At 67.1% G+C, this 55,805-nt stretch carries 55 protein-coding genes, 1 tRNA gene and 5 pseudogenes (1 of these 61 running past the window's edge); 32 read left to right on the top strand and 29 right to left on the bottom strand.

Features of this window, described 5'->3' with window-relative positions; translation table 11 throughout:
• The 5 genes in view from KW83_RS09835 to KW83_RS09815 are tightly spaced (at most 28 nt apart) and all read left to right on the top strand, a layout consistent with a single transcriptional unit that may run on beyond the window.
• Nucleotides 1-929: the 3' portion of a DegT/DnrJ/EryC1/StrS family aminotransferase gene (locus tag KW83_RS09835; protein WP_235191402.1), read on the top strand. Its footprint begins 316 nt before the window's first position; only the last 929 of its 1,245 coding nucleotides appear in the window; its start codon lies off the left edge, out of view; its stop codon occupies nt 927-929.
• Nucleotides 929-2,092 carry an acyltransferase family protein gene (locus KW83_RS09830; RefSeq protein ID WP_036177978.1) on the top strand — a complete coding sequence of 388 codons (1,164 nt, stop codon included), beginning with the start codon at nt 929-931 and terminating at the stop codon, nt 2,090-2,092. The genes KW83_RS09835 and KW83_RS09830 overlap by 1 nt, the downstream gene beginning before the upstream one ends.
• A gap of 28 nt (nt 2,093-2,120) precedes the next feature.
• Nucleotides 2,121-3,488 carry a class I SAM-dependent methyltransferase gene (locus KW83_RS09825; RefSeq protein ID WP_081904551.1) on the top strand — a complete coding sequence of 456 codons (1,368 nt, stop codon included), beginning with the start codon at nt 2,121-2,123 and terminating at the stop codon, nt 3,486-3,488.
• 3 nt (nt 3,489-3,491) lie between these two features.
• Nucleotides 3,492-4,442: an NAD-dependent epimerase/dehydratase family protein gene (locus KW83_RS09820; protein ID WP_036177976.1), complete on the top strand. Its 951-nt coding sequence runs from the start codon at nt 3,492-3,494 to the stop codon at nt 4,440-4,442.
• Complete coding sequence (locus KW83_RS09815) at nt 4,442-5,431, top strand: glycosyltransferase family 2 protein (protein ID WP_051928414.1); 990 nt, start codon at nt 4,442-4,444, stop codon at nt 5,429-5,431. The genes KW83_RS09820 and KW83_RS09815 overlap by 1 nt, the downstream gene beginning before the upstream one ends.
• Nucleotides 5,432-5,635: 204 nt before the next feature.
• Here the strand turns inward: KW83_RS09815 and KW83_RS21455 are convergent.
• Nucleotides 5,636-5,910: pseudogene (locus KW83_RS21455) on the bottom strand (IS3 family transposase); the annotation flags it as partial.
• 125 nt (nt 5,911-6,035) lie between these two features.
• Between KW83_RS21455 and KW83_RS19885 the strand changes: the two are divergent.
• A pseudogene (locus KW83_RS19885) lies at nt 6,036-6,964 on the top strand (IS630 family transposase); the annotation flags it as partial.
• A 232-nt stretch (nt 6,965-7,196) separates the two neighbouring features.
• On the opposite strand, the gene ettA reads toward KW83_RS19885, so the two are convergent.
• Both ettA and KW83_RS09800 read right to left on the bottom strand, forming a co-directional pair.
• On the bottom strand, nt 7,197-8,852 hold the full coding sequence (ettA, locus tag KW83_RS09805; protein ID WP_036177974.1) for an energy-dependent translational throttle protein EttA: 1,656 nt from the start codon (nt 8,850-8,852) through the stop codon (nt 7,197-7,199).
• 67 nt (nt 8,853-8,919) lie between these two features.
• Nucleotides 8,920-9,957 (bottom strand): succinylglutamate desuccinylase/aspartoacylase family protein, encoded by a 1,038-nt coding sequence (locus KW83_RS09800; protein ID WP_036177972.1) that lies wholly within the window; start codon nt 9,955-9,957, stop codon nt 8,920-8,922.
• A gap of 754 nt (nt 9,958-10,711) precedes the next feature.
• Between KW83_RS09800 and KW83_RS19880 the strand changes: the two are divergent.
• Nucleotides 10,712-11,601: pseudogene (locus tag KW83_RS19880) on the top strand (integrase core domain-containing protein); the annotation flags it as partial.
• A 46-nt stretch (nt 11,602-11,647) separates the two neighbouring features.
• Here KW83_RS19880 and KW83_RS20940 read toward each other — a convergent pair.
• From KW83_RS20940 to KW83_RS09780, 5 genes and pseudogenes are all read right to left on the bottom strand, one after another.
• Nucleotides 11,648-11,797: a hypothetical protein gene (locus KW83_RS20940; protein ID WP_161785478.1), complete on the bottom strand. Its 150-nt coding sequence runs from the start codon at nt 11,795-11,797 to the stop codon at nt 11,648-11,650.
• Nucleotides 11,771-11,997 (bottom strand): annotated as a pseudogene (locus KW83_RS21450) (hypothetical protein); the annotation flags it as partial. The gene KW83_RS20940 and the pseudogene KW83_RS21450, both read right to left, overlap by 27 nt.
• Before the next feature lie 189 nt (nt 11,998-12,186).
• The gene (locus KW83_RS09790; protein WP_036177970.1) at nt 12,187-12,561 is read right to left on the bottom strand and encodes a diacylglycerol kinase; all 375 of its coding nucleotides are present in this window, start codon (nt 12,559-12,561) and stop codon (nt 12,187-12,189) included.
• Between the two features lie 17 nt (nt 12,562-12,578).
• On the bottom strand, nt 12,579-15,392 hold the full coding sequence (locus tag KW83_RS09785) for a [protein-PII] uridylyltransferase (RefSeq protein ID WP_036177968.1): 2,814 nt from the start codon (nt 15,390-15,392) through the stop codon (nt 12,579-12,581).
• Nucleotides 15,352-16,527 (bottom strand): penicillin-binding protein activator, encoded by a 1,176-nt coding sequence (locus KW83_RS09780; RefSeq protein ID WP_036177966.1) that lies wholly within the window; start codon nt 16,525-16,527, stop codon nt 15,352-15,354. Before KW83_RS09780 ends, KW83_RS09785 begins: the two co-directional genes overlap by 41 nt.
• Nucleotides 16,528-16,605: 78 nt before the next feature.
• Here KW83_RS09780 and rsmI point away from each other — a divergent pair, with 78 nt between their 5' ends.
• The 3 genes from rsmI to gshB all read left to right on the top strand — a co-directional run bounded on the left by rsmI (nt 16,606) and on the right by gshB (nt 18,972).
• On the top strand, nt 16,606-17,448 hold the full coding sequence (gene rsmI, locus KW83_RS09775; protein WP_036177964.1) for a 16S rRNA (cytidine(1402)-2'-O)-methyltransferase: 843 nt from the start codon (nt 16,606-16,608) through the stop codon (nt 17,446-17,448).
• Between the two features lie 2 nt (nt 17,449-17,450).
• Nucleotides 17,451-17,954, top strand: coding sequence for a YraN family protein (locus tag KW83_RS21750; protein WP_081904550.1), 504 nt, complete (start codon nt 17,451-17,453; stop codon nt 17,952-17,954).
• A gap of 82 nt (nt 17,955-18,036) precedes the next feature.
• Nucleotides 18,037-18,972: a glutathione synthase gene (gene gshB, locus KW83_RS09765; protein WP_036178205.1), complete on the top strand. Its 936-nt coding sequence runs from the start codon at nt 18,037-18,039 to the stop codon at nt 18,970-18,972.
• Nucleotides 18,973-19,644: 672 nt separating this feature from the next.
• Here gshB and KW83_RS09760 read toward each other — a convergent pair.
• Nucleotides 19,645-21,153, bottom strand: coding sequence for a YifB family Mg chelatase-like AAA ATPase (locus tag KW83_RS09760; protein WP_036177962.1), 1,509 nt, complete (start codon nt 21,151-21,153; stop codon nt 19,645-19,647).
• Nucleotides 21,154-21,177: 24 nt separating this feature from the next.
• Entirely contained in the window at nt 21,178-22,086 is a 909-nt protein-coding gene (locus tag KW83_RS09755; RefSeq protein WP_036177960.1) for a glutathione S-transferase, read from the bottom strand.
• A gap of 220 nt (nt 22,087-22,306) precedes the next feature.
• Between KW83_RS09755 and KW83_RS09750 the strand changes: the two genes are divergently transcribed.
• From KW83_RS09750 to KW83_RS21925, 7 genes and pseudogenes are all read left to right on the top strand, one after another.
• Nucleotides 22,307-23,185, top strand: coding sequence for an RNA polymerase factor sigma-32 (locus KW83_RS09750; protein ID WP_036177958.1), 879 nt, complete (start codon nt 22,307-22,309; stop codon nt 23,183-23,185).
• Between the two features lie 35 nt (nt 23,186-23,220).
• Nucleotides 23,221-24,003, top strand: a complete 783-nt coding sequence (locus tag KW83_RS09745) for a ChaN family lipoprotein (protein ID WP_235191401.1) — start codon at nt 23,221-23,223, stop codon at nt 24,001-24,003.
• Between the two features lie 37 nt (nt 24,004-24,040).
• On the top strand, nt 24,041-25,234 hold the full coding sequence (gene coaBC, locus KW83_RS09740) for a bifunctional phosphopantothenoylcysteine decarboxylase/phosphopantothenate--cysteine ligase CoaBC (RefSeq protein ID WP_036177956.1): 1,194 nt from the start codon (nt 24,041-24,043) through the stop codon (nt 25,232-25,234).
• Nucleotides 25,231-25,692 carry a dUTP diphosphatase gene (gene dut / locus KW83_RS09735; RefSeq protein WP_036177955.1) on the top strand — a complete coding sequence of 154 codons (462 nt, stop codon included), beginning with the start codon at nt 25,231-25,233 and terminating at the stop codon, nt 25,690-25,692. Before coaBC ends, dut begins: the two co-directional genes overlap by 4 nt.
• Nucleotides 25,692-26,732, top strand: a complete 1,041-nt coding sequence (locus KW83_RS09730) for a HesA/MoeB/ThiF family protein (protein WP_036177953.1) — start codon at nt 25,692-25,694, stop codon at nt 26,730-26,732. The genes dut and KW83_RS09730 overlap by 1 nt, the downstream gene beginning before the upstream one ends.
• A 746-nt stretch (nt 26,733-27,478) precedes the next feature.
• Nucleotides 27,479-27,659: pseudogene (locus KW83_RS21440) on the top strand (IS5/IS1182 family transposase); the annotation flags it as partial.
• On the top strand, nt 27,639-28,094 hold the full coding sequence (locus KW83_RS21925) for an IS3 family transposase (protein ID WP_081904548.1): 456 nt from the start codon (nt 27,639-27,641) through the stop codon (nt 28,092-28,094). The pseudogene KW83_RS21440 and the gene KW83_RS21925, both read left to right, overlap by 21 nt.
• Nucleotides 28,095-28,870: 776 nt before the next feature.
• On the opposite strand, the gene KW83_RS09720 is transcribed toward KW83_RS21925, so the two are convergent.
• Nucleotides 28,871-29,506: a pyridoxamine 5'-phosphate oxidase family protein gene (locus tag KW83_RS09720; RefSeq protein ID WP_235191400.1), complete on the bottom strand. Its 636-nt coding sequence runs from the start codon at nt 29,504-29,506 to the stop codon at nt 28,871-28,873.
• A gap of 256 nt (nt 29,507-29,762) precedes the next feature.
• Between KW83_RS09720 and KW83_RS09715 the strand changes: the two genes are divergently transcribed.
• Complete coding sequence (locus tag KW83_RS09715; RefSeq protein ID WP_161785477.1) at nt 29,763-30,665, top strand: hypothetical protein; 903 nt, start codon at nt 29,763-29,765, stop codon at nt 30,663-30,665.
• Between the two features lie 181 nt (nt 30,666-30,846).
• On the opposite strand, the gene KW83_RS09710 is transcribed toward KW83_RS09715, so the two are convergent.
• Both KW83_RS09710 and KW83_RS09705 read right to left on the bottom strand, forming a co-directional pair.
• Nucleotides 30,847-30,922, bottom strand: a tRNA-Ala gene (locus KW83_RS09710).
• 85 nt (nt 30,923-31,007) lie between these two features.
• Complete coding sequence (locus KW83_RS09705) at nt 31,008-31,328, bottom strand: TIGR02300 family protein (RefSeq protein ID WP_036177950.1); 321 nt, start codon at nt 31,326-31,328, stop codon at nt 31,008-31,010.
• Between the two features lie 106 nt (nt 31,329-31,434).
• On the opposite strand from KW83_RS09705, the gene KW83_RS09700 reads away from it, so the two are divergent.
• Entirely contained in the window at nt 31,435-32,160 is a 726-nt protein-coding gene (locus KW83_RS09700) for a M48 family metallopeptidase (RefSeq protein WP_036177949.1), read from the top strand.
• Between the two features lie 8 nt (nt 32,161-32,168).
• Complete coding sequence (locus KW83_RS09695; RefSeq protein WP_036177947.1) at nt 32,169-32,834, top strand: GntR family transcriptional regulator; 666 nt, start codon at nt 32,169-32,171, stop codon at nt 32,832-32,834.
• Between the two features lie 89 nt (nt 32,835-32,923).
• On the opposite strand, the gene lpdA is transcribed toward KW83_RS09695, so the two are convergent.
• From lpdA to KW83_RS09620, 15 genes are all read right to left on the bottom strand, one after another.
• Complete coding sequence (gene lpdA, locus KW83_RS09690) at nt 32,924-34,312, bottom strand: dihydrolipoyl dehydrogenase (protein WP_036177945.1); 1,389 nt, start codon at nt 34,310-34,312, stop codon at nt 32,924-32,926.
• 27 nt (nt 34,313-34,339) lie between these two features.
• Entirely contained in the window at nt 34,340-34,750 is a 411-nt protein-coding gene (locus KW83_RS09685; RefSeq protein WP_036177943.1) for an MAPEG family protein, read from the bottom strand.
• 12 nt (nt 34,751-34,762) lie between these two features.
• Nucleotides 34,763-35,014, bottom strand: coding sequence for a hypothetical protein (locus tag KW83_RS09680; RefSeq protein ID WP_036177941.1), 252 nt, complete (start codon nt 35,012-35,014; stop codon nt 34,763-34,765).
• A 63-nt stretch (nt 35,015-35,077) separates the two neighbouring features.
• Entirely contained in the window at nt 35,078-35,398 is a 321-nt protein-coding gene (locus tag KW83_RS19150) for a hypothetical protein (RefSeq protein WP_051928412.1), read from the bottom strand.
• Nucleotides 35,395-35,760, bottom strand: coding sequence for a hypothetical protein (locus KW83_RS19145; protein WP_051928411.1), 366 nt, complete (start codon nt 35,758-35,760; stop codon nt 35,395-35,397). The genes KW83_RS19150 and KW83_RS19145 overlap by 4 nt, the downstream gene beginning before the upstream one ends.
• Before the next feature lie 6 nt (nt 35,761-35,766).
• Nucleotides 35,767-37,386 (bottom strand): 2-oxoglutarate dehydrogenase complex dihydrolipoyllysine-residue succinyltransferase, encoded by a 1,620-nt coding sequence (gene odhB, locus KW83_RS09670; protein ID WP_036177937.1) that lies wholly within the window; start codon nt 37,384-37,386, stop codon nt 35,767-35,769.
• Between the two features lie 4 nt (nt 37,387-37,390).
• Nucleotides 37,391-40,354 (bottom strand): 2-oxoglutarate dehydrogenase E1 component, encoded by a 2,964-nt coding sequence (locus tag KW83_RS09665; protein WP_036177935.1) that lies wholly within the window; start codon nt 40,352-40,354, stop codon nt 37,391-37,393.
• On the bottom strand, nt 40,351-40,881 hold the full coding sequence (locus tag KW83_RS09660; protein WP_036178199.1) for a DUF805 domain-containing protein: 531 nt from the start codon (nt 40,879-40,881) through the stop codon (nt 40,351-40,353). Before KW83_RS09660 ends, KW83_RS09665 begins: the two co-directional genes overlap by 4 nt.
• The gene (locus tag KW83_RS09655) at nt 40,878-41,288 is read right to left on the bottom strand and encodes a hypothetical protein (protein WP_036177933.1); all 411 of its coding nucleotides are present in this window, start codon (nt 41,286-41,288) and stop codon (nt 40,878-40,880) included. Before KW83_RS09655 ends, KW83_RS09660 begins: the two co-directional genes overlap by 4 nt.
• 4 nt (nt 41,289-41,292) lie before the next feature.
• On the bottom strand, nt 41,293-42,174 hold the full coding sequence (sucD, locus tag KW83_RS09650; protein ID WP_036177931.1) for a succinate--CoA ligase subunit alpha: 882 nt from the start codon (nt 42,172-42,174) through the stop codon (nt 41,293-41,295).
• Between the two features lie 295 nt (nt 42,175-42,469).
• Entirely contained in the window at nt 42,470-42,763 is a 294-nt protein-coding gene (locus tag KW83_RS09640) for an RNA methyltransferase (protein ID WP_036178196.1), read from the bottom strand.
• A gap of 7 nt (nt 42,764-42,770) precedes the next feature.
• Nucleotides 42,771-43,088: a hypothetical protein gene (locus KW83_RS09635; protein WP_036177927.1), complete on the bottom strand. Its 318-nt coding sequence runs from the start codon at nt 43,086-43,088 to the stop codon at nt 42,771-42,773.
• Nucleotides 43,089-43,092: 4 nt separating this feature from the next.
• The gene (sucC, locus tag KW83_RS09630; RefSeq protein ID WP_036177925.1) at nt 43,093-44,286 is read right to left on the bottom strand and encodes an ADP-forming succinate--CoA ligase subunit beta; all 1,194 of its coding nucleotides are present in this window, start codon (nt 44,284-44,286) and stop codon (nt 43,093-43,095) included.
• 213 nt (nt 44,287-44,499) lie between these two features.
• Entirely contained in the window at nt 44,500-45,462 is a 963-nt protein-coding gene (gene mdh, locus KW83_RS09625) for a malate dehydrogenase (protein ID WP_036177923.1), read from the bottom strand.
• Nucleotides 45,463-45,603: 141 nt separating this feature from the next.
• Nucleotides 45,604-46,482: a PRC-barrel domain-containing protein gene (locus KW83_RS09620; RefSeq protein WP_036177921.1), complete on the bottom strand. Its 879-nt coding sequence runs from the start codon at nt 46,480-46,482 to the stop codon at nt 45,604-45,606.
• Between the two features lie 143 nt (nt 46,483-46,625).
• Between KW83_RS09620 and KW83_RS09615 the strand changes: the two genes are divergently transcribed.
• Nucleotides 46,626-47,381: a sulfite exporter TauE/SafE family protein gene (locus KW83_RS09615; RefSeq protein ID WP_036177919.1), complete on the top strand. Its 756-nt coding sequence runs from the start codon at nt 46,626-46,628 to the stop codon at nt 47,379-47,381.
• Here KW83_RS09615 and KW83_RS09610 read toward each other — a convergent pair whose 3' ends face one another.
• Nucleotides 47,382-47,687, bottom strand: a complete 306-nt coding sequence (locus KW83_RS09610) for a hypothetical protein (RefSeq protein WP_036177917.1) — start codon at nt 47,685-47,687, stop codon at nt 47,382-47,384.
• Between the two features lie 170 nt (nt 47,688-47,857).
• Here KW83_RS09610 and KW83_RS09605 point away from each other — a divergent pair, with 170 nt between their 5' ends.
• The 11 genes from KW83_RS09605 to KW83_RS09555 all read left to right on the top strand — a co-directional run bounded on the left by KW83_RS09605 (nt 47,858) and on the right by KW83_RS09555 (nt 55,792).
• A complete protein-coding gene (locus tag KW83_RS09605) occupies nt 47,858-48,715 on the top strand; it encodes an HpcH/HpaI aldolase/citrate lyase family protein (protein WP_036177908.1) in 858 nt (285 codons plus the stop codon).
• On the top strand, nt 48,715-49,275 hold the full coding sequence (locus KW83_RS09600) for an NnrU family protein (protein WP_036177906.1): 561 nt from the start codon (nt 48,715-48,717) through the stop codon (nt 49,273-49,275). Before KW83_RS09605 ends, KW83_RS09600 begins: the two co-directional genes overlap by 1 nt.
• A 3-nt stretch (nt 49,276-49,278) precedes the next feature.
• Nucleotides 49,279-49,479: a DUF1737 domain-containing protein gene (locus KW83_RS09595; protein ID WP_036177904.1), complete on the top strand. Its 201-nt coding sequence runs from the start codon at nt 49,279-49,281 to the stop codon at nt 49,477-49,479.
• A complete protein-coding gene (locus tag KW83_RS09590; RefSeq protein WP_036177902.1) occupies nt 49,476-50,519 on the top strand; it encodes a MaoC family dehydratase in 1,044 nt (347 codons plus the stop codon). The genes KW83_RS09595 and KW83_RS09590 overlap by 4 nt, the downstream gene beginning before the upstream one ends.
• A gap of 168 nt (nt 50,520-50,687) precedes the next feature.
• Nucleotides 50,688-51,071, top strand: coding sequence for a succinate dehydrogenase, cytochrome b556 subunit (gene sdhC, locus KW83_RS09585; protein ID WP_036177891.1), 384 nt, complete (start codon nt 50,688-50,690; stop codon nt 51,069-51,071).
• Nucleotides 51,072-51,083: 12 nt separating this feature from the next.
• Nucleotides 51,084-51,473, top strand: coding sequence for a succinate dehydrogenase, hydrophobic membrane anchor protein (gene sdhD / locus KW83_RS09580; protein ID WP_235191399.1), 390 nt, complete (start codon nt 51,084-51,086; stop codon nt 51,471-51,473).
• Nucleotides 51,474-51,486: 13 nt separating this feature from the next.
• Nucleotides 51,487-53,289 carry a succinate dehydrogenase flavoprotein subunit gene (gene sdhA, locus KW83_RS09575; RefSeq protein ID WP_036177889.1) on the top strand — a complete coding sequence of 601 codons (1,803 nt, stop codon included), beginning with the start codon at nt 51,487-51,489 and terminating at the stop codon, nt 53,287-53,289.
• Nucleotides 53,290-53,293: 4 nt separating this feature from the next.
• Entirely contained in the window at nt 53,294-53,623 is a 330-nt protein-coding gene (locus tag KW83_RS09570) for a hypothetical protein (RefSeq protein WP_051928410.1), read from the top strand.
• 16 nt (nt 53,624-53,639) lie between these two features.
• Nucleotides 53,640-54,419: a succinate dehydrogenase iron-sulfur subunit gene (locus tag KW83_RS09565; RefSeq protein WP_036177887.1), complete on the top strand. Its 780-nt coding sequence runs from the start codon at nt 53,640-53,642 to the stop codon at nt 54,417-54,419.
• Nucleotides 54,420-54,587: 168 nt separating this feature from the next.
• The gene (locus tag KW83_RS09560; RefSeq protein ID WP_152563550.1) at nt 54,588-55,016 is read left to right on the top strand and encodes a histidine kinase dimerization/phospho-acceptor domain-containing protein; all 429 of its coding nucleotides are present in this window, start codon (nt 54,588-54,590) and stop codon (nt 55,014-55,016) included.
• A 437-nt stretch (nt 55,017-55,453) separates the two neighbouring features.
• Nucleotides 55,454-55,792 (top strand): hypothetical protein, encoded by a 339-nt coding sequence (locus tag KW83_RS09555; RefSeq protein ID WP_152563549.1) that lies wholly within the window; start codon nt 55,454-55,456, stop codon nt 55,790-55,792.
• Nucleotides 55,793-55,805: the final 13 nt, after the last annotated feature.

Genomic DNA, 55,805 nt, shown 5'->3' with positions numbered 1-55,805 from the left:
TCGTCCGAAACGGGCTGGTGCCGGTCTTCGTCGATTGCGCGCCCGGCACGTACAACATCGACGTCGATGCGGTCGAGGAAATGATCGGGCCCAAGACGCGCGCGATGATGATCCCCTCTCTGATCGGAAACCTGCCGGACTGGCGCAAGCTGCGCCAGATCGCGGACCGTCACGACCTGCTGCTGATCGAAGACAGCGCCGATACCCTGGGCGCCACGATCGACGGCATTTCGACCGGCGTCTATTCCGACATCTCCACGACCAGCTTCTACGGCAGCCACGTCATCAACTGCGCCGGGAACGGCGGGATGCTCTGCGTCCGCGACGACGCGCTGGCACGAAAGGCGCTGCTGCTGCGCTCCTGGGGGCGGACATCGTCGCTGTTCGCGGACAGCGAGACCGCGGAGAACCGGTTCGGCATCCAGCTGGGCGGCTACGATTACGACGCCAAGTTCCTGTTCGAGGAGCTGGGCTACAACCTGGAGCCGTCCGAGATCGGCGCGGCCTTCGGTCTTGTGCAGCTCTCCAAGCTCGACACCAACATCTCCGAGCGCGAAAAGAACTTCGCGGCGCAGGCGGCGTTCTTTGCAGAGTACAAGGACTGGTTCATCATGCCGGAGCAGCTGCCCGGATCGCGGACCGGCTGGCTTGCCTTCCCGCTGACCATCCGTAAGGACGCCCCGTTCACGCGCAAGCAGATGCAGATGGCCCTGGAAAGCGCCAATATCCAGACGCGTCCCGTCTTCACCGGCAACATCCTGCGCCAGCCCGCCATGGCCAAGGTCACCTCACGCACCCGCGACGAAGGGTATCCGATGGCCGATGACGTCATGCGCGGCGGCATCCTGCTCGCCTGCCATCACGGTCTTGAGCAGAAGCACCTGGATCACATGCACGCCACATTCAACGATTTCGCGAGGGACTTTTGATGTCACGATCGGCACAGTCCTCCGATCCGGCGTCGTCCGGATCGCGGGAGTTCAACTATGCGGTCCATGGATTGCGCGGCCTCGCCGCAATGATGGTGTTCCTTGCGCATACCCTCAACGGTTTGCGCGAGCATGCCTACGCCGACCGGACGGGGTTCGTGAATGCAAGCGAGCCGTTCTGGAATTTCGGCACCTATGGGGTCTATTTCTTCTTCACCATAAGCGGGTTCGTGATCCTGCCCAGCGTGATGCGCTACGATCTCAAGGAATTCGCGTCACGGCGTTTCTTTCGGATCTACCCGCTGTTTTTCTTCATGACGATCGTGTTCGTCGTCCTGAATGCCATCACGATGGAGATGCCAGAGAACAACAATCTGCTCGCGATCTTCGCCGCGCTCACCTTCATGGACCTCTTCACCCCGACCGTGCAACTGGCCCCGAACGCCTGGAGCCTGACGTTCGAGGCATTCTTCTACCTGCTGACCGCCATGGTGATTCTCTTCACGATCAAGCGCCCGAACAGTTTCGTCGGCGCTGTCGCGATCGTCGCCGCCTTGGCCTTCGCGGTCATCTATCCGGCGACCCTGTACTTCTTGTTCGGCCTTTTGGTCCGAACGGCCTACGATCGTGGCTTCTGCCTGCCGTTGAGGTCGTCCCGCATGATGGAAGCCGCGGCCTTCGTACTCCTCGTGTTCATCGCCTCCCAGGGCCACTTCGCCTACGTCCATGAGGAAATGAGAAATCCCATCGCTTGGGCCACGATCCTGTCCACAGCGCTCTATTTCTTCTTCGCGGTCCGGTCCTCAAGCTTGACCAGCCATATCATGACCATGCGTCCGCTGCTCTATATCGGTACGGTCAGCTACAGCCTCTACCTGGTGCATCCCTACACCTACCTGGCGACCCGGTTGGTCTTTCAGAAACTGGGCCTGTTCACGGACAACATCCTCGTGTCCGGGCTGCTGTTCTTCCCGCCCGTGATCGTCCTGACCATCGTCGCGACACATTTTATCCATGTCTGGGTCGAGACCTGGCCTTACAACGCGGTTTTCAAGCGGCGGGTCTTTGCACCGGAAAACCGTGACGACGCCGCGCAGAAGGTCCCTTTCGAAGGGGTCGCACAGAGCACGGTCCTGACTTCTACGCCGAAAGCTAGCGTGTGATCGGAGTCGACCCGAAGGTCGACAGGCCATGCGCGGTCCGCGGATCCGCACGGCATCCCCGTCCCCAGCCCAGTGCGCGTTTTTCGAGTGCCCCCGTAACCGGCCAGAGTGCCAAGGTCATCTATCGGGAGATGTTTTTGTGTTCCTGAAGCCGAATGCCATAGGGATCTCTCGGCCGGACCTGCTGGTTCGCTGTCGCTGCTGCGGGTCGAAGGATCTGTTCTTGTTCCTGCCGATGGGACTTCATCCCCCCGCGACCGCGTTCGTCAGCCCGGAAAGGGCGCAGGAGCCCCAAGCCGTCTTTCCGCTCGATGCGAACGTCTGCCTGTCGTGCGGTCTGGTGCAGGTCGCCGGCCGGATCCCCGAAACCATCTGCGAGCGCACCTCCTGCGCCCCGTCCGACAACCCCGCAACGAAAGATCGTCTCGAAACTCTGGCGCTGAACACGGACGCGGGGGCGGGCCACGGCCCCGTTGTCGAGATCGGATACAACGAAGTCCTGATACTCTCTGCCGCGAACCGGTCGGGCGCGCGGACGCTCGGTCATGACATTGCAACCGATGGCGCTGCGCCGTGGGGCGCGCCCGCTGTCGAGGTGCTGCAAACCGCCCTGACGGACGTCAGCGCCCGCCGCATCGCAGAGACGCATGGCCGGGCCATGTTGGTCATGACCGCCAGTGCATTCAATCACATCGGCGATCTGCACGCTTTCATGCGCGCCGTGGCGATCTTGCTTGCCGACGACGGGACCCTGGTGATCGAAGTGCCGTGGTGCGCGAAGATCCTTCAGGGCAACCAGTTCGATACCCTGTGTCATGAGCGTGTGTCGGAGCTGAGCCTGCTGTCGATAAGAAAGCTTGTTGCCGCTACGGATATGGACATCGTCGATGTGCAGCTCCTGCCCGTCCATGGCGGCTCCATGCGGGTCCACATTCGCCGGACGGATACCGGAGAGCAGCCCTCCGCCGCCGTGACCGCAGTCCTCGATGCCGAGGCGGCCGCCGGACTGACCGGACGCGTGACATGGGAGGCCTTCTCCGCCCGCGTGCATACGGCCAGGAACGACCTGGTACGCATGATCGATGCCCTCCGCGCGGACGGAAAGACTGTCGTCGGCTACGGCGCGCCGGCAAGGGGCAACACGCTTCTCAACTATTTCGATCTGGGGGCGGACAGGATTGATTTCCTGGTCGACCCGGATCCCTCGAAGCAGAACATGCTGACCCCGGGCACATTGATACCGGTCTACCCGATGGACGTCCTTGCCGAAAAGAAACCGGATGTCATGTTGATCCTAGCCTGGAACCTTCTCGACGAAATCATCGAACAGCAGGCTGCGTTTCGCAGCCTGGGCGGGCAGTTTCTGGTGCCACTGCCCAAACCGCGGCTTATCTAGGTCATGGCGCGCATTCTGATTACCGGCGGCGATGGGTTCATCGGCCGTCATCTCACCGCATCCTACCTTGGGTCCGGTCACGAAGTCGTCGTGCTGGCCCGTCCCGACGCCATGCGGCCGTCCGTCGAAGAACGCAGTGCCCTTCTGACCGTCCTGCGTCTGGACCTCAACGACCGGGACGCACTGAACGCGGTGTTCCACGACCGCCCTGTCGATCTGGTTTTCCATCTGGCAGCCACGACACGCCGGCTGCCACAGGTGGATATGGGCGACTGGGTTGCAAGCATCGACGGCGATCTGCGGCCTTTGGTCAACGTCGCCGCCGCCGCCGCATCATCTGAACGGCCGCCAAGCGGCTTTGTACGTGCCGGCAGCATCGCGGAATATGGCTCCAGAAACGGAAGTTTCTCCGAAGAAGACACCGCCGCACCCAATGCGGCCTACGGCTCCGCCTTGCTTGCCGGAACGTTCTATCTTCAGGCGATGGCCTCGAACCTGCCTTTTCCTGCCGCCACCGCCCGGCTGGCCCTGACCTACGGCCCCGGCCAGTCAACCGCCTTCCTTGCGGCACGGCTCATGGAGGATCTTCCTGCCGGCCGGACGGTGACGATCCAATGTCCGGACGATCGTCGCGATCTGATCCACGTGGACGATGTCGTTGCTGGTCTGCGCAAGATCGCGGGCCGCCCTGGCCTCATCAACCTGTCGACCGGGATCGCACCGACGATGCGCGACCTCGCGGAAACGGTGCTGGACCTGACCGGCGCCGATCCGGGGCTGGTCCGCTACGGGACGCCTGCGGGCTCGCCCAGCATCCTGATCGCCAACAACCAGCGCCTGCGCGACAGGCTTGGATGGCAGCCGGCATTGACGCTGCGCGAGGGCATCTCCAGAACCCTGGCCGTAGAGCGCCGCAAGCCGCGACTTGCCGTAATCGGAGGAGGACACGTCTGATGCTTGAGACCACGAAGGTGACAGTCATCGTCCCCGTTTACAACGAAGAAGACAATGTGATGCGCGCCTACGGCCGCATCGCGAATGTCTTCGAGGCCCTGCCAGAGCATGAGCTGGAGCTGATCTTCGCGGACAATCACTCCACCGATCAGACATTCGCGCTATTATCCACGTTGGCCAAAACCGATCCGCGGGTGCGTGTGTTTCGGTGGTCGCGCAACTGCGGCTACCAAAGGTCGCTCCTGATGGCGTATCAGGCTGCGACAGGCGACTGTGCGGTCCAGCTCGACGCCGATCTGCAGGATCCGCCGGAATTGATTCCGCGAATGCTGAAGAGTTGGCAAGACGGCAACGCCGTCGTCTTCGGAATTCGCAGGGGTCTGCCGGACGGGCCCGTCGTCACCATGTTGCGGCGCAGTTTCTATGCGGTAATCGACCGGCTGAGTGAGGACGATCTGCCCCAGAATGTCGGTGAATTCCGGCTGGTCGATCGCCGTATCCTTGACCAACTTGCGGATCTGCAGGACAGCACGCCCTACCTGCGGGGTCTGATCAGCGCAATGGGCTTTAAACAGACCGGTTTCGAATACGACCGCGACGCCCGGGTGGCGGGGGTCAGCAAATTTCCGTTTCGGGCCATGATGTCTCTGGCGATCGACGGAATCGTGAACCACTCGCTCGTGCCATTGCGGATCGCGACGCTGACAAGCCTCACCGTCGGCACCGTGACCTTCGTCCTGCTGATCGGCTACCTTTTCGGCAAGCTCCTGCTGGGCCAAGACTGGCCGGCCGGTTTCGCGACCACGACGATTCTGCTGCTGATGTCCATAACGCTCAACGCGATGTTCATGGGCATCATCGGCGAGTATGTCGGGCGGATCTTCCAGCAATCGAAGCGGATGAACCGCCCTATCGTAGAGGCGGAACTCAACGGCACCCATGCCGGTCCCACTCGCAGTAAAAGGGCCGACCGTCTGCCGGCCGAGTGACGATTCGTCCGTCGCCCCGTCGGACGCTCCTCCAGCCGGGCCTTCCCCCCACCGGAACGGGGGTGGTCAGGTCACCAGCGAGCGGACAGTGTAAGGCATATACCGGATCCGCGTATGAGATGACCTGCTCCCCGCCGGTCTCTGGGTGATAGCGAGAGTTTGCGGGTTTGAGATTGGTCGTTGGACTGGTCGTTTCGGGCAAGCGATAGAGGCATTCTGCTGCGGCTTACCGTGGTCGATATCGCGCCAGAAAACCGCGTTCCGATCGGCCCGTTGCAGAATGGCCCGGCTCGTCGCCTCCGTTGTCGCGGACCCTGCGAGAAGGTTTCGCGCCGATCCGCACCAGCGCGTCCGGCGCGCGGGCGACACGGGCGCCCTGGTGCCGGCGATCAGGCCCGGTTCTCGCGGCAGCAATCGTCGATCACCGCGAGAATGCGGACCTTGCGAGAGGCGCCGAAGCTGACCGGCAGGCAGTCGAGCGGTTAGCGGGGCTCTGTTGCACAAAGCTTTTAGAGCGGGATGAAATCAGCCTGAATCGATAGAGGATTCACAGGCCTGCATTTTGGTGATTCACTGTTGCCGACCACAAGATGGAGGGCGAGTAGTGGGTAGAGCACTTTCAATGGACCTTCGAGAGAGGGCAATGGCGCGGCTGTTGGGGGGCGAGAGCGTGCGTCAGGTCGCAGCGGCCCTGGATGTGGCTCCGTCCAGTGTTGTGAAGTGGTCGCAGCGTTTGCGTGCGACCGGGAGTTGCGCTCCGGCAGGGACAGGCGGCCACCCGCCACGCAAGATTGCAGGCGGGCATGAGGCGTGGCTTCTGGAGCGGATAACGGAGCCGTTCACACTGCGCGGACTGGTGGTGGAACTGGCCGAGCGCGGGCTCAAGGTCGACTACCGCACCGTCTGGGCCTTCGTGCGCCGCACGGGCTACTCGTTCAAAAAAAGACCCAACTCGCCGAGGAGCAGAACCGCCCCGACGTGAGCCGCCGCCGTGTGCGCTGGAAGCGGCACCAGGGCCGGATCGACCCCCGTCGTCTCGTGTTCATTGATGAAACCTGGGCCAAGACCAACATGGCCCCGCTGCGCGGCTGGGCTCCCAGAGGTGAACGCCTGATCGGGCGGGCCCCGCATGGTCACTGGCGCACCATGACCTTTATCGCAGCGCTGCGTCATGATCGGATCGACGCGCCCTTTGTTTTGGACGGTCCCGTCAACGGCGAAGCGTTCCGGGCTTATGTCGCGCACGTGCTCGTCCCAACCCTGCGCCCGGGCGATGTGGTGGTTATGGACAATCTGGGCAGCCACAAAGGGCAAGCCGTGCGGCAGGCGATCCGTAACGCGAAAGCGCATCTACTTTTTCTGCCGCCCTACAGCCCCGACCTGAACCCGATTGAACAGGTCTTCTCGAAGCTCAAACACATGCTCCGCAACGCAGCCGAGCGCACAATGGAGGCAACGTGGCGCAGGATCGGGACACTGCTCGACCGCTTCAGCCCACAGGAGTGCGCGAACTACCTCGCCAATACTGGATACGCTTCAAGCTTATCTCATCATGCTCTAATCTGTCTACAGGCTGCCCTCTTAAGACTTCAAGACCGTTGTCTATATCGCTCATCGTTGAGCAGCCAGAGATTATCGTCACGTATAAAAGTGGTGCAATCCAAGTAGTTTTCATTTTAGTCCTTTGTAAATCGGCATACACGCAGGAATTGAGTGGCAAAAGCGTTGTCTCGTCAAGTACAATTTGAGAGAGAAATTTGCAGATTCACCTCGCAAACTTCTTGTGCTTCACCCGCGTCGGCTTCGCGGCGTCCTCTCCGAGGCGGCGGACCTTGTCTTCCTCGTAGGCCTCGAAGTTGCCTTCGAACCATTCCACGTGGCTGTTCCCCTCGAAGGCGAGGATGTGGGTGCAGAGGCGGTCCAGGAAGAAGCGGTCGTGGGAGATGATGACGGCGCAGCCGGCGAAATCCTCCAGGGCGTCTTCCAGCGCGCGCAGGGTTTCCACGTCCAGGTCGTTGGTCGGCTCGTCCAGCAGCAGGACATTGCCGCCGGATTTCAGCAGCTTCGCCATATGGACGCGGTTGCGTTCGCCGCCCGACAGGAGGCCGACCTTCTTCTGCTGGGCCACGCCCTTGAAGTTGAACGCGCCGCAGTAGGCGCGGGAGTTCATCTCTGCATCGCCCAGGTCGATGAGTTCGGCGCCGCCCGAGATTTCTTCCCACACGGTGGCACCCGGCGTCAGCGCGTCGCGGGACTGGTCCACGTAGGACAGCTGGACCGTCGCGCCGTACTCGATCTTGCCCGCGTCCGGTTCGTCCTGCCCCGTGAGCGCGCGGAAGAGCGAGGTCTTGCCCGCGCCGTTGGGGCCGATCACGCCGACGATGCCGCCGGGGGGCAGGGAGAAGTCGAGCCCGTCCACCAGGAGCTTGTCGCCCTTGACGATCTTCAGCCCCTCGACCTCGATCACCTTGCCGCCCAGCCGCTCGCCGTTGGGGATGATGATCTGCGCCTTGCCGAGCCGCTCCTTGACGCTTTGGCCGGCCATCTTCTCATAGGCCTGGATCCGGGCCTTGGACTTGGCCTGCCGCGCCTTGGCGCCCTGGCGCATCCAGTCGAGTTCGCGGGACAGGGTGCGCTGCTTGGCCTTGTCCTCGCGCGCCTCCTGCTCCAGCCGCTTGGCCTTCTGCTCGACCCAGGCGGAATAGTTGCCCTCATAGGGAATGCCCGATCCGCGGTCGAGCTCCAGGATCCAGCCGGTGATCTCATCGAGGAAATAGCGGTCGTGGGTGACGATCAGGATGGTGCCCTTGTAGTCGATCAGGTGCTGCTGGAGCCAGGCGATGGTCTCTGCGTCCAGGTGGTTGGTCGGCTCGTCCAGGAGCAGCATGTCGGGCTGTTCCAGCAGCAGCCGGCAGAGGGCCACGCGCCGCTTCTCGCCGCCCGACAGCGTGTCCACGGGCGCGTCGTCGGGCGGGCAGCGCAGCGCCTCCATGGCGATGTCGATCTCGGTGTCGAGGTCCCAGAGGTTCTCGGCGTCGATCTGGTCCTGGAGGGCGGCCATCTCCTCGGCGGTCTCGTCGGAATAGTTCATGGCCAGCTCGTTGAACCGGTCGAGCTTGGCCTGCTTGGCGGCGACGCCCATCATCACGTTGCCGCGCACGTCCAGCGCCTCGTCCAGCTCCGGCTCCTGCGCCAGATAGCCCACGCGCGCGCCCTCGGCCGCCCAGGCCTCGCCGGCGAAATCCTTGTCCATGCCGGCCATGATCTTGAGCAGCGTGGACTTGCCCGCGCCGTTGGCGCCGACGACGCCGATCTTCACGCCGGGCAGGAAGTTCAGGCGGATGTTCTCGAACAGCTTCTTGCCGCCGGGAATGGTCTTGGACACGCCGTCCATGTGGTAGACGAATTTGTAAGCGGCCATGCGCGCGGTCCTTCGTGGGGGAATTTGCACCCATCTAGGGCATATGGCGGCGGTTCGGAAGGCGGGACTAGAGGATCTCGTCCTCGTCGAACATCGGGTCGGCTTCCAGATCGGCGGCAAGCTGGGTCAGACGGTCCTCCGCGTCGTCCACGGGCACGTCGGCGATGTGATAGACGGCGTCGCCCTCGTTGACCACGGGCATGGTGGCGCGGCCCATGATGACGCCGGTCGCCGGCGCCGCGATCTCTGTTTCGGTGGTGCCGAACGGGTCCGCGACGATGGCCAGGATCTGGCCGGCCTCCACATGCTCGCCCACGTCGCGGAACAGCCGCAGCAGCCCGCCGGCCGGGGCGCGCAACCATGAGGACGCGGTGACCACGACCGGAGAGGAGGCGCGGCGGGGCAGGCGCTTGGCCGGGATCATGTCGAGCGCGCGCATCACGCGCAGGCAGCCGGAGGCGCCGATGCGCGCCGACATCTCGTCGAAGCGCAGCGCCTCGCCGGCCTCGAAGAGCAGGATGTCGACGCCTTTCTCGCGCGCCGCGGCGCGCAGCGAGCCGTCGCGCAGGCGGGCGCGGATGACCAGCGGCGCGCCGAAGGCGGTGGCCAGGTCCAGCGTGCGCCGCGCGGAGGCCGAGACGCGGATCTGCGGCAGGTTCGAGCGGTGGATCGCGGCGGAATGCAGGTCGATGCCGAAATCCGAGCGGGCCACGATCTCGGTCATGAAGATATGCGCGAGCCGGGCCGCGAGAGAGCCGCGCTCGGATCCCGGAAAGCAGCGGTTGAGGTCGCGCCGGTCGGGCATATACCGGGAATGGTTGAGGAATCCGAAGGCGTTGACGATGGGCACGACCAGCAGCGTGCCGCGGATCGCATCGGTCTGAGGCGCGTGCATGAGCCGGCGGGCGATCTCGACGCCGATGATCTCATCCCCGTGGACGGCGGCCGAGACGAACAGCGTCGGCCCGTCGCGGCGTCCGTGGACCACATGGACGGACATGTTGACCGGCGTGTGGTCAGAGAGCACGGAGACGGGCAGATCCACCGTCCGGCGCGTACCGGCGGCGATCTCGTGTCCGCCGATCTGGAACGGGGCGCGGGGCATGGAGTGGTTATAGGCAAAGTTGTGCGCGGGGCGAGGGGAAACTGCGGGCAGGGCACGCGGACCGGAATCGGACGCGAATGGTCAGCTTCGATGAAGGTTTTTCGGATGCGGCCCAAAGCGGGAGGGTGTGATTGGGCAGGCCCGTGCCGGAAAACCTCTTGTGGAGGAGGCCCCCGGGGTCCGGTCACAGCCCGCGGGCAAAGCGGCGCGGTGATGCAGGCGGCGGTGTAGCGGCACGGGGTCGAAAGGCGATCACCGGTGCCTGTCGCGCGATCCGCAGGGGACGGCAGGCGCCGGTGGAAGGGTCGTCCTGACTTGACGGAGGTGTGTTGCGCCCGAAGAGCCGGGCTGGCACATGACCGCCCATCTTCCGGACGGAGAGGCGTTCCGGATCGCGGTCGGGGGGTGGATCGCCCTTTCGTCGTGCTGCGGCGTCCCGGCCGTGCCTGTGCCATCCCCTCGCGTTGCGCCGCACCATCTCCGGGTCCACCGGTGCGCGACGGGCCTGGACGCCACCGGTTTTCTCGGGCTGCGACGGTCGGTAGCGGTCGCCCCGCCCGATCGGTGCCCGGATCGTCCGGTTCGCCAAGGCGATGGCCAAGACCCTGACGGGCTGGCGGACGGGCATCCGGTCGAGCCGGTCCGGCGCCCGGCCTGTCGTCTCGCCGCGCCCTGACCTCGGCCGTTGCGCCCAGATAGAGCTGTCTGCACGGATACCGATCGTCTGCCCCCCCACCAGATCCCTCAGTCCGATGTGGCGTCCGCTCAACCGCGAAGGAGCCGCTTCGCGGAGGCGCGGATCATCGGGACGATCACGGAGCAGCACGCCGGGATGCCAGATGCCGGCGTCTGTCGCCGTCACGGGCTGGCCCCGCGACAGTCTGCAAGCCGAAAGCCGGGCATGGCGGCATGGACCTGTCCCGGGCCGCGACGCTGAAGGCGCCGGCGGATGGAAATGCCGAGCTCACGCGCCAAGCGGCGCCGATTCGGCTACCGCCGGATCGGCCTTTTTCTGGATCATCGACCACGACAAGCTGTATCGGCTCTCCCGCGAGGACGGGCTGTCGGTGAAGCGACGAGGTGGCCGCAAGCGGGCTTCGGGCACGCGCACGCCGATGCCACGGGCGGCGCATCCCGATGCCCGCTAACCGCTCGACTGCCTGCCGGTCAGCTTCGGCGCCTCTCGCAAGGTCCGCATTCTCGCGGTGATCGACGATTGCTGCCGCGAGAACCGGGCCTGATCGCCGGCACCAGGGCGCCCGTGTCGCCCGCGCGCCGGACGCGCTGGTGCGGATCGGCGCGAAACCCTCTTGCAGTGTCGGCGACAACGGAACGGTGGCGACGAGCCGGGCCATTCTGCAACGGGCCGATCGGAACGCGGTCCCACGGCACGACATCGACCACGGCAAGCCGCAGCAGAATGCCCTTATCGTGTCATTCAACGGCAGCCTGCGCGGCGAGCTGCCGAACGAGGAACTCTTCGACACCCCGGACGATGCCCGGCGAAAACGGGCCCTCCGGCGCACCGGCGACACTGCCGTCAGGCCGCACACCGGACGCCGCTCTCAGCGCCGGGCGCTTGGGCAATTCGACGGCGCCGCGCCCCCGCGCTTGCCCGACACCACCGGTCCGACAACCAATCCCATCCCCGCAAACTCTCCCTATGACCGGCGGACCGGCGGGGGGCAGGTCACCTGCTCTGGAGATCGGCCCAAGCCATTCTTTCCCGCAGCCGGATTACGGCTCGCGGCGCAAGGCCGCGCCACGCCGCGGTGTCTGGCGCGCTGCCGAAGGCGGCCACGTCGGCGCTGGTGAGCGCGATGCCGACCAGCATCTTCATCGAAAGGCACGTCTGGATCGCGGCATCGCTGTTGATTTGCTGTCGGCCACGCCTGCCGCCCGGCGCATCCCCCTGGTCATCCCGGGGTCGAACCAGATCTTTGGCAAGCCCCTGCGTTTGAGCGCCGGATTGTCGGCCGGCCGGGACTTGGTCCTCCGTGTCGGGGTTGCGGTCTGCGCATACCGGTTGCGCTGGACCAAGAGACGAATCCGGCACGGTGTCTGTAAGGCAAAGCCCTTCGACCGTGTTTCGCACAAGCGATATCGCAGGCGCGCGCGCTCCACCGCATCACGACCCGTCCCGCCCCCTTCATCTTTCCCCAAATATCCCGGGGAGCGCGAGGGGCTGGCCCCTCGCCCCCGGCCCGCTGCCGGGTGCCGTCCGGCCTGTCAGGCGCGCACGTGGCTCAGCAGGGCGGCGAGCCACAGCAGCGCCGCCAGCACCACGGCGAGAAGGACCGCCAGGGAACCCAGGTCCTTGGCGCGGCGCGACAGGTCGTGGCGCTCCGGGCCGATCCGGTCCACGGTCGCCTCGATGGCCGAGTTCAGAACCTCGACGATCATGATCAGCAGCACCGATCCGATCAGCGTGGCTGCGTGGCGCGGCGTCTCTCCCAGCCAGCCGGCGGCGGGCAGGCTGGCGGCCAGGCAGATCGCCTCCAGACGGAACGCCGCCTCGCTGCGCCAGATGTCGGCGAGCCCGTCCAGGGAATGGCCGAACGCGGCGGCCAGGCGGCGCAATCCGGTGGGCGGGGGCGGGGCCATGTCGCGTCTCCCGGGCGTCAGGTGCGGGCGCGGCGGGCGCCGCTGTCGATGGCCTCGCGCAGCTTGCGGTCCAGCGCCCTCTGCTTGGCCTCGGAATAGATCTTCAGCCCGAACATGTCCTTGACGTAGAACGTGTCCACCACCTGGGCGCCGTAGGTCGCGATCACCGCCGAGGCGATCGAGATATTGGCCCCCGCCAGCACCCGCGTCAGGTCGTGCAGCAGGCCGGGACGGTCCCGGGTGTCGACCTCGATGATGGTGTAGATCTCGGAGCCGTCGTTGTCGAAGGCGATGTTGGTGGGCACGCGGAAGTCGCGCTCGCGCTTCTTGATCTTGTCGCGGCTTTCCATGGCGTCGCGGGCGATGACCTCTCCCTTCAGGGTCTTGTCGATCATCCCCTTCAGGCGCGGGATCCGGTAGGGATCGTAGGGATGGCCGTCGCCGTCCTGGACCCAGAACACGGCCGTGGCATAGCCGTCCTTTGAGGTGTAGGTCCGCGCGTCTACCACATTGGCGCCGACCAGCGCCAGCGCGCCGGCCAGCCGCGAGAAGATGCCCGGATGGTCGACCATGGCAAAGCAGATCCGGGTCGCGTCCCGGTCCTCGTCATCCTCGATGTCGAGATGGACGTTGCCGTTGTCGATCCGGCGCAGCAGATGCGCGAAGGTGACATGCGCCTCGGTGCCCAGGCCCTGCCAGTAGGGCGGGTAGTGGCGTCCCGTCTCGGTGCGCAGGTCGCGGGCCTCCCAGTCGGGCAGCGCCTGGCGCAACCGGCGCTTGGCCTCGTTGCCGCGGCTCTCGCGGTTGAGCGCCTCCAGCCCGTTCTCCAGCGCCGCCGCCGTCTCGTCGTAGAGGGTGCGCAGAAGCTGCGCCTTCCAGCCGTTCCAGGTGCCGGGCCCGACGCCGCGGATGTCGCAGACGGTCAGCAGCGTCAGCAGGTCCAGCCGCTTGCGGGTCCGCACCGCCTTGGCGAAGTCGCGGATCGTGCGCGGATCGCTCAGGTCGCGCTTCTGGGCCATGTCCGACATCAGCAGGTGATAGCGCACCAGCCACTCCACCGTTTCGGTATCGGCGCGGTTCATCCCCATCCGCGGGCAGACCTTGCGTGCGATGCGGGCGCCCAGGACGGCGTGATCCTCGTCCCGGCCCTTGCCGATGTCGTGGAGCAACAGCGCGACATAGAGAACCCGCCGCGGCAGGCCCTTTCCGGCGATGCGGGTGGCGGCGGGCAATTCGTCGGCAAGCTCGCCGCGTTCGATGCGGGACAGGGTGACGATGCACTGGATGGTGTGTTCGTCCACCGTGTAGTGATGGTACATGTTGAACTGCATCATCGCCACGATCGGCTCGAATTCCGGAACGAAGGCCGAGAGCACCCCAAGCTCGTTCATCCGTCTGAGCGCGCGGCCCGGATTGCCGTGCTTGAGAAGCAGGTCGAAGAAGATGCGGATGGCCTCCGGGTCGCGCCGGACCTCGTCGTCGATCAGGTGCAGGTTGGCGGCGATCAGGCGCATGGCGTCGGGATGGAGCAACGTGCCGATCCTGAGCGCCTCGTCGAAGATGCGGATCAGGTTCAGCCGGTCCGAGAGTGCGGCTCCGGCGTCGGCGAAGGTCAGCCGGTTCTGCTTGATCGCGTAGCCGGGACGGGTGCGGCGGCGGCGGCGGAACAGCCCGGTGAGCGACGGGGCCTCCTTCTTGTGGTCGGCCTCCAGGGCGCTGAGCAGGATCCGCGTCAGCTCCCCCACGCGGGTGGCATGGCGGAAATAGTCCTGCATGAAATGCTCGACCGCGCGGCGGCCCTTGCCGTCCGCGTAGCCCATCCGCTCCGCCACTTCGACCTGCAGATCGAAGGTCAGCTGGTCCATGGCGCGCCCGGCCGCTAGGTGCATGTGGCACCGCACCGCCAGAAGGAAGCTTTCGGCCCGCACGAAACCGTCGAACTCGTCCCGGCTGTAGGTGCCCTTGTCCACCAGGTCGGCCACGTCGCGCACGTGGTTCACGTATTTGGCGATCCAGAACAGCGTCTGCAGGTCGCGCAGACCGCCCTTGCCCTCTTTCACGTTGGGCTCGACCATGTAGCGCTGGCCGCCCTGCTTGGCGTGGCGCGCGGTGCGCTCATCGAGCTTGGCGGCGATGAAATCGGCCTCCGATCCCGCGAAGAGGTCGGTCCAGAGCGCGGTGTGCAGGTCGGTCGCCAGCCCGGCGTGGCCGCAGAGGAAGCGATGCTCCAGCAGCGCCGTGCGGATGGTATAGTCCTGGCGGCCGAGATGGATGCAATCGCGCACGGTACGGCTGGACTGGCCGACCTTCAGCTTCAGGTCCCACAGGATGTAGAGCATGGATTCGATCACGCTCTCGGCCCAGCCGGTCAGCTTCCACGGGGTCAGGAACAGCAGGTCGACGTCCGAGAACGGCGCCATCTCGGCCCGCCCGTAGCCGCCGACGGCGAAGACCGCCAGACGCTCGCCCTCGGTCGGGGTGGGGCAGGGGTGGAGATGCGCGGTCACCGTGTCGAACACGGTCTCTATCAAGCGGTCGGTGAGCCAGGAATAGGCCGACACGGTCGCGCGGGAGTCGCGCGGATGCGCCGCGAAGGCCGCGGCGATGGCGGCGCGGCCGTCCTGTCTGGCCCGGCGCAGGATCGCCACGGCGGCATCGCGTACGGTGTCGCGGCCGCCCCGGGCGATCCGGTCGCCGATGGCGGTGCGGATGGCGTCCGTGTCGAAGAGCTCTGCCGCCGGGACGATGAGTTCCGGCGGCAGGCGGTGGCGGTCGTCGGGTCCGACCGGCCTAGAAGCCGGCGGCGCCGAAACCTTGGGGCGCTGGGTCAAGGATGACGACCTGGTTGTTCTGGACCTGCGCTACGGCGAGCGCCCGGTCGTTGGTGCCGTCGGGACGCAGGCGGAAGGCGCCGTAGGCGCCGCGGAAGCCCGCGCGCTGGGTCAGCGCCCCGGCCGAGAGCGCATCGCGCCGTCCCTGGGCGATCAGCGATCCGACCGCCTGCACCGCGTCGAAGCCGAGCCCCGCCAGCGGGTGGGGCTGATTGCCGTAGGCGGCGGCGTAGCGGCGCTCGAACGCGGCCGTGGCGCCGCGGTCCGGCAGGGTGAAGAGCCCGCCCTGCAGCCCCGCCAGGGTCAGCGCGCGGGGCAGGGCGTTCCAGCGGGTCAGGCCCAGGTAGCGCACCTGCGACGGGCTGACGCCGTTGGCGGGCAGCGTCTCGGCGATGAGCGGCAGGTCGCTGTCCACATTGGCGGTCAGGAACACCGTGTCGGCGCCGGAGGCGGTGACGGCCTGGCCGATGCGGGGCCCGGCGTCCTGGATCCCGCGCTGGGAGAGGGGGTAGCCCTGGACGGTGGCGACGCGCAGCCCGGCGGAGCGCGCGGCCGCCGCGATGGCGTCGCGCCCGGCCGTGCCGGCGACGTCCTGGGCGTGGACGATGGCGACCGAGCGGCGGCCCTCGGCGCGGGCGAACCGGGTCAGCCGCCGCGCCACGTCCTGGAAGGTCTGGCCCAGGACGAAGACGTTGCCGCCGGCGACGGCGGGATTGTTGGAAAAGGCCAGGACGTTGACGTTCCGGTTCGCGACCACGGGGCTGACGGCGCTGATCGACTGGCTGTAGAGCGGCCCCAGGATGATCTGCGCGCCGTCGTCCAGCGCCCGGGTGGCGGCGGCGGAGGCGCCGGTCGGCGTGCCGGCGGTGTCGTAGACCCGCAGATCCAGCGTGGCCCCGTCCAGCGAATTGGCGGCCAGGCGGGCGGCGTTCTCGATTCCGCGCGCCACGCCGGCGGCGCTGCCGTCGCTCTTGGGCACCAGAAGCGCCACGGTGACCGGTTGCGACGGATCGATTCGCGGCCCGCCGGCGCCGCCCGACACGATCGGCAGAGGCCCGCACGCGGCGAGGAACAGCAGGCCCGCGATGGCGGCGCGGCGGGTCTGCTTGCGGATGGAACCGAGACGGGCGATCATCGCACGACCCCTCATGTGATGTCTGGACTGGTCCGGTTCTATGCAAGCGCGTCTGCCGTGTAAATCGAAAGCCGGCCCATGAGCGGTCTGGCTCCGGGACTCTATCTGGTGGCGACGCCGATCGGCGCGGCGCGCGACATCACCTTGCGGGCGCTCGACATCCTGGGCACCGCGGATCTGCTGGTGGCCGAGGACACGCGGACCCTGCGCCGGCTGATGGAGATCCACGGCGTGGCGCTGAACGGGCGCCGGGTGCTGGCCTATCACGACCACAACGGCGCGCGGATGCGGCCCCGGATCCTGCAGGCGCTGGAAGAGGGGCAGTCGGTGGCCTACGCCTCCGACGCCGGGACGCCGATGGTGGCCGATCCGGGCTATGCGCTGGGCCGCGCCGCGCGGGGCGCGGGCCATGCGGTGACCGCCGCGCCCGGCCCGTCGGCCGCGCTGGCCGCGCTGAGCCTCTCGGGCCTGCCGACCGACCGGTTCCTGTTCGCGGGGTTCCTGCCGCCGGGATCGGGGGCGCGGCGGCGGGTCCTCGGGGAGCTCGCGCGCGTGCCAGCGACGCTGGTGTTCTTCGAGGCGCCGCAGAGATGTTCGCAAAGCCTTAGGCAAATTCTGTCAGTGCTGGGAGACCGGGAGGCGGCGCTGTGCCGGGAATTAACGAAACGGTTCGAAGAGGTTCGCCAGGGGCGCCTGTCCGAGCTACTGTCGGGGGCGGAACTGGATCCGCCCAGGGGGGAGATCGTGCTGGTCATCGACCGCGACCGGGAGGTGCCCGGAGAGGACGCGATCGCCTCCGCCCTGGGGGAGGCGTTGAAGGAGTTGAGCGTGAAGGACGCGGCGAAGATGGTGTCGGAAGCGACGGGCGCCGCGCGGCGCGATGTCTACCAGATTGCCCTGAGGCTGGGACGGGAGGGATGAGGATGCGGCACGCCCCGGATCCGCGCCAGCGCGCCTTCGATTTCGGAACGCAATCCGGCGGCGTCGCCGTTCTGGAGCGCGTGACGGGGCGCGCCGGGGGCGGCGTTCGCAAGCCCGGCTCCGAACGCCGCGGTGGGCCCTCCAGCGGCCGGGCGGCCGGCGGCGCGACGGCCCATTGGGGCGGCCTGGCTGCCGAATCGCAGGTCGAGCGCCACTATGCGGACCGGGGTCTGTCGCTCGCCGCGCGGCGCTGGCGCGGCCGGTCGGGTGAGATCGACCTGGTGTTCCGGGACGGTCCGGAGGTCGTCTTCGTCGAGGTCAAGAGAGGGGCGACCCACGACCGGGCGATCGAGCGGCTGTCCCGACGGCAGACCGCCCGGCTCTTTGCGGCAGGTGAGGAATTCCTGGGCGATGAACCGGCGGGAAGCCTGACGCCGGCGCGGTTCGACATCGCGCTGGTCGATGGCTGCGGTCTGATCTCGGTCATCGCCAACGCATTCCTCTGATCCGGGGCGGTCGGGCCGCTTGCTCCTTTGCGGACCGCGGTCCACAGAAGGGGCGTGGCTTGCCGAGGAGACCCAGATGGCCCTGACCGTTGCCTTCCAGATGGACCCGATCGAGGCCGTCGACATCGATGCCGACAGCAGTTTTCGGCTGGCCGAGGCGGCACAGGCCCGCGGTCACCGTCTTCTTGTCTATACGCCCGACACGCTGGCCTGGAAGGACGGCCGGGTGGTGGCGCTTGTGCGGGATCTGGAGGTGCGGCGGGTCCGGGGCGGTCACGCGATCCTGGGCGACCGGCGCGAGATGGACCTGTCCCAGGCCGATGTCGTCTGGCTGCGTCAGGATCCGCCGTTCGACATGGGCTACATCACCAGCACCCATCTCCTCGACCGGCTTTCCGGGACGACGCTGGTGGTCAACGACCCCTTCTGGGTGCGGAACTACCCCGAAAAGCTGCTCGTGCTGCAGTTTCCGGACCTTATCCCGCCCACGCTCATCGCCCGCGACCTGGCGCAGCTGCGCGCCTTCAAGGCCGCGCATGGCGACATCATCGTCAAGCCGCTCTACGGCAACGGCGGCGCGGGCGTCTTCCGGCTGAAGGAAGGCGACGGCAACCTCGCGTCCCTCCACGAGCTCTTCGCCGGCATCAACCGGGAGCCGCTGATCGCACAGAAGTTCCTGCCCGCGGTATCGGCGGGCGACAAGCGGGTGATCCTGGTGGACGGAGAGCCGGCGGGCGCGATCAACCGTGTGCCGCAGGCCGGTGAGACCCGCTCGAACATGCATGTGGGCGGGCGGGCGGAACCGGCGCGTCTGACCGAGCGCGACCGCGAGATCTGCGCGGCCATCGGCCCGCTCCTGCGAGAGAAGGGCCAGGTTTTCGTCGGGATCGACGTGATCGGCGGGTTCCTGACCGAGATCAACCTGACCTCGCCAACGGGCATCCAGGAGATGGAGCGATTCGCCGGGACCGACATCGCAGGCCGGATATGGGACGCCATCGACGGTCGTCTGCGGTGACCGCAGGCGTCGCCGCACAGGGTCCGGACGCCCCGGCGCCTCACTTCGACGATACGAGCGGCTATCCGGATCTGACATGGGATCCCAGCCGAGATCCTGGACCGATGTCGGTCGCCGGTCCCGTCTGTCGCGACCGAGAGCCGGCTAGGCCGGCGCGACCCATCCACGCGCCGCCGCCGATCCCCTGCTCCCCGGTTTTCGCGCAGGTCGTGCTCTGGAGTGCCCAGACCGGCTGCCCATGGCGCGATCCACTGGCGGAGTCCGGAAGACGGAATTCGGTTCACGCTGAGGGTGCAAAAAGGGGGGCCGGAACCGGGCCACCGGACGTTCTCGCGGCGGCATGACCACCACGGCTCTGACCGGCGCGCTCGGCGATATGATCGACCTCAGCTCGATGACCTGCGTGGCAGCCCTGTTTCGGCGGGCTGTCCCATGGCCGGTTCCTCGCGGATCGCGTATTCGACGCGAATCGGCGGCGCGATGCGCTGACCGGCGCCGGGATCTCCCGGACGAATTCGACCGATACCCCTGAAAACGGTGGCATCCGATCGAAAACTCCTTGGGAAAGGTGAAGGAATACCGGGCCATCGCCACGCGCCGCTGCACGACAGGCGACAGCTTCGGCACATCCATCTCCACCGCCGCGACACCCATCAGGCCGGTCAACACGCCCTAGTTGAACGAACACAGCCGGTAGGACAGGGCCTCTGCGATGTGGTCGCTCTCGACCCGGTCGGAGGCATCGAGATCGGCGATGGTGCGGGCCACGCGCAGGATGCGGTGATAGCCGCGCGCGGAAAGCCGGAACCGGTCGGCGGCCTTGAGCAGCAGCGCCTTGCCTTCGGCATCGGGGGCGGCCACGGAATCGAGGAGGCCGTTCGCCGCGTCGGCGTTGGTGTCCACCCCGGGTGCGTCGGCATAGCGGGCGGCCTGGACGCGGCGGGCGGCGGCCACGCGCAGCGCGACGGCGGCGGAGGTCTCTCCCGACGGTGCCATGTCGAGATCGGCGACGCCGACCGGCGGGATCTCTACCCTGAGGTCGAACCGGTCCATCAGCGGACCCGAGATCCGGCCCAGATAGTCGTCGCCGCACTGCGGCGCGCGGCTGCAGGCGCGCGCCGCATCCGCCAGATGGCCGCAGCGGCACGGATTGGCCGCGGCCACCAGCAGGAATCGGCAGGGATAGCGCACATGGGCGTTGGCGCGGGCGATGACGACCTCTCCGCTTTCGACCGGCTGGCGCAGGGTCTCCAGCACCGGGCGGGCGAATTCGGGGAATTCGTCCATGAAGAGCACCCCGTTGTGAGCCAGGCTGATCTGGCCGGGCTTGGCGCCCTTCCCGCCGCCGACGATGGCCGGCATGGAGGCGGTGTGATGCGGCTCCTGGAAGGGGCGCGTGCGGGTCAGCCCCCCCTCGTCGATCAGCCCGGCGAGCGAGTGGATCATCGAGGTGTCGAGCGCCTCCCGCGGCGACAACTGCGGCAGAAGTCCGGGCAGGCGCCGGGCGAGCATGGACTTTCCCGCCCCCGGAGGACCCACCAGGATCAGGTGGTGCCGTCCGGCCGCAGAGATTTCGAGCGCGCGTTTGGCGCGGTCCTGACCGCGCACGTCGATCAGATCGGCACCGCTGCCGCCGGTCGTGACCTCTCCGGGCTCCGCCGGGGTCAGCAGGCAGCGGCCGGTGATATGGGCGATGGCGCGCTCCAGGCTGTCGGGCGCCAGCACCGTGGCGTCCGCGACCCACGCGGCCTCTGCCCCCGAGCCCTTGGGGCAGATCAGCGCGCGGCCGTGGCCGGCGGCATGCATCGCGGCCGGCAGCGCGCCGACCACCGGCACCAGCGCCCCGTCGAGCGAGAGCTCGCCCATCGCGGTCATGCCCTCCACCGCGTCGCGCGGCAGGATGTCGATGGCGGCCAGGAGCGCCAGGGCGATTGGCAGGTCGAAATGTGCGCCCTCCTTCGGCAGGCCCGCCGGCGACAGGTTCACCGTGATCCGCCGCGACGGCAGGGCGATGGAGAGCGACTGGAGGGCCGCGCGGATCCTGTCGCGCGCCTCGTTCACCGCCTTGTCGGGCAGGCCGACGATGGAAAAGGCCGGAACGCCCGGGCTGAGGGCGCACTGGACCTCGACCTCTCGGGTCTCGATGCCTTCGAAGGCCACGGAGTAGGCGCGCGCGATCATGGTCAATCGCTATGCCGCCCGGCTTTAGGATCGGTTAACGGCCGCCTCCGACCTGCCCGCAACCATGGCCATGAAGGCCGGCCAGGCTTCGGGATCTGCTGCGGTCTTGTCGCGGCAGATGGCGTTGCAGAACCCCCAGACCCGGCCGTCCATCACCAGCATGTGCGTGGGCGCGCGGCCGGAATAGGGGCAGGCGTCGTTCTGCGGTGTATCGTGACAGGCGCGGGCGGGACGCGGTGCGGGACCGGGCCAAGGGCGCCGCGGATGGTCGCGGCGATAGACGGTCTCATGCCGGTCGGGGCCCCAGGGCACGTCGGTGACCTGTCCCAGCGCGCGGAAGCGGCGAAAGCCGGGATCAGAGAGGTGCCGGGCCACATAGGCGGCAGCGCGGTCCGGGACCGGCAAGCCGTAGCCCGCGATCCGCGCCGCGACCGGGGCGAAGAAGGCGTCGGCTGCGCAATAGCCCCCGCACAGCCACGGCCCGCCGGAGCGGTCCAGCGCGTCCTCCCAGATCAGGGCGATGCGGGCAAGGTCGGCGGCAAGCTCCGGCGGCACCGGCACATCGGCATAGGCGGTGCGCAAAACCATGGGACAGAGTGTCCGCAAGGTTGTGAAACCTGCGTGCATTTCGGCGGCCAGGGACCGGGCGAGGGCGCGCAGCGTCGGGTCCTTGGGCCAGATCGCGGCCGCCGGGTGGCGCGCGGCCAGTTCCTCGGCGATGGCGATGCTCTCGCGCACCTCGGCGCCATCGTCGCAGAGCAGGAACGGAACGCTGCGGGCCGGCGCGTGGCCGATCTGCGTGGCAAGGTCCGGGGTCTGGTAGAACGTGCACCAGGTGACCCGGACAGGCAGGTCGAACCGATCCGCCAAAAGCCAGATCCGCATCGACCAGGAGGAGTAGCCGGGTTCGCCGAGAAACAGATGATGTGTCATCGGTCGAGCCTGCCGCAGCCGGGCGCGCGGGTCCAATCAGGATCCGTGACCCGCGCCATCACCGCGCCGAGCGGTCGATTAGGCCGTTCGACGCGCATTGCAACATTTCGCTGGAACTTTCTTCCCGGTTGTTCGTAGGTGCTTCGTGTACGCTCGGTAACACGTTGTTCATACGGCACCACACGCACGCAACGAATCATCTGTCCTGGGGGTAAAGAACGTGGCTTTCGATGGATTTTCCGACCAGACCCTGTCGCGGCGCGCCATGCAGGCAGAGTTGCTCGATGCCGAAACGGAGCTGAGACTGGCCTATGCCTGGCGCGACGAACGCGACGAGGCCGCGCTGCACCGGCTGATTACCGCCTACATGCGCCTGGCGATCTCCATGGCGGCGAAGTTCAAGCGCTACGGCGCGCCGATGAACGACCTGATCCAGGAGGCGGGGCTGGGACTGATGAAGGCCGCCGATAAGTTCGACCCGGATCGCGGCGTGCGGTTTTCGACCTACGCCGTCTGGTGGATCAAGGCGTCGATCCAGGACTACGTCATGCGCAACTGGTCGATGGTGCGCACCGGGTCAACATCGTCGCAGAAGTCCTTGTTTTTCAACATGCGCCGGGTACAGGCGCGGCTGGAGCGTGAGGCCGCGTCGCGGGGCGAGCGGCTCGACCGCCACCAGATGCGGCACATGATTTCCGTGGAGGTCGGCGTGCCGCTCCACGACGTGGAGATGATGGAGGGGCGTCTCGCCGGCTCGGACTTCTCGCTGAACGCCACCCAGTCGACCGAGGACGAGGGGCGCCAGTGGATCGACGCGCTGGAGGACGACAGCGCCCAGGCCGATGAAACCGTCACCCACGCCAAGGACATCGACACGCTGCGGGTCTGGCTGGTGGACGCCATGAGCCAGCTCAACGACCGCGAGCGCTTCATCGTCCGCGAGCGCAAGCTGCGCGATCAGCCGCGCACCCTGGAAAGCCTTGGCACCGAGCTGGGCCTGTCCAAGGAGCGCGTGCGCCAGCTTGAGGCCGCGGCCTTCGGCAAGATGCGCAAATCGCTCGAAACCCAGTGCGCGGAAGTGCGGAACTTCCTATCCTGAGGGTTCTGCGCCCGTCCGTTGCGACAGGCATTTCGGTGCTTGCCGGCGCCGCCCTGGCGATCGGGGCGGCGCCGTCCTTTTCCGAGGCACTGACCGCGGCCGAGGTTCCGTTGGAGGCCGATATCGTCGTGATGGGCGAGGCGCATGACGCGCCCGCCCACCATGCCAACCAGGCCGCCTGGGTCGCGCGGATGGGGGCCGCGGCCGTGGTGTTCGAGATGCTGCCGGAGGCGCTGGGCCCCGTGGCGATGGCCGGGCGCGGGTCCGCGGACCTGGGCGCCGCACTGGACTGGGAGGCGCGGGGATGGGGCGATTTCGATGCCTATGCGCCGATCTTCGCCGCGGCCGGGGACGCGCTGATCCTCGGCGCCGAGGTTGGAGCGCAAGATATATCCCGCGCGGCATCGGACGGCGCGGCGGCGGTGTACCGGGGACCGGACCTGGGGCTGGAGACGTCCTTGCCGCCCACCGTGCAGGCGGAGATGGTGGCAGAGCAGGACGCGGCCCATTGCGGGTTGCTGCCAGAGGCATTGCTGCCGGGCATGGTCGAGGTGCAGCGGCTGCGCGACGCCGCGCTGGCGGCGGCGGCCCTGGAGGCGCTGGACCGGACCGGCGGCCCGGTGGCTGTGATCACCGGCAACGGCCATGCGCGCACCGACCGGGCCGTGCCGGCGCTGATCGCCCGGGCGCGCCCGGACCTGTCGGTGACCGCCATCGGGCAGGGGACCGGCGGCCCCCCGGACGCGCCGTTCGACGTCTGGGTGGACGGTCCCGTTCCTCAGGGCCGCGACGGCGACCCCTGCGCCGCACTCCGGTGAGCTTGCCCGTCCCGCGGCCCCGCCCTAGGGTCCGCCCATGCTGACGGGCAAACGCATCCTTCTGATCATCGGCGGCGGCATCGCGGCCTACAAGTCGCTGGAGCTGATCCGCGGCCTGACCCGCGCCGGGGCTCTGGTCACGCCGGTGCTGACCCGGGCGGGATCGGAATTCGTCACGCCCCTGTCGGTCTCGGCCCTGGCCGGGGAAAAGGTCTATTCCGACCTGTGGGATCTGACCGACGAGGCCGAGATGGGCCATATCCAGCTGTCCCGCGTCGCCGATCTGGTGGTGGTGGCGCCGGCCACCGCGGATCTGATGGCGAAGATGGCCGCGGGGCTGGCGGACGATCTGGCCTCGACGCTGCTGCTGGCCACCGACACGCCCGTTCTGATCGCCCCGGCGATGAACGTAAGGATGTGGCAGCATCCGGCGACGCGGCGGAACCTGTCGGCGCTGACGGGCGACGGCATCGCCGTGGTCGGCCCGGCGGTGGGCGACATGGCCTGCGGCGAGCACGGGCCGGGGCGGATGGCGGAACCCGCCGACATCCTGGCGGCGGTGACGGCGCGGTTGTCCGGCGGGGCGCTTTCGGGGCGGCATCTGCTGATCACCAGCGGACCGACCCATGAGCCGATCGACCCGGTGCGCTATATCGCCAACCGCTCGTCCGGCGCCCAGGGCGCGGCCATCGCGCGGGCGGCGCTCGCGCTGGGCGCGCGGGTCAGTTTCGTGACCGGACCGGCCGCCGTGGCGGCGCCCGACGGGGTCGAGGCGATCCGGGTGGAGACCGCGCAGCAGATGCTGGAGGCGGTGACGGCAGCGCTGCCCGCGGATGCGGCGATTTTCGCCGCAGCGGTGGCGGACTGGCGGGTGGCCGGGCCGTCGGGATCGAAGATCAAGAAGGGGCAGGGCGGGTCGCCGGTGCTGGAGTTCACGGAAAACCCCGACATCCTGGCCCATGTGGCCGGCATGGCGGAGGGGCGCCCGCTGCTTGTGGTGGGCTTCGCCGCCGAAACCGACGACGTGACCGCCAACGCCACCGCCAAGCGCGCGCGCAAGGGCTGCGACTGGATCCTGGCCAACGACGTGTCTCCGGGCTCGGGGATCATGGGCGGGGCGGAGAACGCGGTGACGCTGATAACCGGCGACGGGGCAGAGGACTGGCCGCGCGCGGGCAAGGATGCGGTGGCCGCACGGCTGGTCGCCCGGATCGCGGAGGCGCTGGCATGAAGGTCGCGGTGACGCGCCTGCCCGGCGCCGACGCGGCGGTGCCGCTGCCCGATTACGCCAGCGCCGGGGCCGCGGGGGCCGATCTGCGCGCCAACCTGGCGCCCGGCGACCGCGCGGCGGGGGTGACGCTGGCACCCATGGCGCGCGCGGTGATCCCCACAGGGCTGGCCGTGGCGCTTCCGAAGGGAACGGAGATGCAGATCCGTCCGCGCTCGGGCCTTGCGGCGCGGCACGGCCTGACTCTGGTCAACAGTCCCGGTACGGTGGATGCGGATTACCGCGGCGAGGTCGGCGTGCTGATGGTGAACCTCGGCGCCGACCCGGTGACGATCGGCCACGGGGAGCGGATCGCGCAGGCGGTGGTCGCCCCAGTGATGCGCGTCGCGTTCGAGGCGGTCGAGGCCCTGCCCGGCACGGCGCGCGGCGCAGGCGGCTTCGGCTCGACCGGGCGGGGCTGATGGCGCTGGTCCTTTTTCTGGCGGCTGTGATCTGGGTCGCGGGGGGGCGGATGGGCTGGCCGCGCCAGGCGCGGACGAACGCGCTGGGCCTTCTTTACGTGCTGGTCCTGGCGCTGACGATCCTGCTGCCGGACGGCAGCGGGCTGCGCCGGGCACTGGGCGGCGGGTTCGCGGAATGGTTGGTGCTGGGCGGCGCCGCGGCGCTGATCCTGCTCTACCGGGCGGGGCTGGCGCGCGTCAGGGAGCGGGTCCGCCCGGAGAACCGGCCGGCGGAAGTCGCGCCCGGCGCGTTCGCCGGAGGAGAGCTGGACCGCTACGCGCGCCACGTGGTGCTGCGCGAGCTGGGCGGAACCGGGCAGCGGCGGCTGAAAGAAGCCCGCGTGCTGGTGGTGGGGGCGGGGGGCCTCGGCTCTCCGGCGCTGCTCTATCTTGCCGCGGCCGGGGTGGGGCGGATCGGCGTCATCGACGACGACTCCGTGGAGGCGACGAACCTGCAACGGCAGGTGATCCATACCGACCAGCGGATCGGGATGCCCAAGGTCTTCTCCGCTGAGGCGGCGATGCGGGCGCTGAACCCGTTCGTGGACGTGCGGCCCTATCACCGGCGGCTGACGGAAGAGATCGCCGGCGACCTGGTGGCAGAGTACGATCTGGTGCTGGACGGCTGCGACGATCTCGACACCCGCTACGTCCTGAACGCGGCCTGTGTGGCCGCGCGGGTGCCGCTGGTATCGGGCGCGCTGAGCCAGTGGGAGGGTCAGCTGACCACCTACGCGCCCTTTGACGGCACGCCCTGCTATGCCTGCGTCTTTCCCGACAAACCCGCGCCGGGACTGGCGCCAAGCTGTGCGGAGGCGGGCGTCCTGGGGCCCCTGCCGGGGATCATGGGCGCGATGATGGCCGCCGAGGCGGTGCGCGAGATCACCGGGGCGGGGCGGGGGATGCGCGGGCGGATGGCGATCCATGATGCGCTCTGGGGCGAGCACCGCGAGATCCGCCTGTCGCGGCGCGCCGGGTGTCCGGTCTGCGGATCCGATTGAGCGCTGGCGCGCACGCCAGGTCTTGCAGCGCGAGCCGCTGCCCGCGCCGCAATAGGGCCCTTGCGCAAACGAAATCAGAATGGCCTGCAACGCGCCGGGCCGTCACCGCAGGGCGCGCCATCTGGCGAAGCGCGGTCTGCGCTTGGCGGTCGGGTTGCGCCGCGCTGTTTCTCTTTGTGTTCTTTCACCTGTTTGGCCCGCTTTTTCTGGGGCTTGTCAGCAGGAGTTCCCGTGGCCGGCTCGGCCGCTGACGAAGGCGTGCAGCTCCGGGTCGGTACTGGCGCGCCCGTCCCCGGCGGCTCGGACCCCCCCGTCTCTGGGGCCTCGAACAGCCCCGCCGTGCCGGATCGCCGAAGCCAAGGTCGACGGGTCCGCGAACGCCGCAGAGTTCGCGGATCATGAAGGCGCGGGTGACCTGTATGGGGAGTGGTGGTCTGGAAAACGTACGTGTCGCGCTCCCGCAAGATGATCTGCTTGAGCGGACGGGGCATGGCGGAGGCATACCGGGTCGGTCGGCCCCGGCTGATCTGCTGTCGTGCGAATTGCCGGTGCACGTCGCCTTGCCCGCCGCGTCCACGGTTGCGGCGTCGAAGAAGTTCCGCCCGGCACGGCAGAGCGCTGGGATTTTCAGAAGATCAGATCATCGGGCATGGGCGCTTTTGACGGGCGGCCCGTAGTGCCAGGCAAAAGGGCGGGTGCATCTGCCGATCTCGGGACATTGTCTTGCGACGCGGTGCCGGGCAGCGGACAGCACCGCCATCAAGCTCGAGGGTGAAGGCGAATGCAATGCACGCAAGCATGGCGGCCCCAACCGCCGTGTCTGGCGCAAGACCTGCATCGGGATGGAAAAGCAGACACAGCACACCGGAGCGGTCGAGATCGCCGGCAGCCGGGGACGCACCGAAGTTGCCTCATCTGCTGAACCGGAGATGGCGCATACGTCTCGCGCAGATACCGCAACGGGCCGATGGTCACCTGTCTGAACGGATCGGCAAAATCCACGTCGCGTCAAAGACGGCCCAGGGCGCTCCGCGCATCCATGTCGGAGTGGCTAATCAGGGATTCAGTGTCGGTCGCAAGCCGGTCGAAAGACATATGAGAGCGGCGGCTTTGCTTGGCGTCCGCCATCGTGAAGGCACGCGCCCCACGATCCGGGGTGATCGGGTTCGACTGGCCAATGATCTGGTCAACCGGAATTTCGGGGCTCACGCGCCAGATCGACCAATGGTGGCAGACATCACTTACGGTCCGACCTGGGCAGGCTTCAACCGCGGGTTTGTCGTCCCGGGTGCCGGGCCGCGCTGCATTTGGGCTGGTCAATGGGCCACGACCTCTAGGTGCAGCTGGTTAGTGATGCCATGAACATGGCGATCGGTCGGCGGCGGCCATGGGACGTCTCCCGCCATGCCGACCGGAAATCGCAACTCGTCCAGCGGGCAATCCTGCCACCGGCAGGGATGCCGATCCACCTCACCGTTCGGCCCGCGCTGCAAGAACGTCCGCGTCCTTTCGATGGGATCGGTTAGCGATGCCGACGACAATGCCCCTCTCGGCAGATCACGCTGCAATCGCCTGGCGGGCAGCGCATATGCGAGAGCTTCTTCACCACGCTCGAATGCACGCTGCTCGGCTCCGCACCAGGGCAGACGCGCGCTGGCCGTCTTCGAGTTCGTCGACGGCCGGTACAATCCGAGCCGCCGCCATCCGGCCCTCGGCGACAACTCACCCATGGGACTGGAAAGGCGCGCGCAAATCCAGCTAAATTCCGCTACCGGTTACCTGTCCACGAAGCGGGGAGGACTCCCCTTCTTGCCGTCCAGATCGCGCAGGTGAGCATCGTAGTAGTTGCGCGGACCGGGTGTGCAGTCGTCCGTGCCACCCCCCTAGAGCGCGGCCGCATGAAACGCGCGCATGTCTGCGGCGTCGGGGGCATGGAACACGGCCCGCGTGCCCTTGCGGCCGTCATGGGGAGTGAGGGCAAAGAGCGTGGTCCGCCGTCCGCACCTGCACGCTCGCCTTCCTCCGCTAACGCGCAATGCATGCCGATCGTCGCGAGCACGGCGTCGCAGAACCGGCCTGCTACGGCAAGATCGTTGGTCCCAATGCCAACGCCCGACAACATCCGGTCACCCCATAAGTCAGTAGAGCGTTGCGCGCTGGCGGGCGGGCAGAGCGCGGTCGTAACCTTCCGCGTCGAAATCCTCGGAGGTCGCGCGCAGCATGGCCCCCGCGCTCGGCAGCGTCGAGCGGTCCACATGCGCCTCCGGGGACCACAGCCCGGACCGCAGTACCGCCCGTCCGCACTGGAAGAACACCGCGTCAATCGCGATCACCAGCACCGTGACGGGTGCCTTGCCGTCTACCGCGAACGAGGCGAGCAGGTCGGGGTCGGTCGAGATGCGGGCGCGCCCATTCACGCGCAGGGTCTCGTTGCAGCCGGGGATCAGGAACAGCAGCGCCACGCGCGGGTCGCGCACTACGTTGCGCAGCGTGTCGATGCGGTTGTTGCCCCGCCGGTCGGGCAGCGCGAGCGTCCAGTCGTCCACGACCTGCACGAAGCCTGCGCCGTCGCCTCGGGGCGACGCGTCGAGCCCCTGCGGTCCGATGGAGGCAAGCGTGCAGAACGGGGACGCCTCTATCATCGCACGGTAGGGCGCGTTCAGCCGCACGATCTCTTTGGCCACCGAAGGCGCCGTCGGGGCGGCGTAGAGCGCATCCAACTCCGCTTCTGAGGTGATCGTGTGGGGCGGGATGAGAGTGGTGGCATTGGACACTGACGGACCTTCCGGACAGACATTGCCCACAAGGGCTAGCATCACGCGGCAGGAATGTCGCCCACTCACCCGGGTCCGTTGGGTGCACATCCAAAACGCGTTCGAGCACGTCCCGATCGGGTGTTATCATGGAACTCAGGCTGATCTGACCCATCGGGAACGGATTGCCGATGTCACCCGACCATAGTCATCCGTTGCGCTCAACTGAGACATTGCCGCTCTGGTCCATTTGATTGAAAGCGGCGGCATGACCCCGATGGACTGGCCCTCCCTGGCGCCTCAAGTCGCCCTTGCGGATCGCCTGTTCGGCGCGCGCGGTGCCAAGATGCTCGGCGTGTGGCTCCACGAGCAGGCCGCGCGGATCACGGACCCCGCCTTCGCGCGCCTGTTCTCGGATCACATCGACCTGCCGGGTGTAGCGCCGGGCGACTACAACCACCGCCTCGTCCGTGCTGGCAGGGGGCGGCTGCTCGGCGGCGTCCGGTTCTACGGAAAAGACCTTGCGCGGCCCTTCGTTGAGGTCGTAGCGCACGACTTCGAGGATTGGGAGGCGCTATGCTCCTGCGTGGCGGCGGAATGGACGGCCTTCGCGCCGCTCCATCTCCGCACGCTCGTCGCGCCCAGCGCGGCGCTTACGCCGGGCGCCCGCATCGACATGGCCATTCACGCCGCCCGCTACGGCGATATGGCCCCGCCGGACGGCCGCGTCGCGCTCGCTCCCTTCGCGGATGCCGAGGACGCCGTCGCAACGGTGTCCGCAAAGTACGAGGAGCTGACCAGGACCGAGCCGGCGCTGGCGCGAAACATCTCGGCGGCGGATGCGGACGAGCTGCGGCGCTGGCACCGCGAAGGCCGGATTCAGGCGATCCGTGCGATGGTGGATTGCACCGAGCGAACGGTCGGCCTGCTAGCCGCGGCCCCGGGCGCGGTGGAGTGGATCGAGGGCGACGAGGTGAACGAAGAGGTCGTCTTGCGCGCCTTCAACGGCCAAGGGTTCGCGGCCTTGGCCCAGAGGGCCTGGGCCGCCCGCGCCGATCTCGATCCGGGCCGCCTGCTCATCGGCACGATCGACGGGCTGAACACCGCCTCGCGCCGCTCCGCGCTGCGGGCCGGACGCGAAGCGGTGCTGGACTATGCACTCCTGCCCGTGGGTCGTTAAGGCGAACCCTCTCAGGACACCTGGCAAGGAACCGCATGCTCGTCACATAGGGGTCGTCCGCGGCCTTCGGAACGCTTCCGTGGGCAGGTCTAGAACCTACTGAAACGACTTTTCAAACCAAACGTACAGCCGACCGGCGTGGCCAAAAATCGGAATCCATGTGGCGCGTTTCGAAATGAGGTGGTGGACCCTAGCGGGATCGAACCGCTGACCTCCTGCATGCCATGCAGGCGCTCTCCCAGCTGAGCTAAGGGCCCTCGATCTGCCCGTTGGGGCAGCATCGCGCTGTCTCTAGAAGACGTCGGGGACGGGTTCAAGGGAAAAACCCGGCAGCAAGGCGGCTCAATCGTCGTTGCTGTCGTCCGCGACGTCCGCGATCTCATCCAGGGACACGTTGTCGTCGTCTTCGTCGTCCAGAACGTCGTCGCCCAGATCGACATCGGCATCATCGTCCTCTTCCAGAACGACGTCCTCTTCCTCTGTCTGGTCCTTCTTGCTCGACTTGTCTTCCTTGTCGGCCAGCATGGTCCGGTTGCTCTTGCCGGTGTCGAGGGGCACGACCTCGCCCGAATAGGGCGAGACGACAGGGTTGCGGTTGAGGTCGTAGAAGCGCTTGCCGGTGGTCGGGCAAATCCGCTTCGTTCCCCAGTCTTCCTTGGGCATGGCCACACTCTTCCGATCGCTGATTTTCGGGATCGCCGTCCACTGCCACAGGCCCGGAGGGGTGTCAAAGGCTTTCGCGGCGATGCGGTGCGGGATAGGATGACGCATGACCGCCGCCACCCTTCCGCTTCGTACCCTTCCGGGCGATCCTCCGCTCCGGATCGTGCTGAAAGCCTCTGCCCGGGCGCGGCGCGTCACGCTCAGGGTATCCGCGCTCGACGGGCGCGTGACGCTGACCCGGCCCTTCGCGGTCAGCGATGCCGAGGCGCTGGAATTCGCCCGCGCCAAGGTGCCCTGGCTCCGGGCGCAGATCGCGCGGTGCGTCGAACCCCGGCAGGTGGCGCCCGGCGCGGTGCTGCCGGTCCTGTCGGTGCCGCACAGGGTCGTCGAAGGCGCGCCCGGCATCTTTGCCGGAGAGGTCCGCGTCCGGGCGGGCAGGGCGGCGGGGCCCCAGGTGGCGGGGATGCTGAAGGCCCTGGCGCGGGACCGGATCGCCGAGGCGGCGGCGCGGCACGCGGGCCGGGTCGGGCGCACGCCGGGGCGGCTGAGCCTGCGCGACACGCGGTCGCGGTGGGGCTCATGCTCGTCCCATGGGGATCTGATGCTGTCGTGGCGCTTGATCATGGCGCCGGCGCCGGTGCTGGACTACGTCGTGGCCCATGAGGTCGCGCACCTTGTCCGGATGGACCATTCGCCGGCCTTCTGGGCGGTGGTGGCCCGCCTCTGCCCCGACTGGCGCGTCCACCGCGGATGGCTCCGCCAGCATGGCGCCGCCCTGCATGCCTGGCGCTTCGAGGCGCCGGACAGACCGGGCGGGGGCGCCCGCGGATGACAACGCCCATGGCGCCCGCCACGCGGCCCGATCCCGCGCAGACCCAATCCGCCCATGACCGCGTCTATCGCCAGCTGCGGACGCGGATCATGCATGGAGAGATCCGTCCGGGTCAGGCGCTGACCCTTCGCGGGATCGGCGCCGAATACGGTGTGTCGATGACCCCCGCGCGTGAGGCGGTACGGCGGCTGGCGGCGGAAGGCGCGCTGTCGCTCAGCCCGTCGGGCCGGGTTTCCACGCCGGAGCTGTCGGCCGAGCGGATCGAGGAGTTGGCCGCCCTGCGCGCGCTGCTGGAGGTGGAGCTGGCCAGCCGCGCGCTGCCGCGCGCACACATGGCGCTGCTCGACCGGATGGAGGCGCTGAACGGTGCGATCGCGGAGGCGATCGTGAAACAGGACGCCGTGGCCTACATCCGCCTGAACCTGGAGTTCCACAGGATGCTCTATCTCCGCGCGCAGGCCCCGGCGATGCTGGCCATGGCCGAAACCGTGTGGCTTCAGCTTGGCCCGACCATGCGCAGCCTCTATGGCCGGCTGAACCGGACCCGGCCACCGGGCGGGCATCGCCTTGTCATCGCGGCGCTGCGGGCGGGGGACGAGCCCGGCCTGAGGCTGGCCGTGCGGTCCGACGTGACCGGGGGGTTGCGGCTGATCCTGGCGGGCGACGCGGGATAGGCCGAGGTCTCTTCGCGGCAGTCCGGGCTGCGGCACCCGCCTGTTCGGGGGCAGATCCGCCGCCATGCAGGGCCCTGACGGGCCATTTCTCAGGCGTGGATCGCGCCGTCGCCGCAGGCAAGCGCCGCTTCGCGGACCGCCTCGGAATAGGTGGGGTGGGCGTGGCAGGTTAGGGCCAGATCCTCCGCAGAGGCGCCGAAGCTCATCGCCACGCAGATCTCGTGGATCAGGTCCCCCGCCATCGGGCCGATGATATGGGCGCCCAGGATCCGGTCGGTCTCTTGATGCGCCAGGATCTTGACGAAACCGTCGGCGGCAAAGTTGGCCTTGGCGCGGCCGTTGCCCATGAACGAGAACTTGCCGACCTTGTAGGGCGTACCGGCCTCTTTCAGCGCGTCCTCCGTCTGGCCGACGCTGGCGACCTCCGGGTGGGTGTAGATCACGGCCGGGATCACGTCGTAGTTCACGTGGCCCGCCTTGCCGGCCAGGACCTCGGCGACGGCCATCCCCTCGTCCTCGGCCTTGTGGGCGAGCATCGGGCCAGCGATGGCGTCGCCGATGGCGTAGATCCCGTCGACGTTCGTCTTCCAGTGCTTGTCGGTCCTGACCTGGCCGCGATCGGTGGTTTCGACACCCAGATCCGACAGTCCAAGCCCGTCCGTGTAGGGCAGGCGCCCCGTCGCCACCAGCACGGCGTCGGCCTCCAGCGTGGCCTCGCTGTCGTCCTTCCTGATCGTATAGGCCACGGTCGCCTTCTTGTTTCTGACCGCGACCTCCTGGACCGCGGCACCCAGAACGAAGGTCATCCCCTGCTTGGACAGAAGTTTCTGGAACTGCTTGCGCACGTCCATGTCCATGCCGGGGGTCACCGTGTCGAGGTATTCTACCACCGTCACATCCGCGCCCAGACGCGCATAGACAGAACCCATCTCCAGCCCGATGACGCCGGCGCCGATCACCACCATCTTCTTGGGAATCTTCGACAGCTCAAGGGCGCCGGTGGAGGTGATGACGATCTCCTCGTCGATCTCCACGCCCTTCAGGGGCGCCGTGACCGAGCCGCTGGCGATGACGATGTTCCTGGTTTCATGCACCTCGTCGCCGACCTTGACCTTGCCGGGTTCGGGGATCTCGGCCCAGCCCTTCAGCCAGTCGACCTTGTTCTTCTTGAACAGGAACTCGACACCCTTGGTGTTGGTCTCGATGGTGCTGTCCTTGTAGCCCAGCATCTCCTTCCAGTCGACGGAGGGCGACTTTCCCTTCAGGCCCATCTTGGCAAAGTTGTGCTCTGCCTGATGAAGCATCTCGGTGGCGTGAAGCAGGGCCTTGGACGGGATGCAGCCGACGTTCAGACAGGTGCCGCCCAGGGTCTCTCGCCCCTCGACGCAGGCGGTCCTGAGTCCCAGTTGCGCGCAGCGAATGGCACACACATAGCCGCCGGGGCCGGATCCGATGATGATGACGTCATAGCTGGACATGGATGATCTCCTGATCGGTTGGAGCCGTCATATCAGGGCGGCCGTGAGCATCAACATGGTAGCGCCCCAACCCGTTGCCCAGATGATCGACCGCCAGGGCACCCAGCCGAAAGCATAGGCGGGAACATAGAGGATCCGGGCCAAGAGGTAGACCCAGGCGCAGAGCACAGTGAACGGTGTGGACTGCCGGGAGACGGCAATCGCCATCACGGCGATGGCGAACAGGATCAGCCCCTCGAAATGGTTCGACAGCGCGCGGCCGAGACGCCCCGTCAGGACCGACACCTGACGCTCCAGCGGCGCCTCCGGCCCCTGGGGATCGCGCGGGCCGAGCGTCTTGCGCAGGCCAAGGTCGAGGTTGGCGGGAACGGCGTAGAGCACGAATTGCAGACCCTGGAGCAGCCCGGCAAGCACCAGCACAAGAAGTTCCGGTGTCATGTCGGCACCCGTTCAGGCGGTGGCAAGGAAGTGCGCCGTGTGGGTCTGCAGATGGTCCGCCAGCGCCGATGTGTTCGCCAGCCAGGCATCGGCGCGGTCGCGGTCGGCGACGCCGAAGAGCGCCCAGAGCCGGTCGGGGCTGTCCACGTCCTCCCACAGCTGGAGCTGCGTCAGTCCGGCCTGGTTGCGGGAGTCCCGCGTCTGGTCGTAGGCCGCGCGAAAGGCCGACCGGTCGTGTGTGTCGAGACGCAAAAGAAGCTGCATGTCACTGATCCCTCCCGGAATTTCGGAGTTCGAACTGAACCACGCGCGTTCGGGCCTGTCCAGTCAGGTCCGGCAGACCAGCGGGGCGGCAAGCAGCGTGTCCGCGTAGCGCGCCCCCTGCTCGGCGGTGCGCGCCGCGATCTCGGCGCGGGGCCGTTCGGCCCAGCGGCAGTCGGACTCCCGCGCCACCTGCGCGCGCGCAAGGGCGATGCGTGTGTCCAGGTCCCTCGGCTCCCGCGGATCGAACAGAAACAGATGCCAGCGCGCCCCGCCCCCGGCCGTCTCCGTAGAGGCGGTGTGGCGCACGGCGACGTCGCGCGGGACGGGCGCGGTACAGGCGGCCAGCAGCGGCAAGAGCGCAAGGCCCCTCCAGATCCGTGTCATGAAAGATGTCCCCTTTGCTGCGCGATACGCAGGAACTGCGCCATGGTCGCGAAGAGGACGAACCACCCCAGCATCGCGGCCCATCGTGTGGGATAGCCCATCACCGCCGTGCCCCAGAGCACGGCCGCGGAGAAGAACCCCAGAAACAACAGCGCAGACAGCACCGCGCGGCGGTCGCCCTGCCAGGTCCAGACGGCGGTCAGCGTCGCGGCGGCCCCGACCAGCACCGACAGGACGGCAACGCCCGGATCGGGACCGACCGACGCGCCGCGAAAGACGCCGGAGACCACATAGGCAAGCTGGCTCACGCCGATGAGCGCGTAGAGCCCGATCAGGATCCACAGCCACAGAGGACGCCGCATGGCGGCCTACAGGTCCATGAGCAGGCGGCGCGGATCTTCCAGCGCCTCTTTGACCCGAACCAGGAACGTCACCGCGCCCTTGCCGTCCACGATCCGGTGATCGTAGCTGAGGGCAAGGTACATCATCGGGCGGATCGTGATCTGACCGTCCACCACCATGGGGCGCTCCTGTATCTTGTGCATCCCCAGGATGCCCGACTGCGGCGGGTTCAGGATCGGCGAGGACATGAGAGAGCCGTAGACGCCCCCGTTGGACATGGTGAACGTGCCCCCCTGCATCTCGTCCATCTTCAGCTTGCCGTCGCGGGCCTTCTTGCCGAGCGCGCCGATCTCCTGCTCGATCTCGGCAAAGCTCTTCTGGTCGGCGTCGCGCACGACCGGGACGACCAGCCCGTTCGGCGTGCCGACGGCCACACCCATGTGGACGAAGTGCTTGTACACGACCTCGGTGCCGTCGATCTCTGCGTTGACCTCGGGGACTTCCTTCAGGGCATGGCAGCAGGCCTTCGCGAAGAACGACATGAAGCCCAGCTTGACGCCGTGCTTCTTCTCGAACAGCTCCTTGAACTCGGCCCGGAGCGACATGATCGCGGTCATGTCGGCTTCATTGTAGGTGGTCAGCATCGCGGCGTTGTTCTGGGCGTCCTTCAACCGCTTGGCGATGGTCTGGCGCAGCCGGGTCATCTTGACCCGTTCCTCACGGTCGGCGTCCTGGGCGGGAGAGGGCGCGCGCCTGGGCGCCTCGGACTTCGACGCATCGGACGCGCCGGACGATTTCGCCTTCGGAGTGCCGCCGGACCCGACCGCCTTGAGGACGTCCTCCTTCATGATGCGGCCGTCCTTGCCGGTGCCGGTCACGTCGTCGGGGGACAGGCCCTTTTCCTCCATCAGCTTCTTGGCCGATGGCGCGTCCTCACCGGTGCGGCCGCCCTGATCCTTGCCGCCCTGCCGGTCGGGATCCTCTGTCGTCTCCGGCGTGCCTTCGTCCTTGGAGTGGGGCTTGCCGCCGCCGCCGCGGGTCATGACCGCAAGCTGGCCGCCGGCTTCCACCGTCTCTCCCTCTTGCTTGAGGATCCTGGTCAGCGTCCCGGCCGCCGGCGCGGGCACCTCCACCGACACCTTGTCGGTCTCCAGTTCGGCCAGCATCTCGTCGGCCTCGACGCTGTCGCCTTCCTTCTTGAACCAGGTCGCGATCGTCGCCTCGGACACGCTTTCGCCCAGGGTCGGGACCATGACCTCGACCTCCTCGCCGGAGGCGTCGTCGTCGTCTTTCGCATCGTCTTCCGCCGCGGGCTTGTCAGGGGACCCCCCGTCGTCGCCGGACGCGCTCTTCTTGTCGGCGGCCTTGTCCTCGTCCTTGCGGGGCGCGGTTTCCTCCGGTCCGGCGGCGCCGGCCTCCGCGATATGCGCCAGAAGCGCGTCCACCCCCACGGTCTCTCCCTCCTGGGCGACGATTTCGTCCAGGGTGCCGGCCGCGGGGGAGGGCACCTCGACCGTGACCTTGTCGGTCTCCAGCTCGCAGAGCATCTCATCGGTCTCGACGCTGTCGCCGGGCTTTTTGAACCAGGTGGCGACCGTGGCCTCCGACACGGATTCGCCCAAGGTGGGCACGCGGACTTCGGTCATGGTCTTATCCTTCGATTCCGAGCGCGGCATTGACCAGCGCCTCTTGCTGTTTCTTGTGCTGTGACGCGAGGCCGGTGGCCGGCGATGCGGCGGCCTGGCGGCCGGCATAGTCGGGCCGCGAATGGGTCGCGCCGATGCGGTTCAGAACCCATTCGATGTTCGGCTCGACAAAGCTCCAGGCGCCCTGGTTCTTGGGCTCTTCCTGGCACCAGACCATCCTGGCGGATTTGAACCGCTCCAGCTCCTTGACCAGACTATGCGCCGGAAACGGGTAGAACTGTTCCAGACGCAGGATGTACACGCCGTCCAGCCCCTCGGCGTCGCGTTTTTCCAGCAGGTCGTAATAGACCTTGCCGGAGCAGATCACCAGGCGCTCGATCTTGTCGTCGGAGGCAAGCTGCAACTCCGAGTTGCCATGCTGGGCATCGTCCCAGAGCACCCGGTGAAAGGACGAGCCGGTGACGAAATCCTCCGCTTTCGACACGGCCAGCTTGTGGCGCAGCAGCGATTTCGGCGTCATCAGGATCAGCGGCTTGCGGTACGACCGGTGAATCTGGCGGCGCAGGATGTGGAAGTAGTTGGCCGGGGTGGTGCAGTTGGCGACGATCCAGTTGTCCTGTCCGCACATCTGCAGGAACCGCTCCAGCCGGGCCGAGGAATGCTCCGGTCCCTGTCCCTCATAGCCATGGGGCAGCAGGCAGACGAGGCCGGACATCCGCAGCCACTTCGATTCGCCCGAACTGATGAACTGGTCGAACATGATCTGGGCGCCGTTGGCGAAGTCGCCGAACTGCGCCTCCCACAGGGTCAGCGCATTGGGCTCCGCCAGCGAATAGCCGTACTCGAACCCCAGCACCGCATATTCCGACAGCATGGAGTCGATGACGTCGTACTCGGACTGGCCCTCGCGGATGGCGTTCAGGGGATAGTGACGCTCTTCGGTTTTCTGATCGACGATGGCCGAATGGCGCTGGCTGAACGTGCCGCGGCCCGAATCCTGGCCGGACAGGCGGACCGGATAGCCCTCGGTCAGCAGCGATCCGAACGCCAGCGCCTCCGCCGTCGCCCAGTCGAACCCTTCGCCGCTGTCGAACATCTTCGCCTTCGCCTCAAGCAGCCGGCCCACGGTCTTGTGCATGTTCAAGCCGTCCGGAACCGACGTCAGCGCCCGGCCGACATCGTCCAGCGTCTCCTGCGCGATGGCGGTCTTGCCGCGCTGGTACTTCTTGCCCTCCTTGTCGAGATGCGACCAGCGCCCGTCCAGCCAGTCCGCCTTGTTCGGGCGAAACTCCTTGCCGGCCTCGAACTCGTCCGACAGAAGCTGCTGGAATTCGGACTTCATGTCCTCGATCTCGCCCTCGGGGATCAGGCCGTCGCGCACCAGACGCTCGGTATAGAGGGTCAGGGTGGTCTTTTTCTGCTTGATCGTCTTGTACATGGCCGGGTTGGTGAACATCGGCTCGTCGCCTTCGTTATGCCCGAAGCGGCGATAGCAGATGATGTCGAGGACCACATCCTTGTGGAATTTCTGACGGAACTCGGTCGCCACCTTGGCGGCATGGACCACGGCTTCGGGATCGTCGCCGTTGACGTGGAAGATCGGCGCCTCCACCATCAGCGCGATGTCGGTCGGATAGGGCGACGTGCGCGAGAACGCGGGCGAGGTGGTGAAGCCGATCTGGTTGTTCACCACGATATGCATGGTGCCGCCGGTGCGGTGACCGCGCACGCCCGACATCTGGAAGCATTCCGCCACAACGCCCTGACCTGCGAACGCCGCGTCGCCGTGGAGCAGCACCGGCAGCACCCTGTCGCGGTCGGTGTCGTTCAGCTGGTCCTGCTTGGCGCGCGACTTGCCCAGCACGACCGGGTTCACCGCCTCAAGGTGGCTGGGGTTCGCGGTCAGCGACAGGTGGACGGTGTTGCCGTCGAACTCCCGGTCAGAGGACGCGCCAAGATGATATTTGACGTCGCCGGAGCCCCCCACGTCGTCCGGCTTGAAGCTGCCGCCCTGAAACTCGTTGAAGATTGCGCGATAGGGCTTGCCCATCACGTTGGCGAGCACGCTGAGACGGCCGCGATGCGGCATGCCGATCACGATGTCCTGCACGCCAAGGGCGCCGCCGCGCTTGATGATCTGCTCCATCGCCGGGATCAGCGCCTCGCCGCCGTCGAGGCCGAACCGCTTGGTTCCCATGTATTTGACATGCAGGAATTTCTCGAACCCCTCTGCTTCCACCAGCTTGTTCAGGATCGCGCGGCGGCCCTGTTCGGTGAACTTGACCTCCTTGCCGTAGCCCTCGATCCGCTCCTTCAGCCAGGCCGCCTGCTCGGGGTCGGATATGTGCATGTATTGCAGCGCAAAGGTCCCGCAGTAGGTGCGGCGCACCAGTTCGAGGATCTCCTTGAGCGACGCGACCTCAAGGCCCAGCACGTTGTCGATAAAGATCTTGCGGTCCATGTCGGTGTCGTCGAACCCGTAGGATTTCGGGTCGAGTTCGGCCTGATAGGCGGTACTGCGCAAACCCAGAGGGTCGAGATCGGCCGCCAGGTGGCCACGGATCCGGTAGGCGCGGATCAGCATCAGCGCGCGAACGGAATCCAGGACGGCGGCGCGGATCTGATCCTGGGTGACCGTCTGGCCGCCGGCCTCTGCCTTCTTCGAGATCTTGCCGGCAATGGCCTTTCCGTCCGCCTCCGGGGCCGCGGGCCAGTCGCCGTCGAGCGCGCGGGTCAGGTCGTCGCTGGGCTGGGGCGGCCAGTCGCGGCGCGCCCATGACGGGCCGCTGGCCTCCTGCCGTGCGGCGTCCTTGTCGTCGCCGAGCTGCCGGAAGAACTCCCGCCAGCTGTCGTCCACCGAAGACGGGTCGTCGGCGTAGCGTGCATGGAGCTGTTCCAGATACGCCGCGTTCTGGCCTTGCATGAAGGACGACTCGCGGAAGACGTCGTTGTTCGATTGATCGGTCATGGGGACACCTCATGCGGATTTGGGCCGTAGTCGTTCGCCCCCGGCTCGGACGGGCGCGTGAGCCACCAGAGCACCAGGAGCGGGGAGAGGAAAAGGACGAAGAGGGCGATTCCGATCACGATTGATGAGCCGCCGGCGACCAGGGCGCCGAAATCGCCCTGCAGCAGCGGATCGAACCCGGCCAGCAGGCCGGTGAAGGTCAGGATGCCGACGACGACGATGATCGGATAGAGCAGGTAGAGGCCCGAGCGGCCCGTGTCGTGCATCCGCCGCCAGCCGGCGGAGATCGACGGCACGATGGTCACCAGACCGAAGGCCGACGCGATCGGTCCGTCGCTTTCCGCTGCGACATCTCCGGGCTGGACCGTGATCGTGACGCCGCCGAAGAGAAGCGAATCGAGCCCCCCCGCCACGACGCTGCCGATGATCAGGAACAGGACGAAGTACCAGTATTCCTTGCGCGGGCCGCGGCCCGAAAAGGTGATGTACTTGGCAAAGCAGATGCGCACCGCATCGACGAAGGTCATGGCCGCGCCCCCGGACGCGAAAGCCACCAAAAGAGCGTCCCGAGGCAGGTTGCGGCCAGCGCGCCGGCGCCTGCGAATGCGGCCCAGAGCATCGGGACGACCCATCCCGGCAGGGGATGTGCGATGCCGGGATCGGACGCCGCATGGGGATCGGTCGCACCGGCGGCCCATGCCCGGATCGCGCCCGGGGTCAGGAGCGGCGCGCCCGGCCGCAGAAGGCGGGCGGGCGGTCGGCCCGCGTCCCGCATCCGGCGCACCGCCAGAAGGCAGAGCGCGGCCAGCACGCAGAGGGCGGTCAGCACGCGGACCGTATCCGACACCGCCGGGATCGCCGACAGGACGGCCAGGCCCGGCGCCACACTCCAGAACGCGGCGCGGGAGACCGATCTGTGCGCGTCGCCCGTCATGGTGTCAGCCGATCGCCTTCAGCACGGCCTCACCCAGACCGGCGGGGCTGTCGGCCACGACGATGCCGGCTTCCTCCATCGCCGCGATCTTGGAGTCGGCATCGCCCTTGCCGCCCGACACGATGGCGCCCGCATGGCCCATCCGCCGGCCCGGGGGCGCGGTGCGCCCGGCGATGAATCCGGCCGTTGGCTTCCAGCGCCCGGCCTTTCTTTCGTCGGCCAGAAATTGAGCGGCGTCCTCCTCGGCCTGGCCGCCGATCTCTCCGATCATGATGATCGCTTGCGTTTCGTCATCCGCCAGAAACCACTCCAGCACGTCGATATGCTCGGTTCCCTTGATCGGATCGCCGCCGATCCCGACGCAGGTCGACTGGCCCAGCCCCACGTCCGTGGTCTGCTTGACCGCCTCATAGGTCAGCGTGCCGGACCGGCTGACCACGCCCACCTTGCCGCGCTTGTGGATATGACCGGGCATGATGCCGATCTTGCAGGCACCGGGCGTGATGACGCCGGGGCAGTTCGGCCCGATCAGCGTGGTCCTGGCCCCGTCGAGGGCGCGCTTGACCTTCATCATGTCCAGCACCGGGATCCCTTCGGTGATGCAGACCACCAGGGGTATCTCCGCGTCGATGGCCTCCAGGATCGAATCGGCCGCGAAAGGGGGCGGGACGTAGATCACGCTGGCATTGGCGCCGGTCTCGGCCACCGCCTCATGGCAGGAGTTGAACACCGGCAGGTCGAGGTGGCTCTGCCCGCCCTTGCCGGGCGTGACGCCGCCGACCATCCTGGTGCCGTAGGCGATCGCCTGTTCGGAATGAAAGGTCCCCTGGGAGCCGGTGAACCCCTGGCAGATCACCTTTGTGTTTTCGTCTACGAGAATGGCCATGAGGTCCCTTTTCGGCTCGGGTTGTTCGATCGTGCGATGGCGGAGACGGGATCCCCGCCGGACGGGCTTTGGATAGGGCTGCGGATCGGAGCGGCGTCGGTCCGGTGCGGTCGGTAGCGATCCGGCCGTTCGGTGGCCCGGTGTCCCTTGTCCCGGCGGCCATGGCGCGTCCGGCGGAGCGGACACCCGCCGTCTTGGTCGGACCCGGGTCCGCCTGTCAGGCGGCGGTCCGGCGCACCGATGCCGGCAAGGGACAGATCCGCAGGGATCATCGGAAAGGCCGATATGGCATATGTCAAAACAGGGCCTCCTGATCGTCCACGGCCATGTCGAGCAGACGGATCAGAACCAGTCCCGCCCCCATGATCACCAGGGTGCGCCCGATAGAGCCGGTCATGTTGCCAGGAAGCACACGGGCGAACACATCGCGTGTGCGGCGCGCGGCCTTTTGCCAGCCGCTGTCGCGATGCGGAACGTCGGGCGGCTCGGGCAGCGACAGGGCGGACGGCTGCCAGTTGCGCAGGATCAACCCGGCGCCAAGGAGAGCGGCGCCGATGAGGAGGGGAGAGGATTGGGGGGCTGGGGGCATTTTCAAACTAGGACACCTTCTCGACCAAAAGCTCGCCCAAGGCCGGTTGCGTGATCTTGATCCGCACCGACCGATCTTCACGGATGCTATTCGCGGCGAAGAATTCACCGACCGGGCCGACCCTTGGCGTGAGGATTTTCTTGTCGCCATACACCCACATGGGGGCCCGCGGTCCGTTCTTGAACTGCACGCTCAGGCGTTTGGTGGGCGCTTCGGACTCCCTTGCACCGCCGGTATAGGGTGCAAGGAAAAACGGGCCACCCTCAAGCTTGATGTTCCGGTTCCTGACCGCCCCTGCTGTCAATTCGGTCTCCCAGACCTTCACCGTCTCACCCCTTCACCGCTTTCACGATCTTTTCCGCACCGTCGCGCAGGTTGTCCGCGGCGATCACGTCGAGGCCGGAGGAGTTGATGATCTCCTTGCCCTTCTCGACGTTGGTGCCTTCCAGCCGGACGACCAGCGGCACCTTCAGGCCGACTTCCTTGACCGCGGCGACAACGCCTTCGGCGATCACGTCGCAGCGCATGATACCGCCGAAGATGTTGACAAGGATACCTTTGACGTTGTCATCGCTGGTGATGATCTTGAACGCCTCGGTCACCTTCTCCTTGGTCGCACCGCCGCCCACGTCCAGAAAGTTCGCGGGCTCGGCGCCGTAGAGCTTGATGATGTCCATGGTCGCCATGGCCAGGCCCGCGCCGTTGACCATGCAGCCGATCTCACCGTCCAGCGCGATGTAGTTCAGATCGTATTTGGAGGCCTGAAGTTCCTTCGAGTCCTCCTCCGTCTCGTCCCGAAGCTGGGCAATGTCCTGATGCCGGTAGAGCGCGTTGCCGTCGAAGGCGATCTTGGCATCGAGAACCTTGAGATCGCCGCCGTCGGTGACGATCAGCGGGTTGATCTCAAGCTGCTCCATGTCCTTGTCCACGAAGACCGCGTAGAGGATGCCCATCAGCCTTACGCATTGCTTGACCTGCCCGCCGGTCAGACCCAGCGCGAAGGCCACGCGGCGCCCGTGGTAGGGCTGGTAGCCGGTGGCCGGATCCACGTCGAAGCTGAGGATTTTCTCTGGCGAGGCGGCGGCGACCTCCTCGATGTCCATGCCGCCTTCGGTCGAGCAGACGAACGAAATGCGGCTGGTCTGACGGTCCACGAGAAGGGCAAGGTAGAGCTCGGTCTCGATCCCGGAGCCGTCCTCGATATAGATGCGGTTGACCTGCTTGCCGGCCGGGCCGGTCTGATGCGTGACCAGGGTACGGCCCAGCATCTTGCGGGCCTCTTCGGCGGCCTCTTCGACGGATTTCGCCAGCCGCACGCCGCCCTTCTCACCGGAATCGGCCTGTTTGAAGGACCCCTTGCCGCGCCCGCCCGCATGGATCTGCGCCTTCACGACCCAGAGCGGGCCGTCGAGCTCACCGGCGGCGGTCTTGGCCTCTTCCGCGCGGGTGACGACCCGGCCGTCGGAGACCGGTGCGCCGACCTCCCGCAGAAGGGCCTTGGCCTGGTACTCATGGATGTTCATGTGGCATCTCCGGCATGTGTCCGTTGGCCGCAGGAGATGACATGGCCATGCGTCGGGGACAAACGGTTTGAACCAGAAAGGCCAGTGGCCGCGCTAACGTCGCCATTTTGTGATCACAAAAAAATTCGTGTGATCACGCTTCATGGGCTGGAGTGGAACGAAAACGCCCGCCGGAGCGGCGGGCGTGCGTTTATCGTCGGGATCGGCTGAACCTCAGGCGAGGCTGTCGTCGATGCCCTTGCAGGCGTCGACCAGCCCCTTCACCGCCTCCACGGACTTGTCGAACATCGCCTGTTCGTCCTTGCTCAGCTTGATGTCCACGATCTTTTCGATCCCGCTTGCGCCGATGATCGTCGGCACCCCGACGTAGAAGCCGTCGAGTCCGAATTCGCCGTCGCACCATGCCGCACAGGGCAAGAGGCGGCGCTGGTCCTTCAGATAGGCCTCGGCCATCTCGATCGCGGAGGTGGCGGGCGCATAGAAGGCCGAGCCGGTCTTGAGAAGGCCGACGATCTCGGCGCCGCCGTCGCGGGTGCGCTGAACGATTGCGTCGAGCTTCTCCTGGGTGGTCCAGCCCATCTTGACCAGATCGGGCAGAGGGATGCCGGCGACGGTGGAATACCGCGTGAGCGGGACCATCGTATCGCCGTGCCCGCCCAGCACGAAGGCGGTGACATCCCGCATGGACACGTCGAATTCCAGGCTCAGGAAGTGGCGGAAACGAGCGCTGTCGAGAACCCCCGCCATGCCGACGACCTTCTGATGGGGCAGGCCGGAGAATTCGCGCAACGCCCATACCATGGCGTCGAGCGGGTTGGTGATGCAGATCACGAAGGCGTCCGGCGCGTTGTCGCGGATGCCTTCGCCCACGGATTTCATGACCTTGAGGTTGATGCCCAGCAGGTCGTCGCGGCTCATGCCGGGCTTGCGCGGCACGCCGGCGGTGACGATGCAGACATCGGCCCCGGAGATGTCTGCATAGTCCTGCGTGCCCGTAAGCGCGGCGTCGAAACCCTCTGCGGGTCCCGATTCGGCGATGTCGAGCGCTTTGCCTTCAGGGATCCCGTCGGAAATATCGAACAGGACGACATCGCCCAGTTCCTTGAGTGCGGCCAGATGTGCGAGCGTGCCGCCGATCTGGCCGGCACCGATCAGAGCGATCTTGGGTCTGGCCATGGAGAATCTCCGCTGATGGGTTGATCGCGCGGAGGGTTACGGGCTGATCGGCCTCAAGGCAAGTCCCGCGCGCGAAAGCGGCCACCCGAAGGTGGCCGCCTGCCAGCAAATCGGTGCTGGACCGCACGAAGCGTGTGCGACTCAGTTGCCGGAAGTCTCTTCCTCGACTTCCTGCTCGGCTGCCTGGCCCGCATCTTCGACAGCCTGGCCCGCATCTTCTGCCGCTTGGCCGGCTTCTTCGGCAGCATTCTCGGCCGCCTGACCCGCATCCTCCGCGGCTTGCTCGGCCTCCTGGCTTGCCGCGTCGGCGGCCTGTTCGGCGTTCTGGCCGGCTTCCTCCGCGGCCTGTTCGGCGTTCTGGCCGGCTTCCTCCGCGGCCTGTTCCGCATTCTGGCCAGCCTGCTCTGCTGCTTGTCCGGACTGCTGTGCGGCGTCCCCCGTGGCCTGTCCGCTATCCATCGACGATCCCGCGCTTCCGCCCGCTTCGAGCGAGGCCGGATCGAATTCGGGAGCGTTCTCGATTTCGCTCTGCGACGCCGGAATGGTCAGGAACATCTCGCCGCCATCCTGCATCGGCGGGTTGTACTCCAGAGAGTCCATGTTCACGGCGACGTTGCGCTCACCGATCCCGAGGAAGCCGCCGACGCCGACGATCACGTAGTCGACAGAGCCATCCCGGGTGATGATGAGGTCGTTGATCTCGCCGATGCTCTGGCGCTGATCCTGTGCCGTGGCCGAGCCGCTGTCCGCGCTGCCGCTCGTGTCCGAGGATGTCGTGTCCGCGGAGCCGGAGTCAGCCGCCGGCTGATCGCCGCCGCTCCCGCCCATCATGGTATAGACCGTCATGCCGATCAGGTCGGTGCCGCGCTGCAGATCGGGATTTGCCGGGACCTGTGCGAAGACCCCGCCGGAGCCGGTCTGATCCATCGCCGCGCTGTCCGTGGTCGTGTGCTGCTCGGCATAGGCGGCGCCGGTCAGCAGAAGCGCGGAAAGTGCGGTTGTTGTAAAAATGCGGTTCATTGGAAGTATCCTCCGTTGGCGCGACCCGAGGCCGCGTTCTGTTGGACAGAATGCTGTATGACGTGGTTGGTTCCCATCGCGCCGCCGGCGACCCCGTGTCAAAGGACATGGCCTGCCGGAAATCCTTGCGATAGTGGGAAGCTATGGACCTGACCTCCGCTCCGATCTTGCTGGCTGCGGTGGCGGCGGTGCTGGTCGCGGGGATTTCCAAGGGCGGGTTCGGATCGGGGGCCGCGTTCGCCGGCGCGGTGATCCTGGCGCTGGTCACGGAGCCGCAGACCGCGCTGGCGCTGATGCTGCCGCTGCTGATGGTCATGGATGTGACCGCACTGCCGGCTTACTGGCGGAAGTGGGATCCGGTCGCCGCCGCGGCGCTCTGCCTCGGCGCGGTTCCGGGGACCGTTCTGGCCGCGCTGGTGTTCCGCAGCGCGGATGCCGATGTCACGCGCGTGCTGATCGGGTCGATCGCGCTTCTTTTCGTGGCGTTCCAGATGTCCCGCGACCGGGGGCTGATCCGCACCGACGGGCTGCCGGGGGGACGGGTCGCTGGCTGGATCTGGGGCGGGGTCGCGGGGTTCACCAGCTTCGTGTCCCATGCCGGCGGACCGCCTGCGGCGGTCTATCTGCTGTCGCGGAAGGTCGAAAAGGAAGTCTTTCAGGCGACCACGGTGCTGGTCTTCTGGGCGATCAACCTGATGAAGATCGGCCCCTACGCGCTGCTGGGCGCGATCAGCCGCGATACGCTGATCGCCGATCTCTACCTTGCGCCGGTTGCCGTCGCGGGGATCCTGACCGGCATCTGGCTGCATCGCCGGATCCCGGCCGTATGGTTCTTCCGGGTGACCTACGTGCTTCTTGCCGTGACCGGGACGAAGTTGATCTGGGACGGGCTGGCCTGATCAGCTGGGTTCTCCCCTCAGCAGGGGCTCATCCACTTCCTCGAAATACGGGCCGGAGGCGAGCAGGCAGCTGGTGCCGTCCGGCCGGGTGACCAGGACCGTCCAGGAGCCGCCCTGGCTTGCGAAGGTCTCGAGCACCACGCCGCTCTCGGCCAGGGCGATCGAACGGCGCTCCTCGCCGAAATCCTGGGCCAGTTTCGCCAGAACATCCGCGCGGGGCGCGCAGGAAGGCTCGGCGCGGGCCTGCCCGAGAGAGAGGGCAATGGTGCCGGAAAAGAGGGTCGAAAGAAGAAACGTACGGGACATGGGGGCACTCCTGCTGAACGGCCGTTGCGATGCTGACGCTGCGACGCCGACCCCTGATGCGGGCTTACGGCAGCGTACGGTGCACCCCGCCGCGCCGCGGCAAGGGGGTTGCGGCACAGTCCCGGGTCGTGCCAATTCCGGGCACGGTCTGGCGTGCGGAAGGATGAGCGATGCGGCCCTGGCGATCGGTACTCTACATCCCCGGCTCGAAGGAACGGGCGCTGGAAAAGGCGCGCGAGCTGCCCGTCGACGCGATCATCTTCGATCTCGAAGACGCTGTCGCGGTAGATGAGAAGGTCGCCGCGCGGGAGACGCTGGCCAATGCGCTGCGCGCCGGCGGCTACGGCGGCCGCGCCTGCGTGGTGCGGATCAACGGGTTCGACACGGAATGGGGCGCTGGCGATCTGGAGGCCATCGCGGATACGGGTCCGCAGGCGATCCTGCTGCCGAAAGTGAACGGTCGCGCGGATATAGAGGCGCTGGATGCAAGGCTGTCGCAGGACCGCACGACGGCGGAGACGCGCATCTGGGCGATGATGGAAACCACCCGCGGGGTATTCCACGCGGCCGAGATCGCCATGTCGCCCCGGATCGAGGGGTTCGTGATCGGCACCAACGATCTGGCCGCGGAACTGGGGTGCGAGACCGGCGGCGACCGGATGCCGCTGATGATGGCCCTTCAGACCTGCCTGGCCGCCGCGCGCATGGGCGGCATCGTCTGCGTGGACGGCGTGTTCAACGCCTTCAAGGACGACAACGGCCTGCGCGCGGAATGTCAGCAGGGCCGGGCGCTGGGTATGGACGGCAAGACCCTGATCCACCCCGCCCAGGTCGCGATCTGCAATGAGGTGTTCTCTCCGTCAGAGGCGGAGGTCAGCCTGGCCCGGCGCCAGATCGCGGCCTGGGAGGAGGCCGGCGCCGCGGGGCAGGGGGTTGCCGTGGTGGACGGCAGGATCGTGGAAAACCTTCATGTCGCCACGGCACGCGCCACGCTTGCCAAGGCGGCCGCGGCGGGAGGGAAAGGCTGATGGAACTCCTTGTCCTGGGACTGGCGCTGTGGATCGCGGCGCATCTCTTCAAACGGGTCGCCCCGGCCGCCCGCGCCCGTTTGCAGGTGCGGATGGGCAAGGCGTCCAAGGCAGTCTTTGCCCTGGCGCTGCTTGTGTCCGTGGTGCTGATGGTGATGGGCTACCGCGCCGCACCCTTCCTGCCGGTCTACACGACACCCGGTTGGACCGTGCATCTGGTCAATCTGGGCATGATCCTTGCCATCGCGCTCTTCGGACTCGGCTCATCGAAATCGAACCTCAGGGGCAAGTTGCGGCACCCGCAACTGACCGGCTTCGCGCTCTGGGCGGGTCTGCACCTGACCGTGAACGGCGATCTCGCGTCCATCGTGATGTTCGGGACGCTGCTGGTCTGGGCGGTGGTGGAAATGGTTGTCATCAACGCCAACGAACCCGCGCCGGACCCCTACACCGGCGGTTCGACCAGGGGGACTGTGCGGCTTCTCGTCATCTCCGTGGTTCTGTATGCCATCATCACGGCGATCCATGCGTGGCTCGGCGTCTGGCCATTTCCGGGGTAACCGATGATCTACCGATTGCTGACGGGCGACGACACGTCCGCGTTCTGTCACAAGGTCTCTGAGGCGCTGTCCAAGGGCTGGGAGCTTCACGGCCCCCCCGGCTATGCCTACGACCAGAACAACGGGGTGATGCGCTGCGCCCAGGCAGTGGTGAAGCACGACCACGCCCCCTACGATCCCGACCTGAAGCTGGGCGACCAATGACGCCCGCCCCCGCGCCGAAGGGCACCGCCGGCCGTTTCTTCGAGGATTACCGCGTCGGTCAGGTGATTCGCCATTCGGTGCCCCGTACCGTGACGACCGCAGAGCGCGCACTCTACCAAATGCTCTATCCGTCGCGTCATGCGATTGCGTCCTCGGACGTGTTCGCCCGGGACTGCGGACTGCCATGCAGCCCGATGGATGCGCTCATCGTGTTCCACATCGTCTTCGGCAAGACGGTGCCGGATGTGTCGCTGAACGCGGTCGCCAATCTGGGCTATGCCGAAGGCCGGTGGCTGGCGCCGGTCTGGCCCGGCGATACGCTGACGGCCGCATCCGAGATCATCGGGCTGAAGGAGAACTCGAACGGCAGGACCGGGGTGGTCTGGGTGCGCACGACGGGCACGAACCAGCACGGCGATCCGGTGATGCGCTACGTGCGCTGGGTCATGGTGCGAAAGCGCGACCCCCAGGCGCGGGCGCCCGAGACGGTCGTGCCGGACCTTGCGGCCGCGGTGGATCCAGCTCAGCTGGTGGTGCCGAAGGGACTGGACTTCAGCAGTTACGATACCGGGCTGGCGGGCGCGCCGCATCGCTTGGGCGACTACAGCGTCGGTGAGGTCATCCGCCACGGGGACGGCGTCACGATCGAGGAGGCCGAGCACATGATGGCCACCCGCCTTTGGCAGAACACCGCCAAGGTCCATTTCGACGCCACGGCGCGGGAGGATGGCAGGCGGCTGATCTATGGCGGTCACGTGATCTCCCTTGCCAGGGCGCTGTCTTTCGACGGGCTGGCCAATGCGCAGCTGATGGTCGCGCTGAACGGCGGCGCGCACGCCAACCCCTGTTTCGCCAAGGACACGGTCCGCGCCTGGTCCGAGGTGCTGGACACGGCCGAAACCGACGCGCCGGGTGTCGGTGCGATCCGGCTGCGGCTGGTGGCGACCAACGCGGACCGGGAGGGCCTCAGGGGCGATGACGGAAAATATCTGCCCCATGTTCTGCTCGACCTCGACTACTGGGCGCTGATGCCGGTCTGAGCCGCCGAGTGTGATCGCAACCGTTCCGTTTGTGACCACAAGGGCGAAGTCGGGGTCTTGCGCGGCGTTGTGACCCGTCCGATCCCGCGTGACACCGCGGGGGAAGTTGCTACTTAAAGGACAGCCAGTGCCGCGCCAGCCGCGGCCAGCCAGAAGAAGGACACCGAAATGGCCGATGTGAACCGGGGCAACCGGCCCCTGAGCCCGCACCTGCAGATCTATCGCCCGCAGCTCAATTCGATCACGTCGATCCTGACCCGCATCACCGGCAACGCGCTCATCGTCGGCAGCCTGCTCGTCACGTGGTGGCTGGTTGCCGCGGCGGCCGGACCCGACGCCTTTGCGGTCGCGGATGGGGTAATCACCTCCTGGTTCGGCGATCTGGTGATGGTGCTGTCGCTCTGGGCGCTCTGGTACCATCTGCTGGCCGGTCTGCGGCATCTCTACTGGGACACCGGGCGGGGGTTCAGCCTGGACCAGGTGAGCGTCCTTGGATGGGGCGTGATCGGCGGGTCCGTCGTGCTCACCATCCTCACCGTGCTGATCGTCTGAAGGAGCCAGGCCATGTCCGAGATGTCCCATTCGACCTACCTGACCGATCGCAAGCGCGCCGAGGGTCTGGGATCCGCAAAGCGCGGCACCCAGCATTACTGGTCGATGATCCAGTCGTCGGTCGGTCTGCTGATCCTGGTGCCGCTGTTCGTGTTCACCTTCGGGCCCGTGCTGGGCGCGCCCTATGAGGAGGTGCTCGCCTATTACTCCCGCCCCGTTCCGGCAATCATTGCAGCGCTGACGCTGACGGTCGGCTGGCTGCACTTCAAGAACGGCGCCCAGACGATGCTGGAGGACTATGCGCGCGGCATGTCCCTCAAGATCGCTCTGATCGCGCTGACCTGCATATCCTACGCCGCGCTCGCCGCCGGGCTCTTCGCCCTGGTGCGGCTGGCGTTGTAGAAAGGACTGAGACATGGCTGAATACGACTACGTAACGCACGACTACGACGCGATCGTGGTCGGGGCCGGCGGCTCCGGCTTGCGCGCGACCCTCGGCCTGGCCGAACAGGGGCTGCGGACCGCCTGCGTCACCAAGGTGTTCCCGACGCGGTCCCATACCGTGGCCGCGCAGGGCGGAATCGCCGCCAGCCTCGGCAACATGGGGCCGGATCATTGGCAGTGGCACATGTACGACACCGTGAAGGGCTCGGACTGGCTGGGCGACGTGGACGCGATGGAATATCTGGCGCGCGAAGCGCCGAAGGCGGTGTACGAGCTTGAACATTACGGCGTGCCCTTCTCGCGCACCGAAGAGGGCACGATCTACCAGCGGCCCTTCGGCGGCCACACCACCGAGTTCGGCGAGGGGCCCCCGGTCCAGCGCACCTGTGCCGCGGCCGACCGGACCGGTCATGCGATCCTGCACACGCTCTACGGCCAGAGCCTCAAGCAGGGGGCCGAGTTCTATATCGAGTATTTCGCCATCGACCTGCTGATGAGTGACGACGGACAATGCCAGGGTGTCGTGGCCTGGTGTCTCGAGGACGGCTCGATCCATGTGTTCAACGCCAAGATGACGGTGCTGGCCACGGGCGGCTATGGGCGCGCCTATTTCTCGGCCACGTCGGCCCACACCTGTACCGGGGACGGCGGCGGCATGGTGGCGCGGGCGGGCCTGCCGCTTCAGGACATGGAGTTCGTGCAGTTCCACCCCACGGGCATCTACGGCGCCGGCTGCCTCATCACCGAAGGCGCGCGGGGCGAGGGCGGATACCTCACCAATTCGGAGGGCGAGCGTTTCATGGAACGCTATGCGCCCACCTACAAGGATCTGGCATCGCGCGATGTCGTGTCGCGCTGCATGACCATGGAGATCCGCGAGGGCCGCGGCGTGGGCAACGACAAGGACCACCTGCACCTGAATCTGAACCACCTGCCCAAAGAGGCCCTGGCCGAACGCCTTCCGGGCATCTCCGAGAGCGCGAAGATCTTTGCCGGCGTCGATGTCACCAAGGAGCCGATCCCGGTTCTGCCGACGGTCCACTACAACATGGGCGGCATCCCGACGAATTACTGGGGCGAGGTGCTGAACCCGACCGAGGCAGAGCCGGACCGCGTGGTTCCCGGTCTCATGGCCGTGGGAGAGGCGGGGTGCGCCAGCGTCCACGGGGCCAACCGCCTGGGGTCGAACTCGCTCATCGACCTGGTGGTGTTCGGTCGCGCCGCGGCCATCAAGGCCGGCGAGGTCGTGGATGCCGGTTCCAGCCCCGGCAAGGTCAACGAGGCCCAGGTCGACAAGGCACTGGACCGGTTCGACTCCCTGCGCCACGCCAAGGGCAGCGTGCCCACGGCCCAGCTGCGCCACGAGATGCAGAAGACCATGCAGGACGATGCCGCCGTCTTCCGTACCGACGAGACCCTCGCGCAAGGGGTCGAACGAATGTACGAGGTCGCCGGCAAGCTGGACGACGTCAGCGTGACCGACCGCTCCATGATCTGGAACACCGACCTGATGGAGACGTTGGAGCTGACCAACCTGATGCCCAACGCCCTTGCCACCATCGTCAGTGCCGAAGCCCGCAAGGAAAGCCGCGGCGCCCATGCCCATGAGGATTACCCGGACCGCGACGACGAGAACTGGCGCGTCCACACCATCGCGCGGGTGAACGGCAAGGTCGAGCTGAGCTATCGCCCGGTCCACGTGAACCCTCTGCTGGGCCACAATGAGGGGGGCATCGATCTGGACAAGATCAAGCCCAAGACGCGGGTCTACTGACGGCATGGGGGTCTTTGGCGCGAATGCGGCGTTGGCGGCGGCCGTGGGCCTGGCGCTTGCCGGTTGCACGCCGGTGTCCTCGGACCAGCTGACGCGCAACGCGGCGCGCGCCGTCGTGACCAAGACGCTGGTCAACCGCTATCCTGGCGTTCCGCTCGAGCCGGCGCTCGACTGCGTCATCGACAACGCCACGACCGGAGAGCTTCTGGGCCTCGCGTCGGATTCCCTGACCGGACCCACCGAAGCGACGGCACAGACCGTTCTGACCATCTCCCGTCGCCCCGGCACGCTTCAGTGCTTTGCCGGGCGCGGGATGACCAACCTGACCCTGTGACCTAGGGAGACCCGCTATGGTACAACTCACGCTTCCCAAGAACTCCAAGATCCGCACTGGAAAGACGTGGCCGAAACCGGAGGGCGCGTCGAACCTGAAGCGATTCGACATCTACCGGTGGAACCCGGATTCCGGGGACACGCCACAGGTCGACACGTATTTCGTGGACCTCGACGGCTGCGGCCCGATGATGCTGGATGCGCTCATCAAGATCAAAAGCGACATCGACCCGACGCTCGCCTTTCGCCGCTCCTGCCGTGAGGGGATCTGCGGTTCCTGCGCGATGAACATCGACGGTGTGAACACGCTGGCTTGCATCTACGGGATCGATGAGGTCAAGGGCGACGTCAAGGTCTACCCGCTGCCGCACATGCCCGTGGTCAAGGACCTGATCCCGGATCTGAGCCACTTCTATGCGCAGCACGAGAGTGTGATGCCCTGGCTGGAGACCAAATCCTCGACCCCGCAAAAGGAATGGAAGCAGTCCGAGGAGGACCGCAAAAAGCTCGACGGGCTCTACGAATGCGTCATGTGTGCCTGCTGCTCGACGTCCTGCCCGAGCTACTGGTGGAACGGCGACAAGTATCTGGGACCGGCCGCGCTGCTGCATGCCTACCGCTGGATCGTGGACAGCCGGGACGAGGCCACCGGTGAGCGGCTCGACGACCTTGAAGATCCGTTCAAGCTCTACCGCTGCCATACGATCATGAACTGCGCCCGGACCTGCCCCAAGGGACTGAACCCTGCAGAGGCGATCATGGAGATCAAGAAGCTCATGATCGAACGCGCCGTCTGATCGGGTTTACCGGCCGGTAACCGTTTTCGCCCAATGTGACGCCGAAGGAGCGCCGCATTGATCGATAGACCGACACCCCGACGATACGTTTCTGTCATCTTATGCTTGGGGGTTTCAGGCCTCTTCGCCGCGCCGGCCCTGGCCTTCTGGTCCGCGGTCGCCGCCGGGGTGCTGATGGTCCTGTCGGCAACAATGTTGGTGTTACAGGCGCGCTTGCCCTGGCTGATCGCACTGGTCGGCGGATCGGCTGGGCTGGTGACGCTGGCCGTTGCGGCGGCGGAGGGCGCGATCGACGCGCTGCCGCTCGTCTGGTCGTCGCTGCTACCGGTCATCCTGTTGGCCCGTCATGTCGCCGCTGCGAAGGTCCACCAGGATTTTGCCGAACGGCGCGCCTTTCTGCACGATGTGCGAACCCCCCTGAACGGAATGACCGGGATCATGGAAATCATCGGCCTCAGGATGCGCGATCCCGAAGTGCACCGGTTGATCGAAACCGCAAAGGGCGCAGGAGATCGGCTGACCGATATCCTCAACCGAGAGAGCGCGCGGGAAATGCGCAAGAGGCAGGCAAGCGTATGGCCCCACCGCTCTGTCTGAGCGGGTCGCTTGGTCTTGGTGTCCACCAGCGATGGTGGGCGCGACGGGGATGCGCCGGATGGCGAAGCAGCCGCGGCGACGCCGGATCCGGGCGACTGCTTGGGTGTTCAGTCCCGGCATCTGGTGGATCGGGTCGGGGGTGGATCGATCCGGCTTTGATGTTCGCAGGGCGTAAGGCCGTCCGGGGTGGTGCGTCAGCGGGCGAGGTTGTCGGCCGCCGGGACGTCCGTGAGCTGCGTGCGCAGCCGATCGTGGCCGTCGGAGCTGGTCAAATGACCTTTCCGAATTGCACGATAGGGCACGCTAGAGCGGGATGAAATCAGCCTGAATCGATAGAGGATTCACAGGCCTGCATTTTGGTGATTCACTGTTGCCGACCACAAGATGGAGGGCGAGTAGTGGGTAGAGCACTTTCAATGGACCTTCGAGAGAGGGCAATGGCGCGGCTGTTGGGGGGCGAGAGCGTGCGTCAGGTCGCAGCGGCCCTGGATGTGGCTCCGTCCAGTGTTGTGAAGTGGTCGCAGCGTTTGCGTGCGACCGGGAGTTGCGCTCCGGCAGGGACAGGCGGCCACCCGCCACGCAAGATTGCAGGCGGGCATGAGGCGTGGCTTCTGGAGCGGATAACGGAGCCGTTCACACTGCGCGGACTGGTGGTGGAACTGGCCGAGCGCGGGCTCAAGGTCGACTACCGCACCGTCTGGGCCTTCGTGCGCCGCACGGGCTACTCGTTCAAAAAAAGACCCAACTCGCCGAGGAGCAGAACCGCCCCGACGTGAGCCGCCGCCGTGT

It is taken from the genome of Palleronia rufa (genome assembly GCF_000743715.1).
Lineage (GTDB): Bacteria > Pseudomonadota > Alphaproteobacteria > Rhodobacterales > Rhodobacteraceae > Palleronia > Palleronia rufa.
The sequence above is the reverse complement of the archived record's forward strand: the minus strand, read 5'-3'. Positions and strand labels throughout refer to the sequence as shown.

Coding starts and splice junctions, on each gene's coding strand:
- KW83_RS09570 (WP_051928410.1), top strand. CDS start 53,294: ATGGGGGTCTTTGGCGCGAATGCGGCGTTGGCGGCGGCCGTGGGCCTG.
- KW83_RS09825 (WP_081904551.1), top strand. CDS start 2,121: ATGCGCGGTCCGCGGATCCGCACGGCATCCCCGTCCCCAGCCCAGTGC.
- KW83_RS09595 (WP_036177904.1), top strand. CDS start 49,279: ATGATCTACCGATTGCTGACGGGCGACGACACGTCCGCGTTCTGTCAC.
- KW83_RS09685 (WP_036177943.1), bottom strand. CDS start 34,750: ATGACACCGGAACTTCTTGTGCTGGTGCTTGCCGGGCTGCTCCAGGGT.
- KW83_RS09700 (WP_036177949.1), top strand. CDS start 31,435: ATGACCGCCGCCACCCTTCCGCTTCGTACCCTTCCGGGCGATCCTCCG.
- rsmI (WP_036177964.1), top strand. CDS start 16,606: ATGAGCGGTCTGGCTCCGGGACTCTATCTGGTGGCGACGCCGATCGGC.
- KW83_RS09600 (WP_036177906.1), top strand. CDS start 48,715: ATGGAACTCCTTGTCCTGGGACTGGCGCTGTGGATCGCGGCGCATCTC.
- KW83_RS09715 (WP_161785477.1), top strand. CDS start 29,763: ATGGACTGGCCCTCCCTGGCGCCTCAAGTCGCCCTTGCGGATCGCCTG.
- sucD (WP_036177931.1), bottom strand. CDS start 42,174: ATGGCCATTCTCGTAGACGAAAACACAAAGGTGATCTGCCAGGGGTTC.
- dut (WP_036177955.1), top strand. CDS start 25,231: ATGAAGGTCGCGGTGACGCGCCTGCCCGGCGCCGACGCGGCGGTGCCG.
- sdhD (WP_235191399.1), top strand. CDS start 51,084: ATGTCCGAGATGTCCCATTCGACCTACCTGACCGATCGCAAGCGCGCC.
- mdh (WP_036177923.1), bottom strand. CDS start 45,462: ATGGCCAGACCCAAGATCGCTCTGATCGGTGCCGGCCAGATCGGCGGC.
- KW83_RS09640 (WP_036178196.1), bottom strand. CDS start 42,763: ATGCCCCCAGCCCCCCAATCCTCTCCCCTCCTCATCGGCGCCGCTCTC.
- KW83_RS09830 (WP_036177978.1), top strand. CDS start 929: ATGTCACGATCGGCACAGTCCTCCGATCCGGCGTCGTCCGGATCGCGG.
- KW83_RS09620 (WP_036177921.1), bottom strand. CDS start 46,482: ATGAACCGCATTTTTACAACAACCGCACTTTCCGCGCTTCTGCTGACC.
- KW83_RS09665 (WP_036177935.1), bottom strand. CDS start 40,354: ATGACCGATCAATCGAACAACGACGTCTTCCGCGAGTCGTCCTTCATG.
- KW83_RS09680 (WP_036177941.1), bottom strand. CDS start 35,014: ATGCAGCTTCTTTTGCGTCTCGACACACACGACCGGTCGGCCTTTCGC.
- KW83_RS09780 (WP_036177966.1), bottom strand. CDS start 16,527: ATGATCGCCCGTCTCGGTTCCATCCGCAAGCAGACCCGCCGCGCCGCC.
- KW83_RS09755 (WP_036177960.1), bottom strand. CDS start 22,086: ATGACACATCATCTGTTTCTCGGCGAACCCGGCTACTCCTCCTGGTCG.
- KW83_RS09605 (WP_036177908.1), top strand. CDS start 47,858: ATGCGGCCCTGGCGATCGGTACTCTACATCCCCGGCTCGAAGGAACGG.
- KW83_RS09555 (WP_152563549.1), top strand. CDS start 55,454: ATGGCGCGGCTGTTGGGGGGCGAGAGCGTGCGTCAGGTCGCAGCGGCC.
- KW83_RS09660 (WP_036178199.1), bottom strand. CDS start 40,881: ATGACCTTCGTCGATGCGGTGCGCATCTGCTTTGCCAAGTACATCACC.
- KW83_RS09655 (WP_036177933.1), bottom strand. CDS start 41,288: ATGACGGGCGACGCGCACAGATCGGTCTCCCGCGCCGCGTTCTGGAGT.
- KW83_RS21750 (WP_081904550.1), top strand. CDS start 17,451: ATGCGGCACGCCCCGGATCCGCGCCAGCGCGCCTTCGATTTCGGAACG.
- KW83_RS09590 (WP_036177902.1), top strand. CDS start 49,476: ATGACGCCCGCCCCCGCGCCGAAGGGCACCGCCGGCCGTTTCTTCGAG.
- KW83_RS09800 (WP_036177972.1), bottom strand. CDS start 9,957: ATGCCCCGCGCCCCGTTCCAGATCGGCGGACACGAGATCGCCGCCGGT.
- sdhC (WP_036177891.1), top strand. CDS start 50,688: ATGGCCGATGTGAACCGGGGCAACCGGCCCCTGAGCCCGCACCTGCAG.
- KW83_RS20940 (WP_161785478.1), bottom strand. CDS start 11,797: ATGAAGATGCTGGTCGGCATCGCGCTCACCAGCGCCGACGTGGCCGCC.
- KW83_RS09730 (WP_036177953.1), top strand. CDS start 25,692: ATGGCGCTGGTCCTTTTTCTGGCGGCTGTGATCTGGGTCGCGGGGGGG.
- KW83_RS09615 (WP_036177919.1), top strand. CDS start 46,626: ATGGACCTGACCTCCGCTCCGATCTTGCTGGCTGCGGTGGCGGCGGTG.
- ettA (WP_036177974.1), bottom strand. CDS start 8,852: ATGGCCGCTTACAAATTCGTCTACCACATGGACGGCGTGTCCAAGACC.
- KW83_RS09760 (WP_036177962.1), bottom strand. CDS start 21,153: ATGATCGCGCGCGCCTACTCCGTGGCCTTCGAAGGCATCGAGACCCGA.
- KW83_RS09695 (WP_036177947.1), top strand. CDS start 32,169: ATGGCGCCCGCCACGCGGCCCGATCCCGCGCAGACCCAATCCGCCCAT.
- odhB (WP_036177937.1), bottom strand. CDS start 37,386: ATGACCGAAGTCCGCGTGCCCACCTTGGGCGAATCCGTGTCGGAGGCC.
- KW83_RS09815 (WP_051928414.1), top strand. CDS start 4,442: ATGCTTGAGACCACGAAGGTGACAGTCATCGTCCCCGTTTACAACGAA.
- KW83_RS09705 (WP_036177950.1), bottom strand. CDS start 31,328: ATGCCCAAGGAAGACTGGGGAACGAAGCGGATTTGCCCGACCACCGGC.
- KW83_RS09820 (WP_036177976.1), top strand. CDS start 3,492: ATGGCGCGCATTCTGATTACCGGCGGCGATGGGTTCATCGGCCGTCAT.
- coaBC (WP_036177956.1), top strand. CDS start 24,041: ATGCTGACGGGCAAACGCATCCTTCTGATCATCGGCGGCGGCATCGCG.
- KW83_RS19145 (WP_051928411.1), bottom strand. CDS start 35,760: ATGCGGCGTCCTCTGTGGCTGTGGATCCTGATCGGGCTCTACGCGCTC.
- sucC (WP_036177925.1), bottom strand. CDS start 44,286: ATGAACATCCATGAGTACCAGGCCAAGGCCCTTCTGCGGGAGGTCGGC.
- KW83_RS09790 (WP_036177970.1), bottom strand. CDS start 12,561: ATGGCCCCGCCCCCGCCCACCGGATTGCGCCGCCTGGCCGCCGCGTTC.
- KW83_RS09565 (WP_036177887.1), top strand. CDS start 53,640: ATGGTACAACTCACGCTTCCCAAGAACTCCAAGATCCGCACTGGAAAG.
- KW83_RS09610 (WP_036177917.1), bottom strand. CDS start 47,687: ATGTCCCGTACGTTTCTTCTTTCGACCCTCTTTTCCGGCACCATTGCC.
- sdhA (WP_036177889.1), top strand. CDS start 51,487: ATGGCTGAATACGACTACGTAACGCACGACTACGACGCGATCGTGGTC.
- KW83_RS19150 (WP_051928412.1), bottom strand. CDS start 35,398: ATGACACGGATCTGGAGGGGCCTTGCGCTCTTGCCGCTGCTGGCCGCC.
- lpdA (WP_036177945.1), bottom strand. CDS start 34,312: ATGTCCAGCTATGACGTCATCATCATCGGATCCGGCCCCGGCGGCTAT.